We start from the raw sequence: 55,749 nt of genomic DNA on the forward strand, positions 1-55,749 counted from the left end.
CCTCCTGGCGGTCGAGGCCATGAAGATGGAGGCGCCCGTGATCGCCCCCGCGGACGGCGTGGTGCACAGCGTCGTCGTCGAGCCGGGGGCGCACGTGGGCCCGGGGGCGGTGCTGGCCGTGGTCCGCCCGGACAAGAACGACCCGGACACGGGCGGCCCGGACGTCGTCGGTGCGGACACGGACGTGCCGGATGCGTCCGTCGCGGAGGCGGCCCCGCAGGCGCCGGCCACCACGGCAGATGAGCCGGCCGCGGACGTGAACGGACCGGCCGCACCCGCGGACGAGCCCGCCGTGGCCCGGACCGCCTGAGCCGCGGCCCGGATCCCGAGAACGAGGAGGACAGAGATGACGACGACCACCACCACGGCCGCCCCGGCCCCGACCGGACCGGCCACGAACGGGCCCGCGCCTGCGGAGCGCGCCGCCCACGAGCTCGTGGCGCAGCGCTACCGGCTGATCGAGGAGGCGGACCGGCCCGAGGTCTGGATCGGCCTGCGCCCGGAGGCCGACGTGGCCGCGGACGTCGCCCGGGCCCTGGCCGCCCGCGCCGCGGGCGGGCACCTGCCGCTCGCGGGCACGCTGTTCGCGGTGAAGAACAACATCGACGTGGCCGGGCTGCCGACCACGGCGGCCTGTCCCGCCTTCGCCTACGTGCCCGCGGCCGACGCCACGGTGGTGCGCCGGCTCAAGGACGCCGGTGCCGTGGTGCTGGGCAGCACCAACCTCGACCAGTTCGCGACCGGGCTCGTCGGCACCCGCAGCCCGTACGGCGCCGTGCGGCACGCCGAGGACCCCGCGCGGATCTCCGGCGGGTCCAGCAGCGGCTCCGGCGTGGCCGTGGCCCTGGGCTTCGCCGACTTCGCCCTCGGCACGGACACCGCCGGCTCCGGCCGGGTGCCCGCCGCCCTGCACGGGCTCTACGGCGTCAAGCCCACCAAGGGCGTGGTGCCCGCCACCGGGGTGGTGCCGGCCTGCCGCAGCCAGGACGTGGTGACCACCATGGCCCGCGAGCTCCGCCTGGCCCGGCTCGCGGCGGACGTCATGTCCGGCGTCGACGACGGCGACGCCCGCTCCCGCGCCTGCGCCCCGCGCCGCGCAGCCGGCCTCGACCGCGTCATCGGGTACGCCGTGCCCGAGCAGCTGGGCGAGCTCGCCCCCGGCTGGACCGAGGCCTACGCCGCCGCGGTGCGGCAGTTCCGGAACCGGGGGTTCCGCACCGAGCCGGTGGACGTCGAGCCGTTCCTGGCCGCGGCGGCCCTGCTCTACGACGGCGCCTTCGTCGCCGAGCGCTGGACGGCCGTGGGCGCCTTCGTGGAGGCCCACCCGGACGAGGTCGACCCGACGGTGGGGCGGATCATCGCCGCGGCCGGGCGGATCCCGGCCCACCGCGTCTTCGCCGACCAGGAGTTCCTGGACGGCTGCGCCCGCACGGCCCGGCAGGTGTTCGGCGCGGTGGACGCCCTCGTGCTGCCCACCACGACCTTCCACCCCACCCTCGCCGAGCTCGAGGCCGACCCCGTGGGCGCCAACAGCCGGATGGGTCGCTTCACCAACTTCGCCAACCTGCTCGACCTCGCCGCGCTCGCGGTGCCCGCCGGCCGGGTGGACGGCCTGCCGTTCGGCGTGCAGCTGGTGGGGGACACCTTCGAGGACGCCCGGCTCGTGGACGTGGCGCGGGAGGGCGGCTTCGGTGGCTGCTGAGACCGCGTCCTCGCGCGCTGCGTCTGCGGCCGCTGCTCGCTCCGCCCCCGCGTCCCCGGCTGCCGTGCCCGCCGTCGGCGCGTCCACGGCGACGGCGTCCTCGGCCGCCGGATCCGGCGCCCCGGAGCTGCTGCTCGTGGTCGCGGGGGCGCACCTGCGCGGCCAGCCGCTGCACCACCAGCTGGCCGAGCGCTCCGCCCGGTTCGTGCAGGCCACCAGCACGGCCCCCGAGTACCGGATGTTCGCCCTGGACACCGTGCCGGCCAAGCCCGGGGTGCTCCGCGTCCCGGAGGGCGGGGCCGCCCTGGCCGTGGAGGTCTGGGCGCTGGACGCCGCGGCGTTCGGCACCTTCGTGGCCGGGCTGCCCGCGCCCATGGCCATCGGCAGGGTCCGCCTCGCCGGCGGCCGGGAGCTGCCCGGGTTCCTGGTGGAGCCGTTCGCGCTCGAGGGCGCCCAGGACATCACGGCCCACGGCGGCTGGGCCGCCTACCGCGAGGCCACGGCCTGACCGGGGCGGGACCGCCGCCCCGGTGCCGGGCGGGCTCAGGCGGCGGCCTCCAGCTCGAGCAGCGCCTGCTTCGCCTCCAGCCCGCCGATGTACCCGCCCAGGCCGCCGTCGCCACGCAGCACACGGTGGCAGGGGACGACCACCGGCAGCGGATTCGTGGCGCAGGCCGTGCCCACGGCCCGCACCGCCTGCGGGCGCCCGACCGACCGGGCCACCGCGCCGTAGGACTGCGTGCTGCCGTAGTCGATCTCCGGCAGGTGTTCCTGGACCAGGCGGCGGAAGCCCCGGGAGAGCGAGCGGTCCAGGGGGAGCTCGAAGCGGGTGCGGGTCCCGGCGAAGTACTCCCGCAGCTGCTGCGCCGCCGGCTCCAGCCGGGCCGGGGCGTGCAGGATGCGCGGACCGAGCCGGTCGGCCAGGTCCGCCAGGACCTGCTCGTGGTCCTCCCGGGCGTAGGCGACCCGGGCCAGGCCCCGCTCCGTGGCGGCGAGCAGCAGCGTCCCCACCGGGGTCTCGAGCGTGGTGTACGCGACATCGAGGACGCCCGCGGCTGCGGCGGCGTCCTCCAGCCGCCGGTGCAGGCGCTCGAGGGTGCTGCCCGGCACGGGGACGGAGGTCAGCAGGGCTTCCGGCCGCGGGGTGTCCTGGTGGGTGCTCATCGGTCCTCTCCTTCGAGGTCGGTCGTGGTCAGGGTCCGGCGCAGGGCGGCCAGGCCGTCGGCGACGGCCCGGCGGGCGGCCTCCGGGGTGCCGCCCAGCAGCTCGGCGATCTGCCGGTAGGGCAGCCCGCCCAGGTAGCGGTAGGCCACCACGTGGCGCTGCCGGGGCGGCAGGGCGGCCACCGCCGCCCACACCGGGGAGTCGTGCTCGGGCACCGCGTCCAAGTGCGCGGGCGGCTCCGGCAGGACGGCCACCGGCACCGTGGTCCTCGCCCTCGCCCGGACCACGTCCACCGCCTTGCGGTGGGCGATGGTGACCAGCCACGCCTGCACGTTGGCCGTGTCCGGGAGGTCGGGATAGGCACGCATGGCGGCCACGAACGTCTCCGACCACGCGTCCTCGGCGTCCGCGGGAATGCTCAGGACCGCCCGGCAGACCCGCCACACGACCGGTCCGTGCTGGGTCACCAGCGTCTCGAAAGGCTGTTTCGTCGTCATCACCCCGTAGACGTCGGAGGGGGCCGGAACGTGAGATCGAATCGTGGATCGATCCGCGCGAGTCGCGATGAGCGTGTGTGAGGCGCGGGCGCAGTCCCGTGGATCCGCCGCGCTCGAGCCGGTGGGAGCGCTATCCGTCCCCCGGATCCACCGCCCCGCCTCAGGCGGGAGGTCGCGTGGAGTCGCGGACGACGAGTTCCGGCGGGAAGCTCACATGGCGGTGGCGGTGCTCGGGGTCGGCGACCTCGTCCGCGAGCAGCTCCACGGCCGTGCGGCCCATGAGTCGGCTGGGCTGACGGATCGAGGACAGGGGGACGACGGCCGAGGTCGCGAAGTCGATGTCGTCGTAGCCGATGATCGCGACGTCCTCGGGCACCCGGAGGCGGTGGGTGAACACGAAGGCCTGGAGCAGACCCAGGCCCAGCAGGTCGTTGGCCGCGAACACCGCCTCGGGACGGCGCTCCGCGGGGCGGGAGAGCATCGCCGCCCCGGCGCGCCGGCCCTCCAGCACGGTCAGGGCGTCGGTCGGTACGACCTCGAGCGACGCCCCGGGCACCTGCGCCACGGCCTGCTCGGCGCCCGCGTGCCGGTCCACGACCTGGTGCAGCGTGGCGGGGCCGCCCACGAAGGCGATCCGGCGGGCGCCCCCGGCCAGCAGGTGCTCGACGGCCATGCGCCCGCCCTCGACGTCGTCCACGGCCAGCGAGCAGTAGCGGGACGGGGGTGCGTGCTCGTCCACGAGCACCACGGGGATGCCCCGGGCGCGCAGGGTCTCGATCCGTGACCGCTCCGGGGTCTGCGGGGTGACGAGCACGCCGCGCACCCGCTGTTCCTCGAACAGGTCCAGGTAGAGGTTCTCCCGGTCCGGGGACTGCCCGGCGTTGCCGATGATCACGGCCTGCCCCAGTTTCTCGGCGGCCGCCTCCGCGCCCAGGGCGATCTCGTTGTAGAACGGGTTCGCCGAGTCCTGCACCACGAGTCCCACGGTGCGCGAGCGGCCGGCCTTGAGCTGCCGGGCGACGTCGTTGCGGACGTACCCCAGGTCGTCGATCACCTGGAGCACCCGGCGCCGGCGGTCGGCGGAGACGGCCTCCGGGCGGTTGAGGACGTTGGACACGGTGCCGATGGAGACCCCTGCCTCCCGGGCGACGTCCTTGATGCTCACCGTCGGTCGCTCAGGAGCCACGTCGTCACTTTCCCTCGGGTACGTGCGGAGCCTCGATTCTAGCGAGCACGGCGCGGAGGGCGGGCGCGGTCCGCCTCGCCACGCAGGGACGGGCTCCCGCCCATCCGCGTCCCCGCCGACGGGCCGGAGCCCTGTGTTCCCGCCTGGTCAGACCGCCGTCCGGTCCGGCCGGGGGAGGGTCCTGCCGTAGCGCTCCTCCTCGATCTGCTCCAGGCTCTTGCCCCGGGTGTCCGGGGCGCCGAGGACGCCGATGAGCAGCGCGGCCACGAGAGCGCCGATCATGATCATCCCCACGAACGGCACGCCGTGCTCGGCGAGCAGGGTGGGGAACCAGTAGCTGAGCAGACCCACGACGATGCGCGCGACGAAGAAGAGCACGCCCTGCGCGCTGGCCCGGTAGCGGGTCGCGAACATCTCCGCGGCCCAGAGGGCGTAGAACGCCTGGGCACCGATGCCGGCGGACACACCCCAGAGGACGGCGAAGAGGATCAGCACCGGCATGGTGACGTGGGCGAACACGAGCAGGAGCCAGGCGACGATGCCCAGTAGAGCGCCGATGCCGTAGAGCAGGCGGCGGTCGACGCGGTCGCCGTACCGCATGAAGCCGAACCAGGTGGCCAGCACCGTGCAGCTCCACAGGAGCACCTGGAGCAGGTTCTGCTGGGTGGCCGACTCCACACCGGCGGTCTCGTACACCCGCGGCATGAAGATGCCCATCTGGCCGGCGACGAGGTTCCACAGGGCGTAGACGCCGATGAGGAAGAGCAGGGCCTTGAGATTGATCGAGCTGGTGAGCAGCTCGCGGTAGTTGCGTCGCTTGATCCCGGTGGCCTCCGAGGCGCGCCGCTCCTCGTCGGACTTCTTCCAGGTGTGGGACTCGGAGAGCCCACGGCGGACCCACCAGGTGATGAAGGCGACGACGAACAGGTGGGCGAAGACGATGCGGCTGCCCAGCAGGCCCAGCGGGACCACGAAGGTGGCGAACAGGAACACGAGCGCCGGGGCCAGCGACCAGGCGAACTGGGCGGTGCCCACGTGTTTCGCACGGTCCTCCGAGGGGGCCTCCTCGGCGATGTAGGTCCAGGCCACCGGCACCCCGGCGCCCACGGCGATGCCGGTCAGGATCACTCCGAGCACCAGCATCCACGGGGCGACGGCGAAGATCACGAACGCGGTGCCGATCATGTAGAGGATCAGGTCGTAGGTGTAGATGAACTTGCGTCCGTATCGGTCGCCCAGCGGGCCGCCGATCATCGCGCCCAGGGCCGCGCCGAAGGCGTTGGCGCTGAGCGCGGCCACGAGGCCGACGGCGAGGTTGGTGAAGCCGAAGTACTCCTGCCACAGCCCCAGGCTGGTGGCCAGGGCGATGATGGACCCCGCTTCGATGTAGTTGGACATGGAGACCGCGATGGTGGCCTTCCAGCCTCCGAGCTTGGTGGTGGTCATGGGTGATCCTTCGACGACGATGACGGTGGTGGCGCGGAGCGCAGGACGGGCGGTGGCGGCCGGGTCAGGCCAGGTGGAAGTACTGCAGCAGCGGTTCCGGCTGCGAGCCCTCGACGAAGTACTGGGCCATCTCGGCCTGCCAGCGCGTGTTGACGGGGTGCTCGGCCGTGCGCTGCTCGGTCGCGGCGGTGTCCTCGGCCTCGAAGCAGCCCACGACCAGCCCGTCCTCCGGGCGCAGGAAGAGGGAGTAGTTCCGCCAGCCCGTCTCGTGCAGCGCGTCGAGCATCTCGGGCCAGACCCGCTGGTGCACCTACACGTACTCGGCCAGCTTCTCGGGACGGACGTGGAGGAGGAAGCACCGGCGGGTGCGTGTGGTCTCCTCGGGCAGCCGGATCAGTTCCTGCAGCTCCGCAGAAGAGGCGTGGGTGCCCATGCGGGACTCCTTCGTGGTGGACGGCCGGAGGGGCCGGAACGGCATGGGAGGCGGTGGTGCTCGCCGGCGGGCCGGGCATCGGGCGACCCGCGGCATGTGAGCTGCCTCTCAGTACGCCGCCATCGTAGCGAGTTTTTGAGACGTTTCAATAGCTCGGCATGATCTCTCTTGCACGCCGTAGCGCGAAGCGCTAACGGATCACGCAAGTGATCGGAAGATCGCGCCTTGACGTGACTCAGCTCACGACTTACCGTAGTGAAACGATTCAAGCACGCATTGCGGCCCCGCAGGTCGCGTTCCCGCCTCTCGCACGGAAGACGTGAAGGTCATGACTGCATTCGACGACATCGCGCCCCAGCTCGCCGCCCAGGCCATCGAGCTGCCCTCCTGGGCGTTCGGCAACTCCGGGACCCGGTTCAAGGTGTTCTCCACGCCCGGCACGCCGCGCACGGTGGAGGAGAAGGTCGCCGACGCCGCCGTGGTGCACCGGCTGACCGGGCTCGCGCCGTCCGTGGCGCTGCACATCCCGTGGGACCGGGTCGACGACTACGCGGGCCTGGCCCGGTACGCCGCCGACCAGGGGGTGGCCGTCGGGACGATCAACTCCAACACCTTCCAGGACGACGTCTACAAGTTCGGCTCCCTCACCCACACCGACCCCGCGGTGCGGCGGACGGCGATCGAGCACCACCTCGAGTGCCTGGAGGTCATGGACGCCACGGGCTCGCGGGACCTGAAGATCTGGCTGGCCGACGGCACGAACTACGCCGGCCAGCAGGACATGCGGGGCCGCCAGGACCGGCTGGCCGAGTCCCTGGCGGAGATCTACGCCCAGGTCGGCGCGGAGCAGCGGCTGGTGCTGGAGTACAAGTTCTTCGAGCCGGCGTTCTACCACACCGACGTGCCGGACTGGGGGACGGCCTACGCCCAGGTCGCCGCCCTGGGGGAGCGGGCCGTGGTCTGCCTCGACACCGGACACCACGCCCCCGGCACCAACATCGAGTTCATCGTGATGCAGCTGCTGCGGCTGGGCAAGCTCGGGTCCTTCGACTTCAACTCCCGCAACTACGCCGACGACGACCTCATCGTCGGCGCGGCCGACCCCTTCCAGCTCTTCCGGATCATGGTCGAGGTCGTCCGCGGCGGCGGGCTCGATCCCGCCGCCGGGGTGGCGTTCATGCTCGACCAGTGCCACAACGTGGAGGAGAAGATCCCCGGCCAGATCCGCTCCGTGCTCAACGTCCAGGAGATGACCGCCCGGGCGCTGCTGCTGGACCGGGCGTCGCTGACGGCCGCCCAGGAGGCCGGGGACGTGCTGGGGGCGCACCAGGTCCTGATGGACGCCTTCTACACCGACGTCCGGCCGGCCCTCGCCGCCTGGCGGGAGTCCCGGGGCCTGCCGGCCGACCCGATGGCCGCCTACGCCGCCTCCGGGTACCAGCAGCGCATCAGCGCCGAGCGGGTCGGCGGCACGCAGGCCTCCTGGGCCTCCTGAGCGGCGACCCGGCTCGGGCAAGCTGGTGCCGCCGAGGACGCATGAGCCTGCTGTTCCGACCGTCCTGATCGGCCGATGACTCGATCGGTCTGATTCCTTCACTCCGTCTGATCCATTTGAGCCACTCTCCGAGGAGCATCCTCCCCATGAACGCCCAGCAAACCACCACGAAGACCACTGCGCAGCCCGTCGTCGCCGACCTCATCGCCCGCTCCAACCGGCTGGGCGCCGACCCGAAGAACACCAACTACGCCGGCGGGAACACCTCCGCCCAGGGCACAGCCACGGACCCAGTGACCGGCGCGGACGTCGAGCTGCTGTGGGTCAAGGGCTCCGGCGGGGACCTCGGCACGCTCACCGAGCAGGGCTTGGCCACCCTGCGGCTGGACCGCCTGCGGGCCCTGGTGGACGTCTACCCCGGGGTGGAGCGCGAGGACGAGATGGTCGCCGCCTTCGACTACTGCCTGCACGGCAAGGGCGGGGCCGCCCCGTCCATCGACACGGCCATGCACGGGCTGGTCGATGCCGCCCACGTGGACCACCTGCACCCGGACTCCGGGATCGCGGTCGCCACCGCCGCCGACGGCGAGCGGCTCACCGCCGAGATCTTCGGCGGGAAGGTCGTGTGGGTGCCCTGGCGCCGTCCCGGCTTCCAGCTGGGCCTGGACATCGCCGCGGTCAAGGAGGCCCACCCGGAGGCGATCGGCTGCATCCTGGGCGGCCACGGGATCACCGCCTGGGGCGACACCAGTGAGGAGGCCGAGGCGAACTCGCTGTGGATCATCCGCACCGCCGAGGCCCATCTCGACCAGTACTCGGTGCCGGAGCCCTTCGGCCCGGTCCTGGAGGGCTTCCAGGCGCTGCCGGAGGGGGAGCGCCGGGCCAAGGCCGCGGCCCTGGCCCCGGTGATCCGGGGGCTCGCCTCGCACGACCGCCCGCAGGTGGGCCACTTCACCGACGACCCCCGGGTGCTGGAGTTCCTGGCCGCCGCCGAGCACCCCCGCCTGGCCGCCCTGGGCACCTCCTGCCCGGACCACTTCCTGCGCGCCAAGGTCAAGCCCCTGGTCCTCGACCTGCCGGCCGGCGCCCCCGTGGAGGAGTGCGTGGCCCGGCTCAAGGAGCTGCACGAGGCCTACCGTGCCGACTACCAGGCCTACTACGACCGCCACGCCGGCCCGGACTCGCCGGCCATCCGCGGGGCGGACCCGGCCATCGTGCTCGTGCCCGGGGTGGGGATGTTCTCCTTCGGCAAGGACAAGCAGACCGCGCGGGTGGCCGGGGAGTTCTACCTCAACGCGATCAACGTCATGCGCGGGGCCGAGGGGATCTCCGCCTACGCGCCGATCGACGAGGCCGAGAAGTTCCGCATCGAGTACTGGGCGCTGGAGGAGGCCAAGCTGGCCCGCATGCCGAAGCCGAAGCCCCTGGCCACCCGGATCGCCCTGGTCACCGGGGCCGCCTCGGGCATCGGCAAGGCGATCGCCGCCCGCCTGGCCGCCGAGGGCGCCTGCGTGGTGATCGCCGACCTCGACCTCGAGAAGGCCCGCGCGGCCGCCGCCGAGCTCGGCGGGCCGGACGTGGCCGTCGGGGTGGCCGTCAACGTCGCCGACGAGGCCGCCGTGCAGGCGGCCGTCGACGAGACGGTGCTGGCCTTCGGCGGACTGGACCTGGTGGTCAACAACGCCGGGCTGTCGCTGTCCAAGCCGCTGCTGGAGACCACCGAGGCCGACTGGGACCTCCAGCACGACGTGATGGCCAAGGGCTCCTTCCTCGTCTCGAAGGCCGCGGCCAGGACCATGATCGCCCAGGACATGGGCGGGGACATCGTCTACATCTCCTCGAAGAACTCCGTCTTCGCCGGGCCGAACAACATCGCCTACTCCGCCACCAAGGCCGACCAGGCCCACCAGGTCCGCCTGCTGGCCGCCGAGCTGGGCGAGCACCAGATCCGGGTCAACGGCATCAACCCCGACGGGGTGGTCCGCGGCTCGGGGATCTTCGCCGGCGGCTGGGGCGCCAAGCGAGCCGCGGTCTACGGGGTGCCGAAGGAGGAGCTGGGCAAGTTCTACGCCCAGCGCACCCTGCTCAAGCGCGAGGTGCTGCCCGAGAACGTCGCCAACGCGGTGTTCGCCCTCACCGCCGGGGACCTCTCGCACACCACCGGTCTGCACGTGCCCGTCGACGCCGGCGTGGCCGCCGCCTTCCTGCGCTGATGCGCGCCCGGCAGCGGAGGCGACGACCATGACGAGGACCGTGGCGGCGGTGGACCTGGGCGCCACCAGCGGACGGGTGATGCTCGGCGGGATCGAGGACGGGCGGCTGCGGCTGCGCCACGTCGCCCGCTTCCCCAACCGGCTCGTCCGTCTGCACGAAGGGGACCGGGACGGGCTGCACTGGAACATCACCGAGCTCCACCGGTCCCTGACCGCCGGGCTGGCCCAGGCGGTGCGGGAGGACCCCGGTGTGGCCTCGATCGGGGTCGACTCCTGGGCCGTGGACTACGCCCTGCTGCGGGACGGGCGGATGCTCGGGGTGCCCTACTCCTACCGCGACGAGCGCACCGCCGCCGGGGTGGACGCCGTGCACGGGCGGATCCCGCCGGAGGAGCTGCACGCCCGCACCGGGCTGCAGCACCTGCCCTTCAACACGGTCTACCAGCTGGCCGTCGACCGGGTCCGAGGCGACCTGGACGTGGCCGACCGGATGCTCCTGATCCCGGACCTGATCGGCTACTGGCTCACCGGCCGGCAGGTCGCCGAGGCCACCAACGCCTCCACCACCGGGCTGCTCGACGCCCGCACAAGGCAGTGGGACACCCGGTTGATGGACCGGCTCGGCTACCCCCGCGAGCTCTTCGCCCCCGTCGTCGCCCCCGGCACCACGATCGGGGAGCTGCTGCCGGACGTCGCCGCCGAGCTCGGGGCGGCACCGGGGCTCGCGGTGACCGCCGTGGGCTCCCACGACACCGCCTCGGCCGTCGTCGCCGTGCCCGCCGTCGACGGCGAGTCGGCGTTCATCTCCTCGGGCACGTGGTCGCTGGTCGGGATCGAGCTGGACGCCCCGGTCCTGACCCCGGAGAGCCGCGCGGCCAACTTCACGAACGAAGGGGGAGTCGACGGCCGGGTGCGCTTCCTGAAGAACGTCTCCGGGCTGTGGCTGCTCTCCGAGTCGATGCGCACCTGGAACGGCCCCGGCGCCACCGACGCCCAGCGCAGCAGCGACCTCGCCGCGCTGCTGGCCGAGGCCGCCGCGGTGGTCCGGCCCGTGCCCGTGGTCGACGCCACCGACGAGCGGTTCACCGCCCCCGGGGACATGCCCGCCCGGATCGCGGCCTGGTGCCGGGAACACGACGTGGAGCCCCCGCGCACCCGCGCCGAGGTGGTGCGCTGCATCCTGGAGTCGCTGGCGGCCGCCTACGCCGTCACGATCGAGCAGGCCGAGCGGCTGTCGGGGCGGGCGATCCGCACGATCCACGTCGTCGGCGGCGGGTCCCAGAACGCCCTGCTGTGCCAGCTCACCGCCGACCGCACCGGCCGCACCGTCGTCGCCGGACCGGTGGAGGCCACCGCGATCGGCAACGTCCTGGTCCAGGCCCGCGCCGCGGGCCTGGTGACGGGCGACCTCGAGGCGCTGCGCGGCATCGTGGCCACCACCTTCGAGCCCGTCCGCTACCAGCCGAGGACCGTGACGGCCACCGCGCGCTGAGCAGTCCGCGCCGAGGGGCCGGCCCCTCGGCGCGGACTGCGAGTCCTCAGACGCGCGCCGGGACCTGCGGATCGGCGGCGGGTTCGACGCCGGGCCCGGCCGCCGCGCCCGCGCGGACGCGCGGGGTGAACCCCGAGGGCGTCTGCTCGCGGTAGAGGCGGTACAGCTCCAGCCGCTGCGTGTCCGTCTCCGCCTGGGGCCGGGCGGCGGTGAGACCCACGAGCACGTAGGTCAGCCAGCCCAGGGCGCCGGCCAGCAGGGTCGCCCAGCCGTCGAAGGCGCTGGTGACCAGGGTGTTCTCGAGGTGGAAGAGCTCGTTGGGGGCGCCGTAGATCGTGGGCGTCAGCGCGAGGAACACCAGCCGGCTGGTCAGGCCGACGCCCGCCGCGGCCAGGGCGGCGCGGGCGCCGGGCCGCTTCCAGAAGGTGCCCAGGATGAAGGACGCCGACAGGCTCGCCAGCATCAGGTCGAAGGCCAGGGTCAGCAGGATCCCGGTCTGGCTGACCCGCACGGCCAGCAGGATCCCGACGAGCACCACCGGGAGCATGGCCAGCCGCGTCCAGCGCAGCAGCGGGTCCTGCGCGCCGGTGATCTCGGTGCGCCGCACGTTGAAGACGTTGCGCACGGTCACGGCCGAGGTCGCCAGGATGGCGCCGGAGGCCGTGGAGAAGGAAGCCGCCACGATGCCGGAGAGCACCAGCACCGCGAGCAGCGGCGGAGCGTACTCGCCCAGCAGGGTGTAGAGGATGGGCCCGTCCGCGGCGGAGAGCCCCAGCACGGAGGAGGCGGTGAGGGCCACGAGGGCGAAGATCGTGCCGATCACGGCCGTGGTGCCGGCCGCCAGGAAGCAGGAGCGCTGCGCCACGCGCGGGCTCTTGGCGCCGAAGATCCGCTGCATGAAGTCGATCGCCACGAGGTCGCCGATGCCGAGGGCGATCAGTGTGGCCCAGTTGATCGGGGCGCCGGCCTCGGAGCTGGTGAGCTGCTCCAGGTCGAACGGGCCCATCCCCTCCGGCACCACGATGCCGTAGGTCAGCGCCACCCACACGATCAGCGCCACCGCGGCCACCACGGTGATCACGGTCTGCAGCACCGCGGTGTAGGCGTCGGAGAACAGCCCGCCCGCCAGGGTGTAGCTGAGCACCAGGGCGCTGGCCACCACCACGCCGGCCGCGTACGGCACGTGCGCGAAGTACTCGAGCAGGAACCCGCAGGCCACGAGGTTGCCGGCCAGCAGGAACGTGAAGGCGAAGATCATGATGAGGGACGCCAGGGTCTCCGTGCGCCGGCCGTAGCGGATCCGGAAGAAGTCCCCGAGGGTGAGCAGCCGCATCCGGTTCATGGGCTTGGCCAGGAAGAGCCCGGCCAGCAGGAGGCACACCGCCAGGCCCAGGGCCAGGGACGCCCCGGCCCAGAAGCCGTAGCCGGAGGTGAGGTCCGTGTTGCCCACGGTGGCGTTCGAGTCCACCGCCGCGGCGGTGAGCGAGACCGCGACCAGCGGCATGCCCAGCTGGCGTCCCGCCACGAGATAGTTGGTGCTGTCCCCGTCGACCTTGCGCGCCACCAGCACGCCGATGACGAGCACCGCCAGGACGGTGGTGCCGACCCCGAGAATGATCATGTGCTTCTCCCGCCTGGACCCCGCCCGAGCGGAGTTTCTGTCAACTGACAGGTAAAGCATGTCGGCGGGGTGCGGCGCCGGAGTTTCCCTTCCGTAACGGTCGTGTTTAACCGCCCGGGGGCGGTCAGCGGGCCGCTGTCCGCCCGTCCGGGGCCTCGGCCCGCGGGGCCCCGGCGACGGGGGAGGTCAGGCGCGGGCGGGGTCGAGCAGCCACGTCTCGAGGGCGGCACCCGTGTCCCGGTACCAGGGCCGGGAGTCCTCGTAGCCGGCCCAGCCGTCCGTCATCACCACGACGACGTGCTCCCGGCCGTCCAGGGTGAGCAGGCCCGCGTCGTGGGAGACGTCCTCGAGCAGGCCGGTCTTGTGCGCGAAGGCCGTGCCCGGCGAGAACCCGGAGGGCAGGGCGTAGTCCAGCTGCTGGTCCTCCAGCAGCTGCCGGAAGAGGTCGGTGGAGGCGGGGGACAGCAGCTCGCCGCGGCGCAGGCGCTCCAGCAGCGCCGCGACGTCGGCCGGGGTGGTCGTCATGGCCACCCGGTCCGCGTCCCCGGTGTCCGGGTCGAAGGTCGTCGCCGGGAAGCCGTGCCCGTGCGCGAACTCCTCCAGCTCGGCCCAGCCGAGCCACCGGCCCAGGGCGGCGCCCGCGGGGTTGTCCGACCAGCTGATCATCGCGGCCAGCGCGGGCCCCACGGTGAGCGCGCTGCCCGGCACCGGGTCGTCGAGGGCGAGCTCGCCCCGGTCCACGCGCTCGAGCACGGCGTGGGCGACGAAGAGCTTGTAGAAGCTGGCGCTCGTGAACGGGCGGTCGGCGGCACGGGACGCCAGCTCGTCCCCGTCCGGGCCCAGCAGGACGAGGCCGAGCTCGCCGGGCACGCCGAGGGCGAGCTGCTCGAGGTCGTCGGCGAGCGTGGGCTCCGCCGCGATCGCCCCGGCGTCCGTGGCGGTGCCGGCCCCCGGCTCCGCGGCGCATCCGGTGATCAGGAGCAGCGCGGTCAGCGCCGCCGCTCCCGCGGCGGGTCCGCGCGGCGGGAGCGGCGTGCTCGGGCGTCGTCGGTCGGGCACGGGGAGCTCCGATCCTGGAGGGCGGAATGGCCGCCCTCCAGCCTCCCCGCCCGTGGCCCCGGCCGCCAGACGCCGTTGTGGGGGCACCACGGGTTCCGCACAGCGCGCCGCCGCCCGCGTGCGGGGCACGCGGGCGGCGGCGGTGGGAGGGGCGGGTGCCGGGGCGGTCACACGTCCCGGCGGGACCGGTTCACGATCTTGGAGCGCACGGTCAGCGCCAGCACGACGAACAGCAGGCCGTAGAGCACCAGCGGGATGGGCCCGGTCACGAAGACCGAGTAGTCGCCGTTGGAGGAGAGCAGGGCGTCGCGCATGCTCGTCTCGGCCAGCGGCCCCAGGACCATGCCGATCAGCAGCGGGGCCACCGGCACGCCGTGGCGGCGCATGACGAAGCCCAGCACGCCCAGGCCCAGCAGGAGCAGCAGGTCGAAGATCGCGCCCGAGGTCGCGTAGATGCCCAGGCCGCAGAACACCATGATGCCGGCGTACAGGTACTGGCTGGGGATCAGCAGCAGCTTGGCCCAGTACCGGGCGAAGGGCAGGTTGATGACCAGCAGCACGACCATGGCGATGAAGAAGCTGGCCAGCAGGGCCCAGACGAGCTCGGGTGCGCGGTCGAACAGCAGCGGGCCCGGCTGCAGGCCGTACTGCTGGAACGCCGCGAGCATGATCGCCGCGGTCGCCGAGACCGGCAGGCCCAGGGCCAGCAGCGCGCCCATGGCGGTGCCGGTGGTGGCGTTGCCGGCGGCCTCCGGGGCGGCCAGGCCGCGGATGGCGCCCTTGCCGAACATCGGGTTCGGGCGGCGGCGGTCGATGCGCCGCTCGAGGTCGTAGGACATGAAGGTCGGGACCTCCGCGCCGCCCACCGGGATGACGCCGAAGGGCAGGCCGATGGCGGTGCCGCGGGCCCAGGCCGGGGCGGCCTCCTTCAGCTCGGCCCGGGACAGGAACGGGCGCCCGCTGAACTTCATCTCGTGGGCCGCGGGGTCGCGCCGGATCCGGGAGGCCACGTGCAGCACCTCGCCCAGGGCGAGGACCGCCACGGAGACGGTCACCAGGGAGATCCCGTCGAACAGGTTCGGGGAGCCGTAGGTGAAGCGCTCCGAGCCGGAGATCGCGTCGATGCCCACCGTGGCGATGCCCAGGCCCAGCACCAGGGACGCCAGGCCCTTGGGCACGGAGTCGGAGACCACCGAGGAGGTCGCGACGAAGGCGAACAGGGCCAGGGCGAAGTACTCGGCCGGGCCGAAGTTCGCGGAGAAGTCGGCGAGCCGGGGCGCCAGGAAGACCACGACCACGGAGGCGACCATGCCGCCGATGAACGCGCCGATCGCGGCGGTGGCCAGGGCCTGCGGGGCCCGGCCGTCCTTGGCCATCTTGTGACCCTCGAACGTGGAGGCGATCGCGGAGCCCTGCCCCGGGGTGTTCATCAGGATGGCCATGGTCGAGTCGCCGAACAGGCCGCCGAAGTAGACGCCGGCGAAGAGGATGAACGCCGCGGTGGGGTCCAGGGCGAACGTCATGGGCAGCAGCAGGGCCACGGCCATCGAGGAGCCCAGGCCGGGCAGCACGCCCACCGCGGTGCCGAGCAGACAGCCCACCACGACCCACAGGAGGTTCATCGGCGTCAGCGCGCCGGCGAACCCGTCCATCAACAGGTTGAGTGCGTCCATGTCAGAAACCGCCTCCCAGGAGGCCGGACGGGAGGCTCAGTCCCAGGCCGACCGTGAATGCCAGGTAGATCGCGCTGCTCACGAGCAGGGCGAGCGAGATGTCGAAGAGGGTCCGGCGGCTGCCGAAGCCACGGGCCACGGCCCAGAAGAGCAGCGCGGCGGCGAGGATCCAGCCCAGCAGCTCGATGCTGAGCGCGAAGGCCAGGAAGCCGCCCGCGCACCACAGCACCGCGGACCAGTCCGAGTGGGTCCGCCAGGTGCGCCCCGAGAGCTCCTCCGGGTGCTCGGGGTGGCGCAGGTAGTGGAGCACCAGCAGCGCGGACAGCACGTAGCCGGCGACCACCAGGATCAGCGGGTAGAAGGTGGGGCCGGGGAAGTCCGTGCCCTCCGGGATCTCCATGGTCAGGGTGCCGACCAGCAGGTAGGTGCTGAACGCGGCCACCACCGCGGGCACCACGAGGCCGCTGCGCCCGCTCCACCAGGACTTCTGCGTCTCCGGCCCGGCCCACGGGGGCTGCGTGCCGGTCTGGTGCTCTCCCGCCGCGGCGGTGTGCGAGGACGTGGGGGTGCTCATCAGGAGATCTCCTCTACCAGCATGGCGATGCGCTCCTGCTCCGAGGCCAGGAACTCGTCGAACTCCTCGCCCGCGAGATACACCTCGGTCCACTTGTTGCGCTCGATGGCCTTCTGCCACTCCGGGGTGGCCACGGACTCCTCGAGCAGCGTGCGCAGCTCGGCGAACTCCTCGTCGGTGATCCCCGGCGGGGCCAGCACCGCGCGCCAGTTCGCCAGGTCCACCTCGTATCCCTGCTCGGTGAGGGTCGGGATCTCCACGCCCTCCAGGCGCTCCGGGGCGGCCATGCCCAGGGCCTTGAGGCGGCCGGCCTCGATCTGGTCCGCGACGTCCATGTAGCCGGAGGTCGCCGCGTCCGCGGTGCCGGTGATCAGCGCCTGGGTGGCCTCGCCGCCGCCGGACTTGGGGATGTAGGTGGTCTCGGACGGCTCGATGCCGGCCGCGAGCGCGAGCTCGGTCATCACGAGCTGGTCGAAGGTGCCGCCCCCGGTCCAGGCCACCTCGGCAGGGTTCGCCCGCCAGGCCTGCACGAGCTCGTCGATCGTCTCGTAGGGCGAGTCGGCGGGGACCACGACGACGTCGTACTCCTCGACCACCCGGGCGATCGGGCGCACGTCGTCGTGCGTCACGGCGGAGTCCAGCTGCGCCACCCCGGCGACGAGCCCGGCGCCGGTGACCATCAGGGTGTTCGCCTGGCCCTCCATGGTGGAGAGCTGGCCCAGGCCGATGGTGCCCGCCGCGCCCGGGATGTTGACCACCTGGGTGTTGTTCACCAGGCTGTTGGCCCGCATCGCCTGCTGCTGCTCCCGCATGAAGGTGTCCCAGCCGCCGCCGGCACCGGCCGGGGCGATGAGCGTCAGGTTCGAGCGGATGTCCGAGCCCGCGGTCGCGGACTGGAAGGAGAAGAAGGCGGCCAGGCCGATCACTGCGGCGGCCACGATGCCGTAGACGGCCATGACGACCGGGTGCTTGCGGCGGGTGCCGGACCGGGTCTGATCTGGTGGTGAACTCACGGGATCAACTGTCCTTGGTCGAGGATGGGGAACACGGGGCTCTGGACGAGCCGCTCACCCGACGATAAGTGACCCCCGTCACGTGGCCGGCGTTGATCGCGCTTTCGTGCGTACTGATCGTTGTGCAGGTTCTGCGCATTCTGCTCACGCCCGGAGAGATGCGCGTCACAGGTTCGGCCGTAGGGTGGACCTCGCTCTGTCCGTCCACCCCACCCACCACGGAGGCCCCCATGACCGTCGTCGTTGCCCGTACCAGCACCCCCGAGGGCGGGGCCGCGCTCGCGGCCTCCATCGAGGAGGCCCGGCGCCGCCAGGAGGACCTGCTGGTCTTCAACCTCGAGGGCGCCCAGCTCGACCCCGAGGGCAGCGAGCTCGACGGCGTGCCGGTCACCTTCCGCACGCCCGACGCCCGCAACCGGGACGCCGTGGGCGAGCTGCTCGACGCCGCCGAGCAGGTGGACGCCTCCGCCGTGGTGATCGGCGTGAAGCACCGCAGCCCCGTGGGCAAGCTGCTGCTCGGCAGCGCGGCCCAGCAGATCCTGCTCGAGGCCAACGCCCCGGTGATCGCGGTCAAGCCCCGGCGCGACTGAGGGATGCCGGCGTCCTCGGGGCCGCGCTCCGGGGCCTGGCTGTGGTTCCTCGTGGCCGGTGCTCTGCTCACGCAGACCGCGCTGAACCTGGTCCGGCCCGTCACCACCTACAAGCTGCTCGCCCTGGACGCCGACTCGGTGACGGTCGGGCTGGTCACGGCAGCCTACGCGGTGCTGCCCCTGGCCACCGCGATGTGGCTGGGGCGGATGACCGACCGGGTGCGGGACCTGCGGACCATGGTGATCGCCGGCGCCCTGGTCCTGGCCCTCGGGGCCATGGGCCTGGCGGTGGCTCCCACGGTGGCCCTGGTCGCCGCGGCGAGCGCCCTGCTGGGGATGGGGCACCTGCTGTTCACCATCGCGGGGCAGTCCGCGGTCGCCCGGTTCTCCCCGGAGGACCAGCTGGACAAGGGCTTCGGCTGGTTCACCGCCGCGTTCTCCGCAGGGCAGCTGCTGGGCCCGCTGCTGGCCGGCCTGCTGCTGGGCACGGGCAGCGACGTCGCCTCCCCCCAGCGGGTCGCCGACATCACCCTGTCGCTGTGGATCGGGGCCGGCCTGTCCCTGCTCGTGGTGCCGCTGATGCTCCTGCGCCTGCGCGCGACGGGCGCGGAACGCGGCCGGGCCCGGCCCGACGACGCCGCGCCCGGTCCCGCCACCGGGGAGCTGGAGGTGGTCCAGGACCCGGTGCCGCGGGCCTCGATGGTGCGGATCCTGCGGGTGCCGGGGATCCCGTCCCACATGCTGGCCTCGCTGGCCCTGCTGGCGATGCTCGACATCCTCACCGCGTTCCTGCCGCTGGTGGGGGAGCGGGCGGGGATCTCCCCGGCGTGGGTGGGCGTGCTCCTGGCCGTGCGCGGCGGCGCGTCGATCCTCTCCCGCGTGCTGCTGCCGTGGCTCGCCCACCGCATGTCCCGGAGGGCCCTGCTGCTGGTGAGCCTCTACGGCGCCGGCCTGGCCCTGGCCGCGCCTCCCCTGGTGATCACCGTGCCGTGGCTGGCGGCGCTGTGCCTGTTCGTGGGCGGGTTCTGCCTGGGGCTGGGGCAGCCGATCACCATGACGCTGGTGTCCACCGCGGTGCCGTCCGCGTGGCGGGGCTCGGCCCTGGCGGTCCGGCTCGTCGGCAACCGGGTGGGGCAGGTGGCCATGCCCCTGCTGGCCGGGCTGGTCGCGGCGCCGCTGGGCCCGGCCGGAGCCATCTGGTCCACCTGCGCGGTGCTGCTGGTCAGCGGGCTGGAGAAGTCGGCGCGGCGGTAGGCCGGCGCACCGGCCCGTCCGGGCCGGCCGCCTCGACAGCCGCGGCACAGGATCGCCACAACGGCGGCACAATCGTGCCTGGTCGGATGGAGGACGAGGGCCCGAGGGCCCGGGCCGGCGGGCCGCACCCGCCGGTACGTCCGACCGAAGGAACGCACCAGCATGGCCAACGTCCACCACCCTGTCCCCGGGGCGCCGCCGTCAGCAGAGGGGCCGGGGCTGCCCCTGCTCCGGAAGCCGCGGCTCGTGGGGGTGGACGCCGCACGGGGGCTGGCCCTGATCGGGATGATGTCGATCCACATCCTGCCCGCCTGGAACCCCGAGACCTACGAGCCCACCCTCCAGTGGCAGCTGTTCGCCGGCCGGGCCGCCGCCCTGTTCGCCCTGCTCGCCGGGGTGGGCCTGGGCTTCTTCTCCGGCGGGCGCACGCCCCACCGGGGCCGGGCGATGACCGGCGACCGCGCAGGGCTGCTCGTCCGGGCTGTGCTGATCACCGCGCTCGGGCTGCTCGTCAACCAGGTGATGCCGGAGGACCCGCCCGCCTACGACATCCTGCTGTACTACGGGATGTTCTTCCTGCTGGCCGTCCCGTTCCTGCACCTGCCCGCCCGGACCCTGTTCGTCCTCGCCGGGGTGGCTGCCGTGGCCGGGCCCGTGCTGATGCAGGCGCTGCGGGGCGTGCTCGCCGCGCAGGAGACCTACAACCCCACCCTCACCGGGGTGCTGTCCGACCCCGGGACCGTGCTCTCCCAGGTGCTGCTCACCGGCACCTACCCTGCGGTCCCGTACCTGACCTACCTGCTCGCGGGAATGGGCATCGGCCGGCTCAACCTGCGGTCGCTGCACGTCCAGGCCCGCCTGCTCGGGGCCGGCCTGGTCCTGGCCGTGGGGGCGTGGCTGGTCTACTGGGTGCTGATCCTCCGGTCCGGCGGCTACGACCGGCTGATGAGCTCCACCCCCTGGCTGGGTGAGGACGGGATCGACGAGATCATCGTCTGGGGCCCCGACCCCGTCCTGCCCGACACGTCGTGGTGGTGGCTGCTGATCCCCGGTCCGCACACGAACACACCGGTGGCTCTGCTGTACGACCTCGGCTCCGGCGCGGCCGTGCTGGGGGGCCTGCTCCTGCTCGCGCGCGTCATCGGCGCGTGGCTGCTGCCCCTGAGCGCCATGGGCTCCATGACCCTGACCCTCTACACGGCGCACCTGCTGGCCCTGGCCGCCATGCTGCACTACGAGGTGCCCCTGCTGTGGTTCCTCATCCACGCCGGCGTCGCCGCCCTGTTCGCGGTGGCGTGGCAGCGCGCCTACGGGCGGGGTCCGCTCGAGCGCGTCGTCGCCCGGGTGGCCGGCGCCGCGCGCGGCCGCGTCCTGGCCCCCGGGCGCCGGGTCCGCTCCGGGCGGTGAGCCAGGCCCGGGCGGTGGGGCCGGCGAGTCACGGCGGGGTCGCCCATCGGCCGTCCCCGCCCGGGTGGCCGGCGCCGGATGTTCTCGGCGGGCAGTGCCGGCCGGGCCGCCGGATCGGCGAGCACGTCGACGACGTCGACCGGCGGACGCGGGTCAGGCGGTGTGCAGCGGCAGGCGGACGGTGAAGAGGGTGCGGCCGGGGCGGGAGTCCACGGTGACGTCCCCGCCGTGGGCGGTGACCACGGAGCGGACGATGGACAGACCCAGTCCGGTGCTGCCCTCCCGGGAGGTGCGGGAGGTGTCCAGGCGGCTGAAGCGCTCGAAGAGCTGGTCCTGGAACGCCGCCGGGATGCCCGGGCCCTCGTCGAGCACGCCGGCCCGGGCCCACCCGTCGTCGGTGGTGCTGACCGTGGCGGTGACCGCGGTGCCGGCCGGGGTGTGCTTGCGGGCGTTGGAGAGCAGGTTGGCCAGCACCTGGCCCAGCTGGGCGGCGTCGGCGCGCACCGGCACGGGCCCGGCGGGGACGTCCAGGAACCAGCGGTGGTCGGGCCCGGCGGCGGAGGCGTCGGTGAGGGCCTCGGCCATGAGCTCGGCCAGGTCGGTCTCACGCAGCTGCGGGGGCCGGCCCTCGTCCAGGCGGGCGAGCAGCAGCAGGTCCTCCACCAGGGCGGTCATCCGCAGGGTCTGCTGCTCGACCCGGGTCAGGGACGCCCGGCCGTTGTCCGTGAGAGGCTCGGTCAGCCGGAGCATGTCGGTGTAGCCGCGCACCGCGGCCAGAGGGGTGCGCAGCTCGTGGGAGGCGTCGGCGACGAACCGGCGCAGGCGGGTCTCGGAGCGCTGGCGGGCGGCCAGGGCGGAGTCGACGTTGTCCAGCAGGCTGTTCAGGGCGTGGCCGACCTCCCCGACCTCGGTGCCGGGCTCGGCCAGGCCCCGCGGCACCTGCTGGTCGGCCAGCGACACCTCCCCGGAGGCCAGGGGCAGGCGGGCGACGCGGGCGGCCGCGGCCGAGACCTGCTCCAGCGGCCGCAGCGACCGGCGCACCACCACCGTGCCGGCCACCGCCGTGGTCAGCAGCGCCAGGACGCTGCCGCCGGCCATGGTGGCCACCAGCTCTCCGACGGTCTCGTCCACGGACGCGGTGGGCAGCCCGACCACGAGCACCTGCTCGGTGCCCCTGCGGGCCCGGGCGACCGACTCCACCCGGTACTCGCCCACCGACAGCTCCACCGTGGTCAGCCGGCCCTGCTCCGTGCCCACGGAGCGGGCCCGGTCCCCGAAGCCGCGCTCGTCCGGGGTCTCGGCCTCGAAGGCGCCCGCCGTGCGCAGGGCCTCGACGTCCGCCTCGGGCAGCGGCTCGGCCTCCCCGGACTCGGCCCGGTAGGACGCCGCGCTCAGCTCGCCCTCCTGGACGGCCACCACCAGCACGCCCACCGGCTGACCGGGGGCGTCGAGCGGATCCCGGTCCTGGGGCCCGTCGGGGCGGGTGAAGGTGATCGCGCGGCCGGTGGCCTGGCGCAGGGACCCGTCGAGCCGTTCGGCGAGGTCCTGGCGGGTCAGCTCCACGATGGTCGCGCCGAGCACGAGCAGCACCACCGCCAGGATCGTCAGGACGCCGGCGATCAGCCGGGTGGCCAGGCGGCGGCGGGGGGCCGGTGCGGTGCGGTGGCCGGCCGCCATCAGGGGGCGGGCTTGATGACGTAGCCGGCCCCGCGCACGGTGTGGATCATCGGGGCCCGGCCGGCGTCGATCCGCTTGCGCAGATAGGAGATGTAGAGCTCCACGATGTTGGCCTGCCCCGAGAAGTCGTAGTGCCACACCGCGTCCAGGATCTGCGCCTTGGACAGCACCCGGCGCGGGTTCTCCATCAGGTAGCGCAGCAGCTCGAACTGCGTGGCCGTCAGCTCGACCGGCGCGCCGGCCCGGGTGACCTCGCGGCTGTCGATGTTCAGCACGAGGTCGCCCACCACCAGGGTGGCGCTGTCCTGGGCGGCGGCGCCGGAGCGCTGGACCAGCCGGTGCAGCCGGATCAGCACCTCCTCGATCGAGAAGGGCTTGGTCACGTAGTCGTCCCCGCCCGAGGCCAGCCCCTCGATCCGGTCCTCGACGCTGTCCTTGGCCGTGAGGAACAGCACCGGCACCTCCGGGAAGGACTGGCGGATCCTCGACAGGACCTGCAGCCCGTCGAGTCCCGGCAACATCCGGTCCAGCACGAGCACGTCCGGGGCGAACTCCCGGGCCTGGGTCACGGCGTCGTAGCCCTCGTGGGAGATCCTCGCCTCCCAGCCGCACATGCCCACGCCCATGGCCACGAGGTCGGCCAGGGCGGGCTCGTCGTCCACGACCAGGGCGCGGATGGGCGAGCCGTCCGGGTGGGTCAGGCGGGGCAGGACCTCGGTGAGGACGGTGAAGCTGGAGGCGTAGGACATGGCGGGCTCCCGGTTCCGGGCGGACGGCGGTGACGGTCCCACTCTGCGCCACCAGCGTAGGCGCAGCTCCTGTGCAAGCTGTGCCTCAGCTGTGTCGTGGTGCGCCCGGCCCCGGTCGACCCAGGGACGGGAGGCACGGGCTTCCGAGGGCGGAGCGCGGGGCTCAGCCCGCCGGGAGCGACTGCTGCCGGCGCCGCTGGACGGCGTAGGAGAGGATGAGCAGCCCGGCCAGGGCCAGGCCCACGCCCACCCCGGCCGGGGCGCGGTAGCCCCACCCGGCGGAGATCACGGCCCCGCCGAGGAAGGCGCCCACGGCGTTGGCCAGGTTGAAGGCCGCGTGGTTCATGGCGGCGGTGAGGGAGGGGGCGTCCTTGGCCTCGCGCAGCAGGCGCACCTGCAGGGAGGTCGTGAAGATCGAGCCCATGATGCCGATCCACAGCGCGCCGATCACGGCCGCCGCCGGGACGTGGACGAACAGCGCGAAGAAGGCCAGGGCGAGCCCCGAGACGGCGCCGGCGCCCAGGGCGGTCCTCTCGATCGAGCGGTCCACCAGCGGGCCGGCCAGCAGGGAGCCCACGGTCATGCCCACGCCGAACACGGCCAGCACCCACGGGACGGTGCCGATGTCCAGGCCGGAGAGCTCGGTGAGGGTGGGGGAGATGTAGGTGTAGACCGCGAACATCCCGCCGAAGCCCACGGAGCCGGCCAGCAGCGTCAGGGCCACCTGCGGGCGGGCCAGGGCCCGGATCTCCTGGGCCGGGGAGGCCATGCCCTCGTTGCGCGTGCGCGGGACCCAGAGGGCCAGCGCCGCCACGGTCAGGGCGCCCAGCAGCACCACCAGCAGATAGGCGGAGCGCCAGCCCAGGGCCCCTCCGAGGGCCGCCGCGAACGGCACGCCCACGATGTTGGCGATCGTCAGTCCGAGCATCACCCGGGCCACCGCGGTGCCGCGCCGATCGCGCGCCACCAGGGAGGAGGCCACCACCGCGGCCACCCCGAAGTAGGCCCCGTGCGGCAGCCCGGAGAGGAACCGGGCCACGAACAGCCACTCGAGGGAGGGCGCGGCCGCGGAGAGCCCGTTGCCCACGACGAACGTGAGCATCAGCCCCAGCAGCAGCGTCTTGCGCTCCACCCGGGCGGCGAGCGCCGTGATCAGCGGTGCGCCCACCACCACGCCCAGCGCGTAGAGGGAGATGGACTGGCCCACGGCCGGGATCGAGGCGCCGAGGTCCTCGGCGATGAAGGGCAGCAGGCCCATCGAGGCGAACTCGGTGGTGCCCACGCCGAATCCGCCCATGGCCAGGGCGAAGAGCGCGAGGCGGGTGCCGGCGGGACCGGGGGCGTTGACCACCTGGAGCAGAGCGGTGCGGGGTGCGGACACGGAGGGACCTTCCGGAGGGCGGCGGTTCGGGCGACGAGCGCGTCATCGAGCCCGCGACGGAGTGGCGGAACTCTCGATGCTACGCGTGCGTCCCCGGGGCCTCCCAGGGCTTCCGGTGTGATCTTCGTCAGTCCGCCCGGCGGCGGGTGCTCAGCGGAAGGCCGCGTGCCCGGTCAGGTGCTGGCCCAGGATCAGGGTGTGCACCTCGTCGGTGCCCTCGTAGGTGCGCACGGACTCCAGGTTGTTGGCGTGCCGCAGCGGGGAGTGGTCGAGGGTGACCCCGTTGCCGCCCAGCATCGTCCGGGCCTCCCGGCACACCTCGATCGCCACCCGGCAGTTGTTGAGCTTGCCCGCGGAGATCATGTGGTTCTCCAGTCGGCCCTCGTCCTTGAGCCGTCCGATGCGCAGGGCCAGCAGCTGTCCCTTCTGGATCTCCAGGGCCATGTTCACCAGCTTCTGCTGGGAGAGCTGGTAGGCCGCCAGGGGCTTGTCGAACTGGATGCGCTGCTGCGCGTAGGCCAGGGCGGCCTCGAAGCTGTCGCGCGCGGCGCCCAGGGCGCCCCACACGATGCCGTAGCGGGCCTCGTTGAGGCAGGAGAAGGGGCCCCGCAGCCCGGGGTTCTCCGGCAGGAGCGCGTCGGCCGGGAGCCGCACGTCCTCGAGGGTGATGTCGCACTGGACGGAGGCGCGCATCGACAGCTTCGGCTCGATCGGGACGGCCGTGAACCCGGGGGTGCCGGTGGGCACCAGGAAGCCCCGGACCCGTGCCTTCCCGCTCTCGTCCACGGCCTTGGCCCAGATCACGGCCACGTGGGCGATGGAGGCCAGGCCGATCCAGCGCTTGGCGCCGTTGAGCACCCACTCGTCGCCCTCGCGCACCGCAGTGGTCGCCATCGTGGAGGGGTCGGAGCCGGCGGTGGGCTCGGTGAGCCCGAAGCAGCCGATGATCTCGCCGGCGGCCATGCCGGGCAGCCAGCGCTGCTTCTGCTCCTCGGAGCCGTGCTTGGCGATCGCGGACATCGCGAGCGAGCCCTGCACGGAGACGAACGTGCGCAGCCCGGAGTCCCCGGCCTCGAGCTCCTGCATCGCGATGCCGTACTGCACCGCGGACCTCCCCGCGCACCCGTAGCCCTGGATGTGCATGCCCAGCAGACCCAGCTGCGCCATCTCGGGCACGATCTCCTGCGGGAAGACGGCGTCGGCGTACCACCCGGCGATGTTCGGGCGGATCCGGCGGTCCACGAACTCGCGGACGCTGTCGCGGGTCTCGAGCTCCTCGGGGCCGAGGTCCGCGTCGACGTTGAGCAGATCGGTCGCGGCGGCGGTCATGGGTCCTCCTGGGGTGCGGGTGTGCGGCGGGTGCCTCTGTCGAGGATGTCGTACGTGTGACCGGGGCAACACCCACGTCCCAATATTTCCTTCATAGGTATCACTGGGGCACGGATTAGGTATTTGAGGTTTCACAGTGGGTCTGCAAATGTGATGTGTACTACACCCCGACGTTCGGAGGACCCCCGTGCCGGAGCCGCACTCCACCGCCCTCGAGGCCCCGCCGCAGGTGCGCGTCGAGCGTGCCGGCGCCGTGGCCGTCGTGACCCTGGACGACGAGCGCCGCCGCAACGTGCTCGGTGCCGAGCTGCGCGACCGGCTGCGCGCCGTCCTGGCGGAGCTCGCGGTGGACCCCGCGGTGGGCGCCGTGGTGCTCACCGGCGCGGGCGGCTGCTTCAGCGGCGGCGGGGACCTCGCCTCGATGCCCCCGGCCGGCCCCGCGGAGGCGGCCGGCCGGATGGCGGAGATCGCGGGCCTCGTGCGGCAGCTGGCCGCGCTGGACAAGCCCGTCGTCGCCGCGGTGAGCGGACCCGCCGCCGGTGTGGCCGTCGGTCTCGTGTGCCTCTGCGACGTCGTGGTGGCCGGGGAGTCCGCCCGGTTCCTGTTCCCCTTCACCCGCCTCGGGCTGGTTCCCGACGGGGGCCTGGTGCACTCGCTGGCCCGGCGCGTGGGTCCCGGGCGGGCCCGGGCGGTTCTGCTCGAGGGCGCGCCGGTGGGTGCGCGGGACGCCCTGGCCGCCGGGCTCGCCGACCGCGTGGTGGCGGATCCCGGCGTGCTGGACGCCGCGATCGCCGCCGCACAGGACCTCGCGCAGCGGGCGCCGCTGGCGGTCGCCGCGCTCAAGCGGGGCCTGCGGGAGTCCTCCGGCTCCCTCGGGGCGGCCCTCGCCTTCGAGCGGGAGCACCAGCCCGCGCTCTTCGGGACCGCCGACTTCCGGGAGGGCAAGCAGGCCTTCCTCGAGCGGCGCGAGCCCTCCTTCTCCGGGCGCTGAGCGCCCCCACCGCACGACGAAAGGCCGTCATGAGGACAACGAGAACACGGTTCGCCGCCCTGGGCGCCGTCGCCCTGCTGGGCCTGACCGGCTGCGGCGCCGCCGTCGGGGAGGAGCCGGTGGGCCCCAACGGGCTGCCGCAGCAGCTGGTGTGGTCCACCTACAACGTGGGCACCGGCACGTACAACGACCTCGCGGCGATCGCGAACACGCTCACCAACGAGGAGGGCGTGCAGGTGCGCCTGATGACCGCGGACACCGGCATCGGCCGGCTGGCCCCGCTGGTCAACGGCACCGTGGACTACTCCCGGGCCGGGGACGAGTACTACTACGCCTTCGAGGGCGACTACGAGTACGCCAGCCCGGAGTGGGGGCCCCAGGACCTCCGGATGGTGTGGGCGCCGCTGGGCAACTACGGCCTGCTGGTGCGCGAGGACAGCGGGATCGACTCCTTCGCCGACCTGGAGGGCAAGCGGTTCCCGGAGCTGACCGCCAACACCTCGATCAACAACAAGATGGAGGGCTTCCTCAACTACGGCGGCCTGACCGGGGAGGACGTGCAGAAGGTCCCCGTCTCCTACGGCGAGCAGATCGCCGCTCTGGAGGCCGGGCAGATCGACGCCCTGTACCAGAACGTGGTGGGCTCCAACATCGACGAGCTCGCCTCCACGCACGACGTGAAGTGGCTGGGCTTCGACGACCCGGACCCGGCCCGCTACGAGACCTGGGAGGAGCTCATGCCCATGGTCTCGGTCGGCGAGGTCACCGACGGCGCCGGGATGGAGAAGGGCGAGAGCGCCCGCGTGCTCGAGTACACGATCCCGCTCACCACCCTGGCCTCCCGGGACGCCGACGAGGTCTACCACCTCGTGAAGTCGATGGTGGAGCACTACGAGCGCTACGGGACCACCACCCCGGACACCCACCGGTTCTCCTTCGACGCCGTCCTGAAGGAGCCTCTCGTGGTCCCGTTCCACGAGGGCACCGTGCGCTACTTCGAGGAGCGCGGCGTGTGGACCGAGGAGCTCGAGCGGAAGAACCAGGAGCTCGTCGAGCGCGGCGAACGGATGCGGGAGGGGTGGCCCGGCGTCGTCGAGTCCTCCTCGGAGGAGGCGCTCGCGCAGGACTGGGCGGAGTGGAAGAAGACCGAGCTGGACACCGAGCCGACCGAGGGGACCGACGATGAGAACTGACACCCGGGTGACGACCCCGTGGCGGGCCGCCGTGATCGTGCTGACCGTCCTGGGCGTGCTGCTGGCCATGAACCAGGTCTTCTTCTGGAACGTGGGCGGGCTGTCCCTGCTCACCAACTCCTACCTCTATCTGATCCTGGCCGCCTTCCTGCCGGTCGTGTTCATCGTCAACCCGCTGCGCAAGGTGCCCCTGGCCGCGAAGGTCGGGGCCGGCCGGGACGACGACGCACCCGTGCCGCACGAGTCCCCGGTCCGCTGGTACGACGTGCTGCTCATGGTGGTCGCGGCGGCGGTGTGCGTGTACTTCGCGGTCAACGGCACCCGGATCAAGAACTTCGGCTGGGAGTTCATGGCGCCGACCACGGCCACGGTGGCCGCCTTCGTGCTGTGGCTCGTGGTCCTGGAGGCCCTGCGCCGCACCGGCGGGACGGTGGTCACCGTGATCGCCCTGCTCTTCTCGCTCTATCCGCTGGTCGCCGAGAACCTGCCGATCGGGGTGCTGCAGGGCGTGACCTACGACCTGCCCACGCTGGCGCAGGTGCACATCATGGGCGCCGAGGGCGTGCTGGGCCTGCCGATCCAGACCGCGGCGACCATCCTCGTGGGCTTCCTGGTCTTCGGCGTGGCCCTGCAGCACACCGGCGGCGCGGACTTCTTCCACAACCTGTCGATGTCGATCTTCGGCCGCTACCGCGGCGGCTCCGCCAAGGTGTCCGTGGCCAGCAGCGCCGCGATGGGCATGATGAGCGGCAGCGCGGTGTCCAACGTGCTGACCACCGGGCCCATGACCATCCCGGCCATGAAGCGCTCCGGGTTCAGCCCCACCTACGCCGGCGGGATCGAGGCCACGGCCTCCTCCGGCGGGTCCATCACCCCGCCGATCATGGGCACCGCGGCCTTCCTGATGGTCTCCTTCGTGGGGGTGCCCTACACGGAGATCCTGGTGGCCGCCACCATCCCCGCCGTCCTGTACTTCCTGGGCATCTACCTGCAGGTCGACGGGTACGCGGCCCGCAAGGGGCTGAAGGGCGTGCCCGTGAGCATGCTGCCCCGGACCCTCGCCACCCTGGTGCAGGGCTGGCCCTACGTCCTGGCGCTGGCCCTGCTCACCGGGATGCTGTTCCTCACCGGCTCCGAGGCGCAGGTGCCCTACTGGGTGATCCTGGTGCTGCTCGTGGTGGCCGTCCTGCGCCCGGGCCAGACGTTCGGCCTGCGGGAGTTCACCGACTTCCTGGTCGACTCCGGCCGGACGCTGGGCAACATCATCGGGATCATCGCCGGAGTGGGCCTGATCGTCGGCGGGCTCACCGCTACCGGCGTGAGCCTGTCCCTGGCCCGCGAGCTGGTCTCGCTGGTCGGCGACAACGTGGTGCTCATCCTCATCGCCGGCGCGGTCACCTGCTTCGTCCTCGGGATGGGCATGACGATCTCCGCCGCCTACGTGTTCCTGGCGATCGTCATGGTCCCGGCGGTGATCGACCTCGGGGTGAACCCGCTCGCGGCGCACCTGTTCGTCATCTACTGGGCGTCCGTCTCCTACATCACCCCGCCCGTGGGCCTGGCCGCCTTCGCGGCGGCGGGCCTGGCCAAGGCCCCCGCCATGGCCACCAGCGTGGCGGCCATGAAGCTGGGCGCGGTGAAGTACATCGTCCCGTTCGGCTTCGCCCTCAACCCGGCGCTGGTCGCCCAGGACTCGCCCGGGCGGATCCTGCTGGCCTTCGCGCTGAGCGTCGTGGGCGTCTACGCCCTGGCCTCGGCGATCGAGGGCTGGACGGTCGGCTTCGACCGCCGGATGCCCGCGCTGTTCCGGGTCGCCGCGGCCGTCGGCGGGTTCCTGCTCTTCCTGCCCACCCCGCTCACCGCCGTCGTCGGCCTGGCCCTCGTGGCCGGGAGCGTGCTGCTGACCTTCCTCACCGTGAGGACCGGGCCCACCGACGACGACGCCCCAGCGGCCCGGGCCGATGCGCCCGTCACCGCGAACGCCTGACCGGAAGGACCAGCCATGAGCGAGACCACCACGGACACGACCACCGGCACGGCCGCGGACACCACCACCGGCACGGACGCCGGCACGACCACCGGCGCCGACCCGGCCGCGGACACCACCACGGGCACCGGAGCGGACACCAGCACCGGCACGGACGCCGGCATCGAGACGGGGACGGGCACCGTCGTCGTCGAGCTGCGGGGCCGCGTCGCCGTCGTCACCGTGACCCGGCCCGAGGTGCGCAACGCCCTGAACGTCGGGGTGCTGGACGGGATCGAGGCCGCCCTCGACGCGTGCGAGCGGCGGGCCGACGTCGACGCGGTCGTCTTCACCGGCGCGGGGGAGAAGTCCTTCGTGGCCGGCGCGGACATCTCCCAGCTGGTCGGCTACACGCTGCAGGACGGGCTGCGGGCCCGGATGCAGCGCCTCTGGGACCGGATCCAGGACCTCGAGCTGCCCACGATCGCCGCCGTCAACGGCGTGGCCCTGGGCGGGGGCAACGAGCTGGCGATGTCCTGCGACATCCGGATCGCCGCCGACCGCGCCCGGTTCGGGCTGCCCGAGGCCGGCCTCGGCATCCTCCCGGGCGCCGGCGGCACCCAGCGGCTCTCCCGGCTCGTGGGCCTGGGCCGGGCCCAGGAGATGATCCTCACCGGCCGGATCATCGACGCCGAGGAGGCCCTGCGGATCGGCCTGGTCACCAGCGTGGTGCCCCCCGAGGAGCTGCTCGACGCCGCGCTCGGCACCGCGGGCACGATCCTGGCCAAGGGGCCGCTGGCCGTGCGCCTGGCCAAGCTCGTGGTGCGCGGCGGCGCCGAGACGGACCAGCGCACCGGGCTGCTGCTGGAGCGCCTGGCCCAGTCCCTGCTCTACGCCGCCGACGAGAAGGCCGAGGGCGCGAGCGCCTTCCTGGAGAAGCGGCCCGCGCGCTTCCGCGACGCCTGAGACACCCCACGGCCGGCACCACGGCCGAACCCACCGACCACGATCCACCACCCGAGGCCCCGCGCGGCCTCTCGAAGGAGCCACCATGAACCCCCAGCCGAGCATCGACGCCGTCCACGACGTCCTCGTGGTGGGATCCGGGGCCATGGGCACCCAGATCGGGGCGGTCTTCGCCCTGGCCGGCTATCCCGTCACCACCAGCGACCTCGACCCCGCCGCCCTCGAGCGGTCCCGGGACGAGGTGCACCGCCGCCTCGACCGGCTCGCCGAGAAGGGCCGCCGCAGCCGCGAGGAGGTCGACGCCGCCCTGGCCCGGATGGCCTACACCACCGACTCACTGGAGGCCGCCAGCACCACCGACTTCGTGCTCGAGGCCGCCGTGGAGCGGCTGGACATCAAGCGGCAGCTGTTCGCCGACCTGGACGAGGCCGCCCCCGAGCACGCGATTCTGGCGACCAACTCCTCCACCATCCCCTCCTCCCTGCTGATGGACGCCACCGGGCGCGGGGACCGGGTGTGCAACATGCACTTCTTCAACCCGGCGCTGGTCATGGCCTGCGTCGAGGTGGTGCGCAACCCGCTGACCTCGGACGCGACCGTGGAGACCACCCTCGAACTGGCCCGCCGGCTCGGCAAGCAGCCGGTGCGGCTCAACCAGGAGGTGCCCGGCTTCGTGGCCAACCGCCTGCTGGGGGCCCTGCGGGACGAGGCGCTGCGGCTGGAGGCCGACGGCGTGGCCGGCTTCGAGGACATCGACGTGGCCGCCCGCACCGCCCTGGGCCACCCCATGGGCCCCTTCGAGCTCATGGACCTGGTGGGCATCGACGTGTCCTACCTGATCCGCCTGTCCGAGCACGAGCAGAGCGGGGACCCCGCGGACCTGCCGCACCCCTCCGTGCAGAAGCTCTACGAGCAGGGCCGCTACGGCCGCAAGACCGGCCGCGGCTGGTACGAGTACGCCGGCTGAGCCGCCACCCGCGCGCCGCACCCACCGAACCACGAGGAGAGACGACATGAGCCAGTTCGAGGACCTGCGCGTCCTGCAGGAGATCTTCGGCCGCCCCGGCACCGGCCCGCTCGCCGGGGTGGTGGTCGCGGACCTCAGCCGGGTGCTCGCCGGCCCCTACTGCACCATGCTCCTGGCGGACATGGGCGCCACCGTGATCAAGGTGGAGTCCACCGCCGGGGACGACGCCCGTGCGTGGGTGCCGCCGCACCGGGACGGGGAGAGCACCTTCTTCCTCTCGGTCAACCGGAACAAGCACTCGATCGCCCTGGACTTCGCCGACCCGGAGCAGCTGGAGGTCGTGGAGCGGATCGTCGCCCGGGCGGACATCCTCGTGGAGAACTTCAAGCCCGGCGGGCTGGCCCGCTACGGCCTCGACTACGAGAGCGTCAGCGCGTGGCGCCCGGACCTCGTCTACGCCTCGATCACCGGATTCGGCACCGCCGGCGGCGCGGACCTGCCCGGCTACGACCTGCTGGCCCAGGCCCTCTCCGGGATGATGAGCCTCACCGGCAGCCAGGACGGTGAGCCGTATCGCGCCGGCGTTGCCCTGTTCGACGTCATCACGGGCCTGCACGCGGCCACCGGCATCCTGGGCGCCTTCCACGAGCGCCAGGCCTCCGGGGCGGGCCAGCACGTGGAGCTGAACCTGCTCACCTCGGCCCTGTCCGGGCTGGTCAACCAGTCCGCCGCCTACGTGGCCGGCGGCAGCGTGCCCACCCGGATGGGCAACGAGCACCCCAGCCTCTACCCCTACGAGCCGTTCCCCGCCCGGGACAAGGACATCGTCATCGCCGTGGGCAACAACGGGCAGTTCGCCCGGCTCTGCCGGTGCCTCGGGGCCCCGGAGCTGGCCGAGGACGAGCGGTTCCGCACGGTCTCCGCGCGCAACGCGAACCGGGTGGAGCTGCGCCGGCTGATGATCGAGCGGCTCGCCGCCCGGGACGCCGAGGACTGGTTCGAGCGGCTCAAGGCCGTGCAGGTGCCCTGCGCCCCGATCCTCGGGGTGGACGAGGGCGTCCGGTTCGCGGAGGGGCTCGGCCTGGACCCGGTGGTCCTCGCCGGGTCCGGGGACCGCGAGATCCCCACGGTCCGCCACCCGGTGGAGTTCAGCCGCACCCCGGTCGACTACACGCAGGCCCCGCCGCGGCTCGACGGCGACCGGGACCGGGTCCTGGCCTGGCTCGAGCGCGGGCGGCCCGCGGTCCGGAAGGCGTCATGAGCGCCGTGCACCGCACCGTGCTGCCCGTGCGCTGGTCCGACCAGGACCTCAACCGGCACGTCAACAACGCCCGCGTGGTGACCCTGATCGAGGAGGCCCGGCTCTCGGCCGTCGCCGACTGGCTGGGGGAGGACGGCGTCCCGGACCCCGCCCGCCCCCGGGTGGTGGTGTCCCTGTCCCTGGACTACCTGCGGCCCATCGACCACGGCCCGGAGCTCACCGCCCACGTCTGGGTGGCCCGGCTCGGCCGCTCCTCCTACACCGTGGCCTACGAGCTGCGCCAGCACGGCCGGGCCGCGGCCCGGGCCCGCACCGTGCTCGTGCAGACGGACCCGGCCACCGGACGGTCCGTGCCGCTGCCGGAGGGGGTGCGCACGGTCCTGGAGGGCCTGGTCGTCCCGGACCCGGACCCGGACCCGGAGCAGGATCCGGAGCGGTCCTCCGGGGCGGACCCGGACCCGGAGCGCGGCCCAGCACCGTCCCCGGGATCGGAGCCGGCCCGGGAACCGGAGCAGCGGGCCGCAGCGGTCCGGGAGTCCGAGCCGGCCCCGCGGACGGGGCGCGGGCCGGCGCCGGATCCCGCCCCGGCGCCGGGCTCCGTGACCGCACGTGCATGAGCGCCGCGGCGGGGCCCGGACGGGGCGCGGGGCGGATCGCCTATCCGGCGCTGCTGGCCACCACCGCGCTGGGGACCATGTCCTCGAACGTCATCAACGCCCCGCTGTGGGTGATCCGCACGGATCTGGGCATGACGGCCCAGCAGTCCGTCCTGGCCGTGAGCGCCTTCACGATCGCCATGGCCACGGCGGTGCCGCTGGCCGGCTGGCTCGGCGACCGGCTCGGGGTGAAGGTCTTCCTCATCGCAGCGCTCGGGGTGATGGTGCTCGCGGAGCTCACGGCGGCCTCGGCCACCGGCCTGGAGACCCTGGTCTCCGCCCGCGCGGTGCAGGGCGCGGCGTGCAGCGCGATCCCGCCGTGCGTGCAGGCCGCCCTCGTCAGCACCTGGCCGGAGCGCACGGCGCAGACCATGGGCGCGTGGGCCTCGGCCATCGGCGTGGGCCAGGCCGTGGGGCCGCCCTTCGGCGGGCTCCTCACCGAGGCGCTGGGCTGGCGCTGGGTCTTCCTCGTGCACGCCGGGCTGGTGCTCGTGCTGATGGCCCTGCTCGCGGCGTCCATGCCGAAGGTCGGGCGGCGCCGCCCGCCCATGCACGTGGCCGCGATGGCCTGGCTCGTGGTGGGCGGCGGCTCCACGGCCACCGCCGTGCTGCTGGCCGGGCAGACCGGCCCGTGGACCGCGGTGGCGCTGCTCGCGGCCTGCGCGGTGCTCGGCTGGTGGCTGTTCGCCCACCTCTCCCGGCGCCGGGCCCGCCGGTCGGCGGCGGACGGCACGGCGCCCCGGCCCCTGCTGGACCCCGCCCTGCTGCGGGACCCGGCCTACCTCACGGCCGCGGCCGGGGCGGGGCTGGCCATGGGGACCCTGGCGGTGGCCATCGTGGCCGTGCCGCTGTTCCTCGGCGCCGAGCTGCGGCTGGGCCCGGCGCAGATCGGCGTCGTGGTCTTCACGCTCGCGCTCGCGATGACGGCCACCGGCCCCGCCGCCGCGCGGATCGGCCGGCGGCTGGGCAGCCGGGTGCAGTTGGGCCGCGGCGTCGCGCTGGTCGTGCTGGCCGCCCCCGTGGTCACCGTGGCCATGGCGACCTCCGGGCTGGGCGTGGCCCGCTGGGTGGTCGTGTCCCTGGTGGTGCTGGGCCTCGTGCTCGCCGGGATCGGCATCGCCCTCGCCCAGAGCGCGGCGGCCACGGAGCTCGTCCTCTCGCCCGCCGGCCGCTCCGGCGCCGCCGTGGGCATCCACAACATGATCCGCTTCCTCTCCATGGCCGCCGGCTACTCCGCGGTCTCCCTGGCCTGGGCCACCGGCGCCTCCCTGTTCGTCTTTCCCGCGCTCGCCGTGGCCGCCCTGGGCCTGCTCCTGCTGCTGCGGATCACCCGGGGCCCTGAGCCGGCCCCGGCGCCCCCGCCCCTTCCCACCACCGCGGGTCCTGCGACCCGCCGACGAAAGGACCGACCATGACCACCACCTCCAGCGCTCCCTCGACCGCGTCCCCGGAGGCCGTTCCCGCCGGCGCCGCGACCTCCGACTACTTCCGGCTCGACGACGACCTCAGCCCCGAGGAGATCGCCGTGCGCGACCGCGTGCGGGCCTTCGCCGAGCAGCAGGTGCTGCCCCTGATCAACGACTACTGGGAGCGTGCCGAGTTCCCGTGGGAGCTGCTGCCCGGCCTGGCTGAGCTCGGCATCATCGGCACCACCATCCAGGGCCACGGCTGCCCGGGGATGAGCCGGAAGGCCGCCGGGATGGTCGCCCGCGAGATGGCGCGGGTGGACGGCAGCATCAACACGTTCCTGGGCGTGCACGGCAACCTGTGCATGGGCGCGCTGAACATGCTCGGGTCCGAGGAGCAGAAGGACCGCTGGCTGCCGGCCATGGCCCGGCTGGAGAAGACCGGGGCGTTCGCCCTCACCGAGCCCGAGCACGGCTCCGACTCGGTGGCCCTGGAGACCACCGCCCGCCGGGACGGGGACTGCTGGGTGATCGACGGGCACAAGCGCTGGATCGGCAACGGGCACGCGGCCGACGTCGTCGTGCTGTTCGCGCGCAGCACCGAGGACGGGAAGGTCAACGCCTTCGTCGTCGAGAAGACCGACGCCGGCGAGCACCCGGCCGGCTACCGGCCCGAGGTCATCACCGGCAAGGTCGGCAAGCGGGCGATCCAGCAGGCCGACATCGTGCTGGAGGGCCTGCGGGTGCCCGCGGCCAACCGGCTGGAGCACTGCCGGTCCTTCAAGGACGTCTCCCGCGTGCTGCAGGCCACCCGCGGCGGCGCCGCCTGGGAGGCCGTGGGCCACGCGATGGCCGCGTTCGAGATCGCCGCCGACTACGCCTCCCGCCGCAAGCAGTTCGGCCACGCGATCGGCAGCTACCAGCTCGTGCAGTCCCGGCTGGCGAACATGCTCAGCGAGCTCACCGCCATGCAGCTGCTGTGCGACCGGATGGCCGAGCTCGCCGACCGGGGGCAGCTGTCCAACGCGCAGGCCTCGATGGTGAAGATGGCCACCGCGCAGAAGGGCAAGTGGATCTGCAACGAGGCCCGCGACCTGCTCGCCGGCAACGGGCTGCTGCTGGAGAACCACGTCATCCGGCACATGACGGACATGGAGGTCGTCTCCACCTACGAGGGCACCGACTTCATCCAGGCGCTGCTCGTGGGCCGGGACATCACCGGGATCTCGGCCTTCAGCTGAGCCGCCCGGTACGGGGCCACGGTGCCGGAGTCCCCGGCGGCGTGGCCCCGTGCCGTGTCCCCCGGTGTCGTGTCCCCCGAGCGGGGGGTCACGGCGCCGGGAGCGGGTCCTCCGGGACCGAGGAGTCGGCGGGTGCGGGGAACACCGTCTCGGAGATCTCGATGACCGACTGCAGGGCGGGATTGGGGTCCCCCCGGCGCCAGATGAGCCGGACCTCCACGGGCTTCTGCTCCCGGGTCAGCGGCTTGTAGACCACACCCCGGGAGGGCACGTTGTCCCGCACGCTGGAGAGGATCAGGGAGATGCCCATCCCGGCGCCCACCAGCACCACCAGCGTCCAGGAGTCCGGGGCCACCTGCACGATCCGCGGGACGAAGCCGGCGTTCATCGCCAGGGTGTTCAGCCGGTTGGGCAGCGTGGCCCCGGCCCCTCCGGGCAGGACGATCCAGGCCTCCTCGGCCAGGTCCTGGACGTCGACGGTCTCGCGGTCGGCCAGCCGGTGGCTCTCCGGCAGCGCGATGAGCAGCTCCTCGAGGGCGACCAGCCGGGAGTCGACCTCCGCGGGCAGGAAGTCCCAGCGGCCGATCACCAGGTCGAGGGAGTCGTCCAGGACCTTCTGCAGGCCGAGGTGGGAGAACTGCGAGCTGTAGAGCTCCAGGCTGATCCCCGGGCGCAGCCGGCGGACCTGCCGCGCCAGCTCGCCCACCGCCTGGTTCACGGAGGCCCCGGCGAAGCCGAGCCGGGCCCGCCCGATCTCGCCCTGCTGGGACTTGCGGACCACGTCCTTGATCCGCCGGGCCAGCATGACCAGCTCCCGGGCCGGTTCGAGGAGGGCCTCGCCCTGGGGCGTGAGCGTCACGTGGCGGGTGCTGCGCTCGAACAGGGTGGCGCCCAGTTCGGCCTCCAGCTGCCGGATCAGCCGGCTCAGGGGTGGTTGCGCCATGTGCAGGCGCTTGGCCGCCCGGCCGAAGTGCAGCTCCTCGGCGACGGCGAGGAACGCCTGGGCCTTGTGGACTTCCATCCCGCCAGACTATGGCGTGCCGCGGAGGCGGAAGGGCCGCCTCCTCGTCGCAATCGTCATCTATGGGGCTTGTGCGCCGGTCCGTGGCATGCTTCGTCTCGTTATGGGCGCCGTCACGTCTCGGAAACGTCCCGTGCCCGGTGCAGTAACACGGCTTTCCTACAGTTCGGAGCAGCACCCGCCCCGCCCCCAAGGAGCACCCATGACCGAGCACGCCGGACCAGGACCCGCGCCCTCCCTGCCGCACGCGCGGCGGCGGGCGCTCCGCGTGGTGGGCGGCACCGCGGTGGAACCCGCCGGCACCGTGGAACCCGCCGGCACCGAGGAGGAGCGGGCGCGGGCCCGTGCCGCCGCCGCGCGCGCCGCGCACCCGTCCTCCGGGATCGGCGTGCCCGGGTTCCGGCGTCCCGAGCCTGCCGCCACGGTTCCCGGCGCCCCGGACGTCCCGTCCGTCCCCGCGCCGTACCCGGCGCAGGAGCACGAGGACATCCCCGCCCTCGACGGCGCCGGCCCGCACCTCGCCACGGGCCGGGCGTTCCTCGCCGCCGCCCGGCCCGGGGACGTGCTGCGGGTCGAGGTGCTGGGCCTGGCCGGCGGGAGCGCACCGCTGGAGTCCGGATGCACCGCATACCTGCCGGTCCGCACGCAGGGCACGGCCTTCTGCCCCCGGGAGCTCTGCCGGGCCCTGGGCTCGGCCGAGGGAGACCCGCAGGGCTCCTTCCGTCTCACCGTGTGCCCGGCCGGCACGCAGGACCTGCCCTCCGTGGCCCACCGGCACCCGTTCGCCGAGACCGACGAGCACTGGATCGTCGTCGGGCACTCGCGCGTCGAGGCGCCCGAGGAGCCGGCGGGTCAGGCCGGAGCCGGGGACGACGCGCGGTCCTTCTGCATGACCACGGCCATGCACCGGGCGGTGAGCGCCGGGGTGGAGTTCCTGCAGCGGGACCGCGGCATGGACCGGCCGATCGCCCACGCCTACCTCTCGGCCACCGCCCAGTTCGCCGTCACCCGCCTGGGGGACGGCACGGTCGGCGCGCACGGACGGATCCGCAAGGCCGACTTCGCCTGAGACAGCCGGAACACACGCCGATTCCTCGGCGTGTGCAGTTGCAATGGTCATATTGCGCATGCACTCACCACGACCGCGCCCGAGCCCCTACTGTGGGTGACGCAGGTCACGCGGGCGTCCGTGCGCGGTTCCGACGACGAGGTCGGGCTGCCTGCCGCCGGTCGGAGCACCACGGCCGGGGCGCCCGGTGACCTGTCCAACCCCCGCGCCGTCACGGCGCGGAAACACCGGGGCGCCGAACCCGTAACACCGTCTCCCTAAGGTCGTAGTCATTCGACGCACCCGCATCCGACCTCGGGAGACCACCCATGCGTGAGCACCTGGCACGACGAGCCGCCGACGAACTCCAGCGCGGCCTCGGGCGGCGCACCTTCTTCCGCGCGGCCGCCGGCGTGGCCGCCGGCGTGGCCGCCGCCGGCGCCGTCACCACCACCGGCGCGGGGGCCGCAGCCGCCGCCCCGGGCGCCGGTGGCCGGCACGCCGCCGGGCACGCCGCGGGACGGGGCGGGCGTCCCGGCTTCCGCGGCACGGTCCTCCAGCCGGGACGGGGCCCGATCCCCGGCGATCACTACCTGCCCTCCGAGGTCGACCGCGTCCTGTGGGGCTATGTGCCGTCCGTGGACGCCGAACCCGCGCTGCGCATGCGCTCCGGGCGGACGGTCACCATCGACGCCGTCTCCCATGAGGGGATCCTCGAGGACCAGGGCCGGGACCCCGTGGAGTTCTTCGCCGGGCAGGGCGTTCCGCGGTCCCGGGTGCTCGACGACGCGGTGGAGATCGCCCGCGACTACGACCGCACCGAGCGGGACTTCGACCGCGACGGCCCGCACGTGGTCACCGGACCCGTGTTCGTGGAGGAGGCCCGCCCCGGTGACGTCCTGAAGGTCGAGACCCTGCGCGCGGACCTGCGGGTGCCGTACGGGGTGGTCTCCAGCCGGCACGGCAAGGGCGCGCTCCCGGGACCGGCCCGCGGGGGCCCGGTGGCGGACCTCCTCGTGGAGGACATCCTGCCGGCGGTGGGCACGGACGGCCGGGCCACCGGGAACCCGGAGGAGTACGGCAACGTCTCCACGTTCACCCCGGTCGAGCACGGCCAGGGCGTCATGGCCGGCGGGGCGGTGCGCTTCCCGCTGCGCCCCTTCATGGGCATGATGGGCGTCGCCCACCAGCGGGGCGCCGGGCCCACCGACGACCTGCTGAACTCGATCCCGCCCACCCTCGGCGGCGGCAACATCGACATCCGCCACCTCGGCGTGGGCTCCACCTTCTACCTGCCCGTGCAGACCGACGGCGCCCTGTTCTACATCGGTGATCCGCACATGGCCATGGGTGACGGCGAGGTGGCGCTCACCGCGATGGAGGGCTCGCTGCGCGGGACCTTCCGGCTCACCGTCTGCCGCGCGGGGGAGGGGGACGCCCCGTCCGTGGCCCACCACTACCCCTTCGCCGAGACCGCCGAGCACTGGATCCCCATCGGGCTCTCCGACCCGGACGGCGCCGGCGGCGGCGAGCAGAACTCCGACCTGGACGTGGCGATGCGCCGGGCCGTGCTCAACGCCCTCGACTTCCTCGAGCAGGACAGGGGCATGGAGCGGGCCGTGGCCTACGCCTACCTCTCGGCCGCCGCGGACTTCGCGATCTCCCAGGTGGTGGACCGCACGGTGGGCGTGCACGGGCTGATCCGCAAGGCCGACTTCGACCGCTCCTGACCGCTCCCGAGCATCCCCGGCCGCCCGGGCGTGCGGGGCCTCCGGTCGCCCGGCTGCTCGGGGCGCCCGACCTCCGGGGTGCCTGGCCGCGGGGGCGGCCGGGGGCGACTGCTAGCCTCCGGGCATGTCCTCCTCCGCCCGGCCGGGCGCCCCCGCCACGTCCGTCCCCCGCACGCTTGCCCGGGTGGCCCTGGCCCTCGTGCTGCTCGGTGCGGGCATCGGCCACCTCACGGTCGCCCGGCAGGAGTTCACCGCCCAGGTGCCCCCGTGGCTGCCGATGCCCGCGGACGCCGTGGTGCTGGTCTCCGGAGTGGTCGAGATCGTGCTCGGGGTCGCGCTGCTCGTGCTGCGGCGGCACCGGGCGGCCGTCGGCTGGGTCGTGGCGGCGTTCTTCGTGGCCGTGTTCCCCGGCAACGTCTCGCAGTACCTCACGCGCACCGACGCCTTCGGCCTGGACACCGACCGGGTCCGGGCGGTCCGTCTGCTGTTCCAGCCGCTGCTGGTCGTGTGGGCGCTGTGGTCCACCGGGGCGTGGCGGGCCTGGCGCCGCGCCCGCCGGGAGCGCTGAGCCCCGCCGGGCTCAGTCCTCCCGGTTGACGTAGCGGTCCCGCATCCGCCGGTACAGCGCGAAGGTCCCGAGGTAGGCCAGCGCGGCGAGCACCACCGTGGGCAGCCACTCCTGGGCGTCCAGGGAGGTCAGCAGCACCCCGGCCGAGGTGAGCACCAGGGCCAGCACGAGCAGGCTCGCGACGATCGACTTCACGGGCGTCCTTCCGGGACGGGGGCGGGGGCCCTCCCAGCCTAACGAGGCCGCCGGCCGACGACGACGCCGCTCCCGCCCCGGGCCGAGCGCACGTGACCGGTTGCTCCCGCCGCTCCCGCAGCGTGCTGATCCCGCCCGGGCGGGCCCGGCGTGCGCGAGCGCCCCGGCCGGCCACGGCATGCCGTGGCCGGCCGGGGCGCCCGGGGCCAGTCGGGGAGAGGGGCCCTGCGGGGCGCCGTCAGTGGGTGGGGAAGCCCAGGTTGATCTGGGACTCCGAGGGCTCGGGCCAGCGGGTGGTGACCAGCTTGCGGCGGGTGTAGAAGTTGAACGACTCCGGCCCGTACATGTGGGTGTCGCCGAACAGGGACTTCTTCCAGCCGCCGAAGGAGAACGCGCCGATCGGCACCGGGATCGGGACGTTGATCCCCACCATGCCCACCTCGATGTCGAACTGGTACTCCCGGGCGGTCTTGCCGTCGCGGGTGAACACGGCGGTGCCGTTGGCGAACTGGTTGGAGTTGATCAGCCGCACGGCCTCGTCGTAGCTGCCGACCCGCACGACCGACAGGACCGGGCCGAAGATCTCCTCGTCGTAGACCTTCATCCCCGGCTTCACGTGGTCGATCAGCGACACGCCCGTGAAGAAGCCGTCGCCCTCGAACTCCTGCTTCGTGCCGTCGACGACGACGGTCGCGCCCTCGGCCTCCGCTCCCGCCACGTAGCCGTTGACCCGTTCCAGGGCCTGCGCCGTGATGAGCGGGCCCATCTCCGAGGCCGGGTCGGTGCCCGGGCCGATGGTCAGCTTCCCGACCCGCTCGGTGATCCTCTCGATCAGCGGGTCCGCCGTGTCGCCCACGGCCACGATCACCGAGATGGCCATGCAGCGCTCCCCGGCGGAGCCGTAGGCGGCCGAGACGGCGGCGTCGGCCGCGCCGTCGAGGTCGGCGTCCGGCATGACCACCATGTGGTTCTTCGCCCCGCCCAGCGCCTGGACGCGCTTGCCGTGGGCGGCCGAGGTCTCGTAGATGTACTGGGCGATCGGGGTGGAGCCCACGAAGGACACGGCCTTCACGAGCGGGTTGGTCAGCAGCTCGTCCACGGCGACCTTGTCCCCGTGCACCACGTTGAGCACGCCCGGGGGCAGGCCGGCCTCGGCGAAGGCCTCGGCGATCCACACGGAGGCGGAGGGGTCCCGCTCCGAGGGCTTCAGGACCACGGTGTTCCCGGCGGCGATCGCGGTGGTGATCATCCACAGCGGCACCATGGCCGGGAAGTTGAACGGGGTGATGCACGCGACCACGCCCACCGGCTGGCGGATCTGGTGCACGTCCACGCCGGTGGCGGCCTGCTCGAGGTGCTCGCCCTTCAGGTGGTGCATCAGCCCGGTGCAGAACTGCACGTTCTCGAGCCCGCGGGCGATCTCCCCGGCCGCGTCCGAGAGGACCTTGCCGTGCTCGGCGGTGACGATCTCGGCCAGCTCCGGAGTGCGCTCCCGGATGATGTTCTCGACCTTGAACATGATCGCGGTCCGCTTGGCCAGGCTGGTCGCCCGCCAGCCGGGCAGCGCGGCCTCGGCGGTCTCCACGGCGGTGGCGACCTCCTCGGCCGAGGCCAGCAGCACCTGCTTGGCCACCTGCCCGGTCGCGGGGTTGTAGACGGGCGCGGTCCGCTCGGAGCCGCCGTGGCGCCTCCCGTCGATGAAGTGCTCGATGACCTCCCCGGCGCCCCGAGGGTCCTGGGCGCCCTGCTCGGCGTCCTGCTGCGCGCGCACCTCGGCGCTCTGCTTGGTGTCCTGCATGATGTCCTCCTGGTGTGTGGTCGCCGCTCAGGCCTTCTCCGGGTCCCAGCCCGCGATCTTCCCGTCCGGGGCGGCGTACTTGGTGATGAGGGAGCAGTCCTTGTCCCCGTAGCCCTCGTCGATGAGCTGCTGCAGCCGCTCGGCCACGAGCTCCGCGGCGGGCAGCCGCACGCCGGTCTGCTCGCCGGCCATCAGGGCCAGGCCGGCGTCCTTGGCGGCGAGGGTCGCGCTGAAGGTCGCCTCGAAGTTGTTGTTCGCCGCGGCGGAGTCCACGATGCCGGGCACCGGGTACCAGGTCTGCAGGGCCCAGGAGTTGCCGGAGGACACCGAGGCGATGTCCCAGAACACCTTCGGGTCCAGACCCAGCCGGTCGGCGAGCACGGAGCCCTCGGCGCAGGCCTCGAGGCAGATGAACAGCATCATGTTGTTGACGATCTTGGCCGACTGGCCGGTGCCGGCCTCGCCCGTGGCCACGATCTTGCGCGCCATCGGCTCGATGCAGGCGGAGGCGGCCGCGACGTCGTCGGCCTCCCCGCCGACCATGAACGTCAGGGTGCCGGCGGCGGCGCCGCTGATCCCGCCGGAGACCGGGGCGTCCACGAAGCGGAAGCCGGCCTCCCGGGCGGCCCGGTGCAGCTCCAGCGCGGTCTCCACGTCGATCGTGGAGCTGTCCACGAGCAGCGCGTTCTTCGGCGCGAGCGCGATGACGCCGGTGTCCCCGAGGTAGACCGCCCGGGCGTGCTCGCCCTTGGGCAGCATCGTGAACACGACCTCCGCTCCCTGGAGGGCCTCCTCCATGCTGTCGAACGTCTGCACGCCCCTGTCCCGGGCGGCGGCCATGGCGGCGGCGCTGACGTCGTGGCCCCGGACCTCGTGGCCGGCCCGGACGAGGTTCGCGGACATCGGGTTGCCCATGTGGCCGAGGCCGATCCAGGTGATGGTGGTCATCGTGTGTTCCCTTCAGCGAGGTCGTGAACTGCATGGTCGTGAACTGCATGGTCGTGAACTGCATGGTCGTGAACTGCATGGTCGTGAACTGCATGGTCGTGAACTGCATGGTCGTGAACTGCGGCGGGGGGCGTGCACAGCGCGCCCAGCGGCGGACCGGGGAACCGGTCCGCCGCTGGGCGCGGGCGGTGCGGGGCGGCGGGGATCAGGAGATCCGGTCCTGGGCGGCCTTCTCCTCGGAGAGCCGGCGCCGGTCCTCGGCGTCGACGTCCTGGAGGGAGATGCCCTTGGTCTCACGCAGCGTCGCCACCGCGATCAGGGTGACGAGGCAGGCCGCGGCGATGTAGACGGCGATCGGCACCCACGAGTTGAACTCGCGCAACAGGGCGGTCGCGATGATCGGGGCCAGCGAGCCGGCCACGATCGAGGTCACCTGGTAGCCCAGGGAGACGCCGGAGTAGCGCATCCGGGTGGGGAACATCTCGGCCATGATGGCCGGCTGCCCGGCGTACATGAGCGCGTGGATCATCAGGCCGAGGGTGATGGCCGCGAGGATGATGAAGCTGTTGTCGGTGTTGAACATCGGGAACGCGACGAAGGCCCAGACCGCGCCCAGTGCGGCGCCGGCGGCGTACATCGGGCGGCGGCCCACCCTGTCGGTGGCCCGGCCCACGAGCGGCACGCAGATCGCGTGGATGACGTGGGCGATCAGCAGCAGCAGCAGGATCCGGCTGGTGTCCACGTCCCTCTGGGTGGACAGGTAGGTGATCGAGAACGTCACCACCACGTAGTAGAGGATGTTCTCCGCGAAGCGCAGGCCCATGGCGCCGAAGACGCCGCGCGGGTAGCGGCGGAAGACCTCGCCCACGCCGTAGGCGGCGGACTTCTTCTCGAGGACCTCCTGCTGGGCCTCCTTGAAGATCGCGGCGTCGGTCACGTGGGTGCGGATGTAGTAGCCGATGGCCACGATGACGATCGAGAGCCAGAAGCCCACGCGCCAGCCCCAGGCGAGGAACGCCTCTTCGGAGAGGGTGAAGGAGAGGGTGAGCAGCACGATGGTGGCGAGCAGGTTGCCCAGCGGCACCGCGGCCTGCGGGAAGCTGGACCAGAAGCCGCGCTCCTTGTTGGGGGAGTGCTCGGCCACGAGCAGGACGGCCCCGCCCCACTCGCCGCCCACCGCGAAGCCCTGCACGAAGCGCAGCACCACCAGCATGGCCGCGGCCCAGTAGCCGATCTGGTCGTAGCCGGGCAGGCAGCCCATGAGGAAGGTGGCGGCGCCGACCATGACGATCGAGATCTGCAGCAGGTGCTTGCGGCCGTACTTGTCGCCGAAGTGGCCGAAGACGATGCCGCCCAGCGGGCGGGCGATGAAGCCCACCGCGTAGATCAGGAACGCCTTGAGGATGCCGTCCAGCGGGTTGCCGGTGTCCACGAAGAACAGCTGGCCGAAGACCAGCGTGGAGGCCGTGGCGAAGAGGAAGAACTCGTACCACTCCACGACCGTGCCGGCCATCGAGGCCGCCACGACCTTCTTCAGCCCGCCCCGGTTCTCCGGCGAGTCGTTCGGGTCCGCCGAGGCGGCGACCCTGTCCTCAGTGCTCATGGGTTTCTCCTGCTGCTGGGTGAACGGTGACTGTGGTCACATTGTTTGCCTACAGTGTGCGGATCTGTGGTGCGCTTCACAATGACCATGCGCTCGCGGCGCCTGTGCAAAAATGCACACGACGCCCGAATTCGCGCAGTCATCCGTGCTGCGCTCCGCTCCGGAGGAGAAGCCCCTTGTCACACGGCGCTGACGACCTCCTGCTCCTGCTCGCCGTGGCCCGCCACGGGTCCTACGCCGGGGCCGCGGCGGACCTCGGGCTCAGTCACACCACCGTGTCGCGGCGGATGGCCGGGCTCGAGAGGGCCGTGGGCGCCCGGCTGCTCGTGCGCTCCGGGGACAGGTGGGAGCCCAGCGAGCTGGGCCGGACGTTCGTGGCCGCCGGCGAGGAGATCGAGCACGCCGTGGACGCCCTCCCCCTGGGGCCCGGCGGGCGCGGCAGCTCGGTCAGCGGCGTGGTGCGGGCGCTGGCCCCGGACGGGTTCGGGGGCGTGGTCATGGGCGCGGCCATGCGGCAGGTCGTCCAGGAGCACCCCGGGGTGCGGCTGGAGATGATCAACGCCGCCCGGCGGGCGCAGACCAACCCGGTGGGCATCGACCTGGAGGTGGTCGTCGGGCGCCCGGAGGTCTCCCGCAAGGAGGCCTTCCACCTGGCCGACTACTCCCTGGGCGTCTACGCCTCCCAGGACTACCTCGCCGCCCACCCGCCGCTGCGCACGCCCGAGCAGGTGCAGGAGCACCCGCTGATCTACTTCGTGGACTCCATGCAGGACGTCGCGGAGCTCGACATCCCGCGCCGGCGCTTCCCGCGGATGCGCCAGGGCGTGGGCGCCACCTCCTCGGTGGTGCACGTGGAGCTCACCCGGGCCGGGGCCGGGATCGGGCTGCTGCCCTGCTACCTCGCCGAGCGCGTCCCGGAGCTGGTGCGGCTCTTCCCGGAGGAGCTGTGGTTCCCGGTGGAGTACTGGGTGGTCTCCCGGTCGGACCTGCTGCGCCGCCCGGCCGTGCAGGCCGTGATGGCCGCGATCCGCGCGGCGGTGGCGCAGATGCGCGAGGAGCTCGTCGCCGCCCCGGGCCCCCGGGCCTGACCGGCCGGGGGCCCGGGGCTGCCGGGGGCGGGGCTACCGGGAGCGAAGGATGTCGAAGACCGAGGAGTCGTCGTGCCGGCCGTGGCCCTCGCGGCGGCCGCGCACGTAGAGCTGCTCGGCCGCCGAGGCCAGCGGCACCGGCTGCTCGACCGCCCGGGCGGCGTCGGTGACCAGGCCCATGTCCTTGACGAAGATGTCCAGGGCGGAGCGGACCTCGGCCTGATCGCCCTGCAGCATCCGCGGGCCGCGGTCCTCGAACATGAAGGACGTGGCGGCCCCGGTGGAGAGCACCTCCAGGCACTGCGCGGGGTCCAGGCCCATGGAGTCGGCCAGGGCCAGCGCCTCGCCGGCCACGGCGATGTGCACGCCGCACAGCAGCTGGTTGACCACCTTGAAGCGCTGCCCGTCCCCCACCCGGGGTCCGACCAGGGGCGCGTTGGCGGCCATCGCGTCCAGCAGCGGCCGGACCACGGCCACGTCCTCCTCAGCACCGCCGACCATCACGAGCAGCTCGCCGGTGGCGGCGCGTGCCGTTCCCCCGGAGACCGGCGCGTCGACGATCCGCCGCACCCCGCGGGCCTCGAGGCCCTGCGCGCAGGACTCCACGGCCTGGGGACCGACGGTGGCCATCACGAGCAGCACCGTGTCCGGGCCGAGGGACCCGGCGATGCCGCGTTCGCCGAACAGGACGTCGTGCAGCTGGGCCCCGGTGGCGACCATGACGACGACGACGTCCGCGCCGGCCGCCGCCTCGCGGGGGTCCGGCAGCAGCGCCACGGCCTCGCCCACGTGCTCCCGGGCGCGGGGCGAGACGTCGAAGCCGCGGACGGGGAAGCCGGCGCGGGCCAGGGTGAGGGCCATGGGGGCGCCCATGGCGCCGAGGCCGAGGAAGCCGACGGACAGGGGTGTGCTCATGACGGGTTCTCCTGGGGATCAGAGGTGCGGGGGTGTGCGGTGGACCGGGCGCGCTCGGCGGCCCGGTCGAGGACGTCCACGACGTCGGCGAGGGCGGACTCCCCGCCCACGTTGCCGGGGAAGACCACGTAGGGTCCGCCCTGGGTGGTGTCCGGGGCGTCGGTGGGCTGGAACAGGGAGATCTGGCCGGGGAAGAACTGGCCGGTCACGCTCGCCCGGCGGATGCCCAGGCCCCGGTGGGCGACCTCGTGGGAGGTGATCCCGCCCTTGGCCACGACCCACGCCGGGCGGGACCGGGCCACCCCGTGCACGACCTCCACGAGGGCGTCGGAGACGGAGCGGGCGATGGCCAGCGACTCGTCGGGGTCCTCCGTGCGCACGAGCTCGCGGCTGGTCCACACCACCGCGTCGCGGCTGGCCAGGGCCTCGACGATCCGCGTGACCGCGTCGGCCACGTGACCGGGACGGGCGTCGTCGTCGAGCAGGGTGGGCACGTCCAGCTCCACCTCGAAGAGCTCCCGCCGGGTCCGCAGCTCGGCCAGCTGGCGGTTGGTCAGCCCCACGTGGGAGCCGACCGCCACGAGTCCGTGCGGCAGCCGCCCGGGGCCGACCACGATGTCCTCGGGGTCCAGCTCGCGGGAGCCGGTGAGACCGGCCAGCGGGCGCACGAAGGAGGGCCCGCAGCGGGTGACGAAGGTGCGGCCCTCGGCCTCGAGGACGGCCAGGGCCTGCGCCACCGTGTCCAGGTCCGCGTAGCTCGTGGCGTTGACGACCACCCAGGCCCGGTCCTTCGCCCGGCGCAGGATGTCCGCGACCGCGGCCGCTCCGCCGGTGCGGATGTCCTCCAGGCCGATGGACAGCATCGCGTCCCGCTCCAGCGACCCGCCGGAGCGCTCCACGAGGAAGTCCTTGAGGTCGGAGGAGGAGTAGCCGAAGGTGGCGTCGGCGGCGAAGTCGGTCTCGCCCACGGGCATCGGCTTCCCTTGCAGGACGGCGTAGTGGACGTCGTCCTCGGTGTAGCGGCCGGCCTCGATCATGGCCGGGGCGAAGAGGAACCCGTCCACCGCCACGCCCTGCCCGGCGAGCACGTCCGCCAGGGCGGTGGGCTCGGCGATGACGTGCCCGCGCAGGGTCGAGTCGCTGCGGGAGACCAGGTGGGGTAGTGGCAGGCCCTCGGCCTTCAGGCGTCCCAGCACCGCCGAGACGAGCTCGGTGTTGATCGCCACGGCCTCGGCCTCCGGGCGGGCGCGGCTGTTGGTGAGCACGAAGCAGGTGCGCCCGGGGTTCCGGACGACGTCGAGGACGGGGGCGGGGTCGAGCTCGAGGACGACGTCGACGTCATGGACGCACTGGGACCCGGTGGGGTCGTCGTCGAGCACGAGCAGGGTGCGCGGTGTGGTCATGCGAGGATCTCCAATCGGCGGGACATCGGGGCAGGACATTGGAGTGGGACATCGGAGTGGGAGCGTCAGCGCCGGTCATGGCCCGGGGACTCCAGGACCAACGTTTATCTGTCAGATGTCAGACATATTATGTGAGGCAGGACACGTGGTCAACGCTCGGCCTCTCCCCGGGAGAAGGCCAGACATCTGACATGGCCCGGTTGCTAGGCTTTCTCCCCAGAGGCGGGAGCGTGCACCGGTGCCGCTGCCAGCCGTCCACCGCACCGAGGAGGAGCACCATGGCCCGCCCGTCCCTGGTCGACCAGGTCGCCGACGCCCTCCTCGACCGGATCATCGCGGGGGACTTCCCGCCCGGGTCGGTGGTGCCCGGTGAGATCGACCTCAGCGCGGAGCACCAGGTCAGCCGCATGACCGTCCGGGAGGCGATCAAGACCCTGGGCGCCCAGCGCATCCTGCGCGTGGAGCGGGGGCGCGGCACGTTCGTGAACCCCCTGTCCCGGTGGGCGTCCCTCGAGGCCGTGATCCGGGCGGTCTCGGAGGGGCAGGACGACGCGGCGGCGGCCGTGCAGCTGATCGAGCTGCGCCGCTTCCTGGAGTCCGGCGCCTGCGAGCTGGCCGCCGGGCGGCTCTCCGCCGAGGAGCTGGACGGGCTGGCCCGGGACGCCGACGCCATGGAGGACGCCCACCGCGTCCAGGACGTGGCGGCCTTCGTGACCGCCGACCTGCGCTTCCACGAGCGGATCCTGGAGGCCTCGGGCAACGTGTTCATCGCGGTGCTGTTCGAGCCGCTGCACCGGGTGCTCACGGAGCGGCGGGCCCAGACGTCCCGGGTGCCGGAGATCCAGGCCCACGCCGTCGCCGAGCACCGCAAGATCGTCTCCGCGCTGGCCTCCGCCGACCCGGTCCGGGCCCGGCAGGCCATGGACGAGCACATGCAGCAGACGCTCGCCGACCTGAAGACCTACGTGCTCGGGGACATCTCCCCGGCCGACCGCTGACCGCATATCCCGAAGGACTGTGCCCATGCGCGCCAACCTGCTCGACGTCGTCACCTCCGCCCTCGCCGCCCACACCGCCGTGCCGGCGCTGAGCACCTACGACTTCACCACCGCCCAGGCCGTGGTGGAGGCCAGCGAGCGGGCGGGCCGCCCGGTGATCCTGCTGGTCCCGCCCAAGGCCGCCGCCGGGACCGGCGGGCGCCGCCTCGTCACCGCCCTGCGCGCACTGGCCGACGACGCCGCCACCCCCGTGTGCGTCCAGCTCGACCACGCCGTGGACCTGGACCTGATCGAGCACGCGGTGGCGGCCGGCGCCGACGCCGTCCTGGCCGACGGCTCCGCCCTGCCCGCCGCCGCGAACGCCGCGTTCGTCGCCCGCGCCCGGGAGCTCGTGGGCCCCGGCGTGGTGGTCGAGGCGGAGCTCGGCAGCCTCCCCGGGGACGAGGACGCGGCCATGACCTCCGAGGCCGGCGGCATGACCGACCCCGGGGAGGTCCCCGGGTTCCTGGACGGGTCCGGGGCGGACCTGCTGGCCGTGGCCGTGGGCAACGTGCACGGGCACTACCGGGGCACCCCGCGGCTGCACTGGAGCCGTCTGGAGCAGATCTGCGAGGCCGCCGAGCGGACCCCGCTCGTGCTGCACGGCGCCTCCGGGATCCCGGAGACCATGCTGGTCCGCGCGCCGCTGGCGGGCATCGGCAAGATCAACATCAACACCGAGCTGCGCTCGGCCGTCTTCGCCGCCGTGGCGGACCGGATCGAGCAGCGCCGGCACCAGGGCCTGAGCCTGTGGGCGCTCCTGGAGGACTGGACCGAGGCGGTGGGCGAGTTCACCACGCTCGCCCACCGGTTGACGACCGCCGAGGCGCGCTCCCGGAATTCCTGAGCCCCGGTCCGGCGTTGCCTCATACCGTGCCCCGCGGGCCCGGTCCGCCGGCCGCCCGCGGAAGGCACCGGCAGGAAGCAGCAGCACCGCACCACGAGCAGAGGAGTCCTTCCATGGAATACACCCGACTCGGCAGTTCCGGCCTGTACGTCTCCCGGCTGGCCCTGGGCACCATCCCCTTCGGCTCCGGCGGAGGGTTCGAGAAGATCGCGGGGCTGGGCCCGGACGAGGCCCGCCGGCAGATCGACGAGGTCCTGGACCGCGGCGTGAACTTCATCGACACCGCCAACCTGTACTCCGGCGGGGACGCCGAGCGGGTATTGGGCGAGGTGCTGGGCAGCAAGCGGGACGACGTCGTCCTCACCTCCAAGGCCCGCACCCCCACCGGGGACGGCCCCAACGACGGCGGCGCGAGCCGGATCCACGTGACCCGGGCCGTCGAGGACAGCCTGAAGCGGCTGAGGACCGACCACCTCGACCTGCTCTACCTGCACCAGTGGGACGGGCAGACCCCGATCACCGAGACCATCGCCACCGCCAACGAGCTGATCCGGGCCGGGAAGATCCGCTACTGGGGCGTGTCAAACTACAACGGCTGGCAGCTGGCCAAGACGGTCTACGAGGCGCGGCTGGCCGGGCTGGAGGGCCCGGTGGCCCACCAGGCCTACTACACCCCGGAGGCCCGGGAGATCGAGTACGAGATCGTCCCGGCCGCCCGCGACCTCGGGTTGGCGACCTTCGGCTGGAGCCCGCTGGGGGAGGGGCTGCTCAACGGCAAGGTCCGCCGCGGGACCGAGACCCCGTCCGACACGCGGCAGGGCACCGGCTGGCCGGAGCCTCACGTGGTGGACCGGGACCGGGCCTACGACCTGATCGAGCTCTTCGACGAGATCGCCCGGGAGCTGGGCTGGACGATCCCCCAGGTGGTGATCTCCTGGATCCTGGGCCGCCCGGGCATCGACGGGACCGTGATCGCCGCCCGGCGGTTCGAGCACCTGCAGGAGGACCTCGACGCCGCCGAGCTGACGCTGCCGCAGGAGGCCCGGGACCGGATCACGTCCGCGTCCCAGCTGCCCGCCTACTACCCGCTGTGGCACCGGCTGCTCAACGGCCAGGACCGGCCCGAGCCCGCGGAGGCGGAGTTCTACGCCGAGCAGCGCGGCCACGTCTTCGGCGAGGACCCGGCCCAGGCCTAGCGGGCCGCGCACCGGACGCCGCCCGGCCGTCCGGGCGAGCACGGCCGGGCGGACCTTCCCGGCGCGGACGGGCCACGCAGGTGCCGACCGTTCATGCCGGTCCCGCCGGGCCGTGCTCGGCCCGGTGCGGTCAGCCGATGAGCATGCCCGCGATCGCGGCGCTCATCAGGTTGGCGAGCGTCCCGCCGAGCACGGCCCGCAGGCCGAGGCGGGCGATGTCCCGGCGGCGGCTCGGGGCGATGCCGCCGAGCCCGCCGAGCAGGATCGCCAGGGAGCCGAAGTTCGCGAAGCCGGTCAGGGCGAAGGTCACGATGGCCTGGGTCTTGGCGGAGTAGTTCTCGATCTGCGGGGCGAAGTCGGCGAACGCGACGAACTCGTTGAGCACCAGCTTCTGCCCCAGGAAGCTGCCCGCGTCGATCGCCTCGGTCCAGGGCACCCCCACGGCGAACATCACCGGCGCGAAGACGTACCCGAAGAGCTGCTCCAGGGTGAGCGCCTCCAGCCCGAACAGGCCGCCGACCGCGCCGAGGACGATGTTGATCAGCGCGATGAGCGAGATGAAGGCGATGAGCATCGCGCCGACGTTGAGGGCCAGGCTCAGGCCGTCGGACGCGCCGCGGGCGGCGGCGTCGATGACGTTGGCCGGCTCCGTGTCCTCGTCCGTCGCATCGCCCCTCGCGCCGCCCGTCGCGCCGTCGGCCGCGTCCGTCGCGGAGACCCCGGCCGGGTCGGCGGACCGAGCGACGTCGTCGGGCCGGGCGGAGTCGCCGGGCTGGGCGGCATCGTGCGACCGGACAAGATCGTCGGGTCGGGTGGCGGCGCCGTCGCCGCGCGCCGCGGCCTGGGCGTCCTCCCGGCGGGCGAACTCGACGGCCGCGTAGGACGTGGCCCCGCGCCGGGAGCCGCGGGCGAGCCACCGGGCGGCGCCGCGACGCTTCTCCTTTCCCGGCTCGGGCTGCGCCGGGGCACCGGCGTGGCGCCCGGAGTCCGCCGGATCGGCGGCGTCGTCGGAGGTCCGCGCGGACGCACCCGCCGGCGCCTCGTCGCGGGCGTCCTCCAGCGCCCCGGCGGGGACGAGGAGCTTGGCCATGAGCAGGGCGGCCGGCGCGGCCATGAACGAGGCGGCGATCAGGTACTCGAGCGGCGCCCCGAGCAGGGAGTAGCCCACGAGCACCGAGCCGGCCACGGTGGCCAGCCCGCCGCACATGACGGCGAAGAGCTCGGAGCGCGTCATCCCGGCCACGTAGGGCTTGATGACCAGCGGCGCCTCGGTCTGCCCGACGAAGATGTTGGCAGCCGCGTTCATCGACTCCGGCGTGGTCGTGCCGAGGAGCTTCGCCAGTCCGCCGCCGATGATCTTCACGACCCACTGCAGGGCGCCCAGGTAGTACAGCACCGACGTCAGGGCCGCGAAGAACACGATGACCGGCAGCACCTGGAAGGCGAAGACCGAGCCCTCCTCGGGCAGGACCGGGCCGAAGAGGAAGTCGATGCCCGCGCCGGAGGAGTTGATGACGGCCTGGACCGCCAGGGTGAGGGCCTCGAGCACGGCGCGGCCGGCCGGGACGTAGAGCACCAGCACGCCGAAGACCACCTGGATGGTCAGCGCTAGGGCCACGGTGCGGATGCGGATCCTGCGGCGGTCCACCGAGAAGAGGACGGCGATGGCGAGGAGGGCGATCATGCCCCCGACGCCCCACAGCACGTCGAGCATGTCCGGTTGTCCTTCCGTCGGGTGTGCCCGGGGTGCCGGCGACGACGTCGGTGCGGGCACGGCCTCCTGCGTTCGGCGCCGCCGGCGTGGTACCGCGTACTCTAGCGTGAGCGCTGCGAGGGCCCCTGTCCTCGACCGACCCGAAGGATGCGAGCGATGACCGATCCGGCTGCCCGACTCCTCTATCTGGACTGCGACACCGGCATCGACGACGCCGTCGCGCTGGCCTACCTGGTGGCCACGCCCTCGGTCGACCTGCGGGGCGTCGGCACCGTCAGCGGCAACACCGATGCCACCACCGCCGCCCGCAGCACCGTGGACCTGCTGGCCCTGCTGGACCGCTCCGACATCCCGGTCGCGGTCGGCGCCCGTGACCCCCTCCGCAGCCGGTTCGGCGGCGGCACCCCGGCCGTGCACGGCACCAACGGCACCGGGGACGTGGACCTGCCGCGGGCGGCCGCCGAGCCGGTGGCCGAGGCGGCGGACGCGATGCTCATCCGGCTGGCCCACGAGCACCCGGGCGAGCTGCACGTGCTGGCCACCGGCCCGCTGACCAACCTCGCCCGCGCCCTGCGACAGGACCCCGCCCTGCCCGAGCTGGTCGCCGGCGTCACCGTCATGGGCGGCGCCGCCCTGGTCCCCGGCAACCGCACGCCGGTCGCCGAAGCCAACATCTCGCACGACCCCGAGGCGGCCGCCGAGGTGCTCGCCGCTCCGTGGGACGTGACCCTCGTGCCGCTGGACGTCACCATGGACCACCGCCTGGACGAGGAGCAGCGGCAGCAGCTCGCCGCGATCGACCATCCCGCGCTGCCCCCGCTGGCCGCGATGCTCGAGCGCTACGCCGACTTCTACACCGGGGTCTTCGGCCGCCCGCTCTCCGCCCTGCACGACCCCCTGGCCGCGGCGCTGGCGGCCGGCACCGTGGAACCGGCCCTCGCGCCGCGGGTGACGGTCCAGGTCGACACGACCGACGGTCCCGGGCGCGGCCAGACGATCTGCGATCTGCGCGGGCGGTTCGCCGGCTATCCCGCACCCGCCGGAGCCCGGTGCCGCGTGGTGCTCGAGCTGGCCGAGGATTTCGCCCCGCACCTCCTGCACGCCCTCCGCCGGCTCGGCCCGGCCGCACCGGCGGAGTCCGTGGGGGCCGCGCTCACCGTGGTGGGCAGCATCAATCTCGACCTCACGGCCGTGTGCGAGCGGCTGCCCGCGCCCGGGGAGACCGTCATCGGCGCGGACCTGCAGCGGCAGCCGGGCGGCAAGGGCGCCAACCAGGCCGTGGCCGCCGCACGGCTCGCCGGCCGCGCCCGGATGATCGGCGCCGTCGGCGACGACCCGGACGGCAGGCTCCTCCTCCGCCACCTGGCGGACGCCGGCGTCGACACCACCGGCGTCCGCCGGGTGCCGGCGCCGACCGGCACCGCCCTCATCACCGTGGACCACCACGGGGAGAACCAGATCACCGTCTGCGCCGGGGCCAACGCCGAGGTGTCCCTCGAGGACGTGGCCTTCGCGCCGGAGGACGTCGTGCTCTGCCAGCTGGAGATCGCGCTCGACACCGTGTGCGAGACCGCCCGGCGGACCCCGGGCTTCTTCGCTCTCAACGCCGCCCCGGCCCGGTCCCTCCCGGCCGAGCTGGTGGAGCGGTGCGACCTGGTCGTCGTGAACGAGACCGAGTACGCCTGCCTCCCCGAGCTCGCCGACGCGAAGCTGGTCGCGGTGACCTACGGCGCTCGGGGCTCGGCCCTCTACGCGCACGGGCGGCAGGTCGCCGCCGCTCCCGCCCAGGAGGTCGCCGTGGTCAGCACGGTCGGTGCCGGTGATGCCTTCTGCGCCGCGCTGGTGCTGGCCCTCGCCGCCGGGCTCGACCACGGAACGGCCCTGCGTGCCGCCAACGCGGTGGGCGCCCACGCCGTCGGCGACGCCTCCTCGCAGCCGGAGTTCTCCCCGCTGGAGCACTACCTGCCGTCCCCGGCCGACGGCGACGCTCTCTCGGCGGATCCCTCCTGACTGTCCGCGACACCGGCCCGGCCCAC

At 73.5% G+C, this 55,749-nt stretch carries 49 protein-coding genes and 1 pseudogene (1 of these 50 only partly in view); 27 read left to right on the forward strand and 23 right to left on the reverse strand.

Features of this window, described 5'->3' with window-relative positions; all coding sequences use genetic code 11:
- The 3 genes from uca to PU704_RS12475 all read left to right on the forward strand — a co-directional run.
- Window positions 1–310 carry the final stretch of an urea carboxylase gene (gene uca, locus PU704_RS12465; protein ID WP_277551568.1) on the forward strand. Its footprint begins 3,452 nt before the window's first position, so the window shows 310 of its 3,762 coding nt (coding positions 3,453–3,762); its start codon lies beyond the left edge, outside the window; its stop codon occupies window positions 308–310.
- A 36-nt stretch (window positions 311–346) separates the two neighbouring features.
- Complete coding sequence (locus tag PU704_RS12470; protein WP_277551569.1) at window positions 347–1,702, forward strand: allophanate hydrolase; 1,356 nt, start codon at window positions 347–349, stop codon at window positions 1,700–1,702.
- 64 nt (window positions 1,703–1,766) lie between these two features.
- Window positions 1,767–2,210 carry an allophanate hydrolase-related protein gene (locus tag PU704_RS12475; protein WP_047802312.1) on the forward strand — a complete coding sequence of 148 codons (444 nt, stop codon included), beginning with the start codon at window positions 1,767–1,769 and terminating at the stop codon, window positions 2,208–2,210.
- A 35-nt stretch (window positions 2,211–2,245) separates the two neighbouring features.
- Here the strand turns inward: PU704_RS12475 and PU704_RS12480 are convergent, their stop codons facing one another.
- The 6 genes from PU704_RS12480 to PU704_RS12505 form a co-directional block, all read right to left on the reverse strand.
- Complete coding sequence (locus PU704_RS12480; RefSeq protein ID WP_277551570.1) at window positions 2,246–2,866, reverse strand: methylated-DNA--[protein]-cysteine S-methyltransferase; 621 nt, start codon at window positions 2,864–2,866, stop codon at window positions 2,246–2,248.
- Window positions 2,863–3,363, reverse strand: a complete 501-nt coding sequence (locus PU704_RS12485) for an RNA polymerase sigma factor (RefSeq protein ID WP_277551571.1) — start codon at window positions 3,361–3,363, stop codon at window positions 2,863–2,865. The genes PU704_RS12480 and PU704_RS12485 overlap by 4 nt, the downstream gene beginning before the upstream one ends.
- A 160-nt stretch (window positions 3,364–3,523) precedes the next feature.
- Window positions 3,524–4,549 (reverse strand): LacI family DNA-binding transcriptional regulator, encoded by a 1,026-nt coding sequence (locus tag PU704_RS12490; protein WP_047802305.1) that lies wholly within the window; start codon window positions 4,547–4,549, stop codon window positions 3,524–3,526.
- A 147-nt stretch (window positions 4,550–4,696) separates the two neighbouring features.
- Window positions 4,697–5,995, reverse strand: a complete 1,299-nt coding sequence (locus tag PU704_RS12495; RefSeq protein WP_277551572.1) for an MFS transporter — start codon at window positions 5,993–5,995, stop codon at window positions 4,697–4,699.
- A 64-nt stretch (window positions 5,996–6,059) separates the two neighbouring features.
- A complete protein-coding gene (locus tag PU704_RS12500; protein WP_277551573.1) occupies window positions 6,060–6,305 on the reverse strand; it encodes an L-rhamnose mutarotase in 246 nt (81 codons plus the stop codon).
- Window positions 6,306–6,428: a hypothetical protein gene (locus PU704_RS12505; RefSeq protein WP_277551575.1), complete on the reverse strand. Its 123-nt coding sequence runs from the start codon at window positions 6,426–6,428 to the stop codon at window positions 6,306–6,308.
- Between the two features lie 328 nt (window positions 6,429–6,756).
- On the opposite strand from PU704_RS12505, the gene rhaI reads away from it, so the two are divergent.
- From rhaI to PU704_RS12520, 3 genes are all read left to right on the forward strand, one after another.
- Window positions 6,757–7,923, forward strand: a complete 1,167-nt coding sequence (gene rhaI, locus PU704_RS12510) for an L-rhamnose isomerase (protein WP_075871902.1) — start codon at window positions 6,757–6,759, stop codon at window positions 7,921–7,923.
- A gap of 146 nt (window positions 7,924–8,069) precedes the next feature.
- Window positions 8,070–10,136 carry a bifunctional aldolase/short-chain dehydrogenase gene (locus tag PU704_RS12515; protein ID WP_277551576.1) on the forward strand — a complete coding sequence of 689 codons (2,067 nt, stop codon included), beginning with the start codon at window positions 8,070–8,072 and terminating at the stop codon, window positions 10,134–10,136.
- A gap of 28 nt (window positions 10,137–10,164) precedes the next feature.
- Complete coding sequence (locus tag PU704_RS12520) at window positions 10,165–11,628, forward strand: rhamnulokinase (RefSeq protein WP_277551577.1); 1,464 nt, start codon at window positions 10,165–10,167, stop codon at window positions 11,626–11,628.
- Between the two features lie 46 nt (window positions 11,629–11,674).
- Here the strand turns inward: PU704_RS12520 and PU704_RS12525 are convergent, their stop codons facing one another.
- From PU704_RS12525 to PU704_RS12545, 5 genes are all read right to left on the reverse strand, one after another.
- Window positions 11,675–13,249 carry a high affinity choline transporter 1 gene (locus PU704_RS12525; protein ID WP_082157226.1) on the reverse strand — a complete coding sequence of 525 codons (1,575 nt, stop codon included), beginning with the start codon at window positions 13,247–13,249 and terminating at the stop codon, window positions 11,675–11,677.
- 186 nt (window positions 13,250–13,435) lie between these two features.
- Window positions 13,436–14,308 carry a serine hydrolase gene (locus tag PU704_RS12530; RefSeq protein WP_277551578.1) on the reverse strand — a complete coding sequence of 291 codons (873 nt, stop codon included), beginning with the start codon at window positions 14,306–14,308 and terminating at the stop codon, window positions 13,436–13,438.
- Window positions 14,309–14,475: 167 nt separating this feature from the next.
- Window positions 14,476–15,981, reverse strand: coding sequence for a tripartite tricarboxylate transporter permease (locus PU704_RS12535; RefSeq protein WP_277551579.1), 1,506 nt, complete (start codon window positions 15,979–15,981; stop codon window positions 14,476–14,478).
- Window position 15,982: 1 nt separating this feature from the next.
- Window positions 15,983–16,555: a tripartite tricarboxylate transporter TctB family protein gene (locus PU704_RS12540; RefSeq protein ID WP_047802298.1), complete on the reverse strand. Its 573-nt coding sequence runs from the start codon at window positions 16,553–16,555 to the stop codon at window positions 15,983–15,985.
- Window positions 16,555–17,511, reverse strand: a complete 957-nt coding sequence (locus PU704_RS12545) for a tripartite tricarboxylate transporter substrate binding protein (RefSeq protein WP_047802297.1) — start codon at window positions 17,509–17,511, stop codon at window positions 16,555–16,557. The genes PU704_RS12540 and PU704_RS12545 overlap by 1 nt, the downstream gene beginning before the upstream one ends.
- 287 nt (window positions 17,512–17,798) lie before the next feature.
- Here PU704_RS12545 and PU704_RS12550 point away from each other — a divergent pair, with 287 nt between their 5' ends.
- From PU704_RS12550 to PU704_RS12560, 3 genes are all read left to right on the forward strand, one after another.
- The gene (locus PU704_RS12550) at window positions 17,799–18,158 is read left to right on the forward strand and encodes a universal stress protein (protein WP_047802296.1); all 360 of its coding nucleotides are present in this window, start codon (window positions 17,799–17,801) and stop codon (window positions 18,156–18,158) included.
- 3 nt (window positions 18,159–18,161) lie between these two features.
- Complete coding sequence (locus tag PU704_RS12555) at window positions 18,162–19,412, forward strand: MFS transporter (RefSeq protein ID WP_047802295.1); 1,251 nt, start codon at window positions 18,162–18,164, stop codon at window positions 19,410–19,412.
- A 162-nt stretch (window positions 19,413–19,574) separates the two neighbouring features.
- Complete coding sequence (locus PU704_RS12560) at window positions 19,575–20,819, forward strand: heparan-alpha-glucosaminide N-acetyltransferase domain-containing protein (RefSeq protein ID WP_277551581.1); 1,245 nt, start codon at window positions 19,575–19,577, stop codon at window positions 20,817–20,819.
- A 153-nt stretch (window positions 20,820–20,972) separates the two neighbouring features.
- Here the strand turns inward: PU704_RS12560 and PU704_RS12565 are convergent, their stop codons facing one another.
- From PU704_RS12565 to PU704_RS12580, 4 genes are all read right to left on the reverse strand, one after another.
- Window positions 20,973–22,496, reverse strand: coding sequence for a sensor histidine kinase (locus tag PU704_RS12565; protein ID WP_277551582.1), 1,524 nt, complete (start codon window positions 22,494–22,496; stop codon window positions 20,973–20,975).
- Window positions 22,496–23,245, reverse strand: coding sequence for a response regulator transcription factor (locus tag PU704_RS12570; protein ID WP_075871869.1), 750 nt, complete (start codon window positions 23,243–23,245; stop codon window positions 22,496–22,498). Before PU704_RS12570 ends, PU704_RS12565 begins: the two co-directional genes overlap by 1 nt.
- Window positions 23,246–23,408: 163 nt before the next feature.
- Window positions 23,409–24,626 carry an MFS transporter gene (locus tag PU704_RS12575; protein WP_082157224.1) on the reverse strand — a complete coding sequence of 406 codons (1,218 nt, stop codon included), beginning with the start codon at window positions 24,624–24,626 and terminating at the stop codon, window positions 23,409–23,411.
- 150 nt (window positions 24,627–24,776) lie between these two features.
- Complete coding sequence (locus PU704_RS12580; RefSeq protein WP_047802292.1) at window positions 24,777–25,955, reverse strand: acyl-CoA dehydrogenase family protein; 1,179 nt, start codon at window positions 25,953–25,955, stop codon at window positions 24,777–24,779.
- Between the two features lie 187 nt (window positions 25,956–26,142).
- Between PU704_RS12580 and PU704_RS12585 the strand changes: the two genes are divergently transcribed.
- The 9 genes from PU704_RS12585 to PU704_RS12625 all read left to right on the forward strand — a co-directional run bounded on the left by PU704_RS12585 (window position 26,143) and on the right by PU704_RS12625 (window position 36,602).
- Window positions 26,143–26,946: an enoyl-CoA hydratase/isomerase family protein gene (locus PU704_RS12585; protein WP_277551583.1), complete on the forward strand. Its 804-nt coding sequence runs from the start codon at window positions 26,143–26,145 to the stop codon at window positions 26,944–26,946.
- 29 nt (window positions 26,947–26,975) lie between these two features.
- A complete protein-coding gene (locus PU704_RS12590; RefSeq protein WP_277551584.1) occupies window positions 26,976–28,139 on the forward strand; it encodes a TAXI family TRAP transporter solute-binding subunit in 1,164 nt (387 codons plus the stop codon).
- Window positions 28,129–30,126, forward strand: a complete 1,998-nt coding sequence (locus PU704_RS12595; RefSeq protein ID WP_277551585.1) for a TRAP transporter permease — start codon at window positions 28,129–28,131, stop codon at window positions 30,124–30,126. The genes PU704_RS12590 and PU704_RS12595 overlap by 11 nt, the downstream gene beginning before the upstream one ends.
- Before the next feature lie 15 nt (window positions 30,127–30,141).
- Window positions 30,142–31,071 (forward strand): enoyl-CoA hydratase/isomerase family protein, encoded by a 930-nt coding sequence (locus PU704_RS12600; RefSeq protein WP_277551586.1) that lies wholly within the window; start codon window positions 30,142–30,144, stop codon window positions 31,069–31,071.
- Between the two features lie 85 nt (window positions 31,072–31,156).
- A complete protein-coding gene (locus PU704_RS12605) occupies window positions 31,157–32,038 on the forward strand; it encodes a 3-hydroxyacyl-CoA dehydrogenase family protein (RefSeq protein WP_277551587.1) in 882 nt (293 codons plus the stop codon).
- Between the two features lie 46 nt (window positions 32,039–32,084).
- Window positions 32,085–33,299 (forward strand): CaiB/BaiF CoA transferase family protein, encoded by a 1,215-nt coding sequence (locus tag PU704_RS12610; protein ID WP_277551588.1) that lies wholly within the window; start codon window positions 32,085–32,087, stop codon window positions 33,297–33,299.
- Window positions 33,296–33,916, forward strand: a complete 621-nt coding sequence (locus tag PU704_RS12615) for an acyl-CoA thioesterase (protein ID WP_277551589.1) — start codon at window positions 33,296–33,298, stop codon at window positions 33,914–33,916. Before PU704_RS12610 ends, PU704_RS12615 begins: the two co-directional genes overlap by 4 nt.
- On the forward strand, window positions 33,913–35,370 hold the full coding sequence (locus PU704_RS12620; protein ID WP_277551591.1) for an MFS transporter: 1,458 nt from the start codon (window positions 33,913–33,915) through the stop codon (window positions 35,368–35,370). The genes PU704_RS12615 and PU704_RS12620 overlap by 4 nt, the downstream gene beginning before the upstream one ends.
- Complete coding sequence (locus PU704_RS12625; RefSeq protein ID WP_277551592.1) at window positions 35,367–36,602, forward strand: acyl-CoA dehydrogenase family protein; 1,236 nt, start codon at window positions 35,367–35,369, stop codon at window positions 36,600–36,602. The genes PU704_RS12620 and PU704_RS12625 overlap by 4 nt, the downstream gene beginning before the upstream one ends.
- An 88-nt stretch (window positions 36,603–36,690) precedes the next feature.
- Here PU704_RS12625 and PU704_RS12630 read toward each other — a convergent pair whose 3' ends face one another.
- Window positions 36,691–37,623 carry a LysR family transcriptional regulator gene (locus tag PU704_RS12630; RefSeq protein ID WP_277551593.1) on the reverse strand — a complete coding sequence of 311 codons (933 nt, stop codon included), beginning with the start codon at window positions 37,621–37,623 and terminating at the stop codon, window positions 36,691–36,693.
- 202 nt (window positions 37,624–37,825) lie between these two features.
- Between PU704_RS12630 and PU704_RS12635 the strand changes: the two genes are divergently transcribed.
- From PU704_RS12635 to PU704_RS12645, 3 genes are all read left to right on the forward strand, one after another.
- Complete coding sequence (locus PU704_RS12635) at window positions 37,826–38,692, forward strand: hypothetical protein (protein ID WP_277551594.1); 867 nt, start codon at window positions 37,826–37,828, stop codon at window positions 38,690–38,692.
- A 308-nt stretch (window positions 38,693–39,000) separates the two neighbouring features.
- Window positions 39,001–40,401 (forward strand): acetamidase/formamidase family protein, encoded by a 1,401-nt coding sequence (locus tag PU704_RS12640; RefSeq protein WP_277551595.1) that lies wholly within the window; start codon window positions 39,001–39,003, stop codon window positions 40,399–40,401.
- A 124-nt stretch (window positions 40,402–40,525) separates the two neighbouring features.
- On the forward strand, window positions 40,526–40,969 hold the full coding sequence (locus PU704_RS12645; protein ID WP_277551596.1) for a DoxX family protein: 444 nt from the start codon (window positions 40,526–40,528) through the stop codon (window positions 40,967–40,969).
- A 12-nt stretch (window positions 40,970–40,981) separates the two neighbouring features.
- Here PU704_RS12645 and PU704_RS12650 read toward each other — a convergent pair whose 3' ends face one another.
- The 4 genes from PU704_RS12650 to PU704_RS12665 form a co-directional block, all read right to left on the reverse strand.
- Window positions 40,982–41,164: a hypothetical protein gene (locus PU704_RS12650; protein WP_277551597.1), complete on the reverse strand. Its 183-nt coding sequence runs from the start codon at window positions 41,162–41,164 to the stop codon at window positions 40,982–40,984.
- Between the two features lie 238 nt (window positions 41,165–41,402).
- Window positions 41,403–42,962 (reverse strand): CoA-acylating methylmalonate-semialdehyde dehydrogenase, encoded by a 1,560-nt coding sequence (locus PU704_RS12655; protein WP_277551599.1) that lies wholly within the window; start codon window positions 42,960–42,962, stop codon window positions 41,403–41,405.
- 27 nt (window positions 42,963–42,989) lie between these two features.
- Entirely contained in the window at window positions 42,990–43,910 is a 921-nt protein-coding gene (gene mmsB / locus PU704_RS12660; RefSeq protein ID WP_075871167.1) for a 3-hydroxyisobutyrate dehydrogenase, read from the reverse strand.
- Between the two features lie 205 nt (window positions 43,911–44,115).
- The gene (locus PU704_RS12665) at window positions 44,116–45,513 is read right to left on the reverse strand and encodes an MFS transporter (RefSeq protein WP_277551601.1); all 1,398 of its coding nucleotides are present in this window, start codon (window positions 45,511–45,513) and stop codon (window positions 44,116–44,118) included.
- Between the two features lie 176 nt (window positions 45,514–45,689).
- Here PU704_RS12665 and PU704_RS12670 point away from each other — a divergent pair, with 176 nt between their 5' ends.
- Window positions 45,690–46,601, forward strand: a complete 912-nt coding sequence (locus PU704_RS12670; protein ID WP_277551602.1) for a LysR family transcriptional regulator — start codon at window positions 45,690–45,692, stop codon at window positions 46,599–46,601.
- 33 nt (window positions 46,602–46,634) lie between these two features.
- On the opposite strand, the gene PU704_RS12675 is transcribed toward PU704_RS12670, so the two are convergent.
- The gene (locus tag PU704_RS12675) at window positions 46,635–47,516 is read right to left on the reverse strand and encodes an NAD(P)-dependent oxidoreductase (protein ID WP_277551603.1); all 882 of its coding nucleotides are present in this window, start codon (window positions 47,514–47,516) and stop codon (window positions 46,635–46,637) included.
- The gene (locus PU704_RS12680; RefSeq protein WP_277551604.1) at window positions 47,513–48,919 is read right to left on the reverse strand and encodes a four-carbon acid sugar kinase family protein; all 1,407 of its coding nucleotides are present in this window, start codon (window positions 48,917–48,919) and stop codon (window positions 47,513–47,515) included. Before PU704_RS12680 ends, PU704_RS12675 begins: the two co-directional genes overlap by 4 nt.
- Before the next feature lie 278 nt (window positions 48,920–49,197).
- On the opposite strand from PU704_RS12680, the gene PU704_RS12685 reads away from it, so the two are divergent.
- The 3 genes from PU704_RS12685 to PU704_RS12695 all read left to right on the forward strand — a co-directional run bounded on the left by PU704_RS12685 (window position 49,198) and on the right by PU704_RS12695 (window position 51,999).
- Window positions 49,198–49,917, forward strand: a complete 720-nt coding sequence (locus PU704_RS12685) for a FadR/GntR family transcriptional regulator (protein WP_277551605.1) — start codon at window positions 49,198–49,200, stop codon at window positions 49,915–49,917.
- 25 nt (window positions 49,918–49,942) lie between these two features.
- Complete coding sequence (locus PU704_RS12690; RefSeq protein ID WP_047802275.1) at window positions 49,943–50,803, forward strand: class II fructose-bisphosphate aldolase; 861 nt, start codon at window positions 49,943–49,945, stop codon at window positions 50,801–50,803.
- A gap of 113 nt (window positions 50,804–50,916) precedes the next feature.
- Window positions 50,917–51,999, forward strand: coding sequence for an aldo/keto reductase (locus tag PU704_RS12695; RefSeq protein WP_047802274.1), 1,083 nt, complete (start codon window positions 50,917–50,919; stop codon window positions 51,997–51,999).
- A gap of 130 nt (window positions 52,000–52,129) precedes the next feature.
- Here PU704_RS12695 and PU704_RS12700 read toward each other — a convergent pair whose 3' ends face one another.
- Entirely contained in the window at window positions 52,130–53,713 is a 1,584-nt protein-coding gene (locus tag PU704_RS12700; RefSeq protein ID WP_277551606.1) for a nucleoside transporter C-terminal domain-containing protein, read from the reverse strand.
- 156 nt (window positions 53,714–53,869) lie between these two features.
- Here PU704_RS12700 and PU704_RS12705 point away from each other — a divergent pair.
- Both PU704_RS12705 and PU704_RS12710 read left to right on the forward strand, forming a co-directional pair.
- Window positions 53,870–54,772, forward strand: a pseudogene (locus tag PU704_RS12705) (nucleoside hydrolase); the annotation flags it as partial.
- Window positions 54,773–54,808: 36 nt separating this feature from the next.
- On the forward strand, window positions 54,809–55,723 hold the full coding sequence (locus PU704_RS12710) for a ribokinase (RefSeq protein ID WP_380113551.1): 915 nt from the start codon (window positions 54,809–54,811) through the stop codon (window positions 55,721–55,723).
- Window positions 55,724–55,749: the final 26 nt, after the last annotated feature.

The organism is Kocuria oceani (genome assembly GCF_029524215.1).
GTDB lineage: Bacteria > Actinomycetota > Actinomycetes > Actinomycetales > Micrococcaceae > Kocuria > Kocuria oceani.

Bases quoted from the DNA above. Each gene is read 5' to 3' on its own strand.
- PU704_RS12470 (WP_277551569.1), top strand. From the start codon at position 347: ATGACGACGACCACCACCACGGCCGCCCCGGCCCCGACCGGACCGGCC.
- PU704_RS12480 (WP_277551570.1), bottom strand. From the start codon at position 2,866: ATGAGCACCCACCAGGACACCCCGCGGCCGGAAGCCCTGCTGACCTCC.
- PU704_RS12485 (WP_277551571.1), bottom strand. From the start codon at position 3,363: ATGACGACGAAACAGCCTTTCGAGACGCTGGTGACCCAGCACGGACCG.
- PU704_RS12495 (WP_277551572.1), bottom strand. From the start codon at position 5,995: ATGACCACCACCAAGCTCGGAGGCTGGAAGGCCACCATCGCGGTCTCC.
- PU704_RS12505 (WP_277551575.1), bottom strand. From the start codon at position 6,428: ATGGGCACCCACGCCTCTTCTGCGGAGCTGCAGGAACTGATCCGGCTG.
- rhaI (WP_075871902.1), top strand. From the start codon at position 6,757: ATGACTGCATTCGACGACATCGCGCCCCAGCTCGCCGCCCAGGCCATC.
- PU704_RS12515 (WP_277551576.1), top strand. From the start codon at position 8,070: ATGAACGCCCAGCAAACCACCACGAAGACCACTGCGCAGCCCGTCGTC.
- PU704_RS12520 (WP_277551577.1), top strand. From the start codon at position 10,165: ATGACGAGGACCGTGGCGGCGGTGGACCTGGGCGCCACCAGCGGACGG.
- PU704_RS12525 (WP_082157226.1), bottom strand. From the start codon at position 13,249: ATGATCATTCTCGGGGTCGGCACCACCGTCCTGGCGGTGCTCGTCATC.
- PU704_RS12535 (WP_277551579.1), bottom strand. From the start codon at position 15,981: ATGGACGCACTCAACCTGTTGATGGACGGGTTCGCCGGCGCGCTGACG.
- PU704_RS12540 (WP_047802298.1), bottom strand. From the start codon at position 16,555: ATGAGCACCCCCACGTCCTCGCACACCGCCGCGGCGGGAGAGCACCAG.
- PU704_RS12545 (WP_047802297.1), bottom strand. From the start codon at position 17,511: ATGGCCGTCTACGGCATCGTGGCCGCCGCAGTGATCGGCCTGGCCGCC.
- PU704_RS12550 (WP_047802296.1), top strand. From the start codon at position 17,799: ATGACCGTCGTCGTTGCCCGTACCAGCACCCCCGAGGGCGGGGCCGCG.
- PU704_RS12555 (WP_047802295.1), top strand. From the start codon at position 18,162: ATGCCGGCGTCCTCGGGGCCGCGCTCCGGGGCCTGGCTGTGGTTCCTC.
- PU704_RS12560 (WP_277551581.1), top strand. From the start codon at position 19,575: ATGGCCAACGTCCACCACCCTGTCCCCGGGGCGCCGCCGTCAGCAGAG.
- PU704_RS12565 (WP_277551582.1), bottom strand. From the start codon at position 22,496: ATGGCGGCCGGCCACCGCACCGCACCGGCCCCCCGCCGCCGCCTGGCC.
- PU704_RS12570 (WP_075871869.1), bottom strand. From the start codon at position 23,245: ATGTCCTACGCCTCCAGCTTCACCGTCCTCACCGAGGTCCTGCCCCGC.
- PU704_RS12580 (WP_047802292.1), bottom strand. From the start codon at position 25,955: ATGACCGCCGCCGCGACCGATCTGCTCAACGTCGACGCGGACCTCGGC.
- PU704_RS12590 (WP_277551584.1), top strand. From the start codon at position 26,976: ATGAGGACAACGAGAACACGGTTCGCCGCCCTGGGCGCCGTCGCCCTG.
- PU704_RS12595 (WP_277551585.1), top strand. From the start codon at position 28,129: ATGAGAACTGACACCCGGGTGACGACCCCGTGGCGGGCCGCCGTGATC.
- PU704_RS12600 (WP_277551586.1), top strand. From the start codon at position 30,142: ATGAGCGAGACCACCACGGACACGACCACCGGCACGGCCGCGGACACC.
- PU704_RS12605 (WP_277551587.1), top strand. From the start codon at position 31,157: ATGAACCCCCAGCCGAGCATCGACGCCGTCCACGACGTCCTCGTGGTG.
- PU704_RS12610 (WP_277551588.1), top strand. From the start codon at position 32,085: ATGAGCCAGTTCGAGGACCTGCGCGTCCTGCAGGAGATCTTCGGCCGC.
- PU704_RS12615 (WP_277551589.1), top strand. From the start codon at position 33,296: ATGAGCGCCGTGCACCGCACCGTGCTGCCCGTGCGCTGGTCCGACCAG.
- PU704_RS12620 (WP_277551591.1), top strand. From the start codon at position 33,913: ATGAGCGCCGCGGCGGGGCCCGGACGGGGCGCGGGGCGGATCGCCTAT.
- PU704_RS12625 (WP_277551592.1), top strand. From the start codon at position 35,367: ATGACCACCACCTCCAGCGCTCCCTCGACCGCGTCCCCGGAGGCCGTT.
- PU704_RS12630 (WP_277551593.1), bottom strand. From the start codon at position 37,623: ATGGAAGTCCACAAGGCCCAGGCGTTCCTCGCCGTCGCCGAGGAGCTG.
- PU704_RS12635 (WP_277551594.1), top strand. From the start codon at position 37,826: ATGACCGAGCACGCCGGACCAGGACCCGCGCCCTCCCTGCCGCACGCG.
- PU704_RS12640 (WP_277551595.1), top strand. From the start codon at position 39,001: ATGCGTGAGCACCTGGCACGACGAGCCGCCGACGAACTCCAGCGCGGC.
- PU704_RS12645 (WP_277551596.1), top strand. From the start codon at position 40,526: ATGTCCTCCTCCGCCCGGCCGGGCGCCCCCGCCACGTCCGTCCCCCGC.
- PU704_RS12655 (WP_277551599.1), bottom strand. From the start codon at position 42,962: ATGCAGGACACCAAGCAGAGCGCCGAGGTGCGCGCGCAGCAGGACGCC.
- mmsB (WP_075871167.1), bottom strand. From the start codon at position 43,910: ATGACCACCATCACCTGGATCGGCCTCGGCCACATGGGCAACCCGATG.
- PU704_RS12665 (WP_277551601.1), bottom strand. From the start codon at position 45,513: ATGAGCACTGAGGACAGGGTCGCCGCCTCGGCGGACCCGAACGACTCG.
- PU704_RS12675 (WP_277551603.1), bottom strand. From the start codon at position 47,516: ATGAGCACACCCCTGTCCGTCGGCTTCCTCGGCCTCGGCGCCATGGGC.
- PU704_RS12680 (WP_277551604.1), bottom strand. From the start codon at position 48,919: ATGACCACACCGCGCACCCTGCTCGTGCTCGACGACGACCCCACCGGG.
- PU704_RS12685 (WP_277551605.1), top strand. From the start codon at position 49,198: ATGGCCCGCCCGTCCCTGGTCGACCAGGTCGCCGACGCCCTCCTCGAC.
- PU704_RS12690 (WP_047802275.1), top strand. From the start codon at position 49,943: ATGCGCGCCAACCTGCTCGACGTCGTCACCTCCGCCCTCGCCGCCCAC.
- PU704_RS12695 (WP_047802274.1), top strand. From the start codon at position 50,917: ATGGAATACACCCGACTCGGCAGTTCCGGCCTGTACGTCTCCCGGCTG.
- PU704_RS12700 (WP_277551606.1), bottom strand. From the start codon at position 53,713: ATGCTCGACGTGCTGTGGGGCGTCGGGGGCATGATCGCCCTCCTCGCC.